The sequence below is a fragment of the Pseudomonas sp. ADAK21 genome, from assembly GCF_012935735.1.
Taxonomy (GTDB): Bacteria; Pseudomonadota; Gammaproteobacteria; order Pseudomonadales; family Pseudomonadaceae; genus Aquipseudomonas; species Aquipseudomonas proteolytica.
In genome coordinates this window covers 520,538-576,133 of the sequence record NZ_CP052857.1, presented here as the reverse complement: position 1 = coordinate 576,133, position 55,596 = coordinate 520,538, and the positions used below count along the sequence as shown (strand labels likewise).

Sequence of the window (55,596 nt, the reverse complement as noted above, 5' to 3'; positions counted from 1 at the left end):
GGGTACGCCTGGGCGCTGACGTTTTCGTACGGCGCATAGGCCTTGATCCGCTCGTACACCTCGGGTTCCTGTGGGTTGCCCCACTCGTCATATTCAGTGACGGTCAGTGGCAGGTCCGGGTCGAGCATGGTGTTGAGCACATCGACAAAGGGCACTTCGGCGATCGCTGCCTGGAACAGTTCCGGGCGCTGGTTGAGCACGGCACCGATCAACAGCCCGCCGGCGCTGCCGCCGCTGATGGCCAGTTGCTTGGAAGTGGTCAGGCCTTGGGCGATCAAGTGTTCGGCACAGGCAATAAAGTCGCTGAAGGTGTTTTGCTTGTGCTCCTGCTTGCCGGCGCGATACCAGGCTTCGCCCAGTTCGCCGCCGCCGCGCACGTGGGCGATGGCAAACGCCACGCCCCGGTCCAGCAGGCTCAGGCGTGCATGGGAGAACCACGGGTCGAGGCTGGAACCGTAGGCACCGTAGCCATACAGGTACAGCGGCGTTGGCTGGCCCACCTGGTCGCGCTTGACCACCAGGCTGATCGGCACCTGGGTGCCATCGGCAGACGTCGCCCACAGTCGCTGGCTGACGTAGTCGTCAGCGTTGAACTCACCCAGCACCGGGGTTTCCTTGAGCACCTGCTGTGCGCCGCTGGCCAGTTCCAACTGGCGAACCTGCGCCGGGCGGTTCAGCGCTTCGTAACGCAGGCGGATCTTGTCGCTGTCGAACTCCAGGCTGTTTTGCACATACAGGCTGTAGGCCGCGTCTGGTAGTTCCACGCGATAGCTCGGCAGACCTTGTGGGTGCACGTCGATCACCGGCAGGCCGCCAATGCGCAGGCTCAGGGTCATGGCGCGGGCATTGAGCGTCACGCCATCGAGCATCACCGCGTCATCGTGGGCAATCAGGTTGTGCCACTGCTCTTCGCTGGGCACGCTGCCGTTGTCCGGCGCCTGGAACAGCGCAAAGTTGATGCCGTCGCGGTTGCTGCGGATAAACCAGGTCCACTGGTCGTCCAGCTTGCCGTGGTCGACATCGTATTCATGGCCTTCAACCCGTGGCGCCAGGCAGGCAAATGCCTGTTGCGGCTGCTCGGCGTCCAGGGCCCAGATTTCACTGGTGGTCTTGCTGCCCAGGGCCAGGAGCAGTTGGCGCTCGGAACTGGAGCGGTAGCAATGCAGGAAGAAGCGGCCGTCGGGCTCGTGGAACACCTGTTCGGCAGCGGTACCGTCCAGGCGATAGCGATACAGTTTGTGTGGGCGATGGGTGTCGTCCAGTTCGCCGAAGAACAGCGTCAGGCTGTCGTTGGCCCAGGTCATGCTGCCGTCGCAATTTTCGAAGGTCAGTTCGCTGACCTTGCCTGAAGACAATTCCTTCACGTACAGGGTGTAGATCTCTTCGCCATTGGTGTCCAGGCTGTAGGCCAGGCGCTTATGGTCCGGGCTGATGCTGAAGGCACCGAGGGAGAAAAACCCGCCATTGGCCAGCACATTCGGGTCCAGCAGCAATTCTTCGGCGCTCTCATCGATCTGCTGGCTGTCGTCGGCCGGGCGCGGGCAGCGATAGTGGCGTGGGTATTCGTCACCGGCGGTGGTGCGCGTGTAGTACAGGTAGGGCCCCCAGGGCGAGGGCAGTGACAGATCGGTCTCGAGGATGCGCCCCTTGATCTCTTGAAACAGCGTTTCGCGCAGCTCTTTTTGATCATCGAGCTGTGCCTCTTGCCAGGCATTCTCGGCCTTGAGGTAGTCGAGCACCTCGCTGCTGTCGCGTTCCTGCAACCAGGCATACGGGTCCTGGCCTGGGGCGCTGCGGGCAATCGGGGCGGCAGTGATGTGGGTCGATGGAGGCATGGATCACTCTCTGTCTGGCAGTGGGCCGACGGCATTGCAGCCGTGGCACGGAAAAGCCGTTATCATACGGGCCTGTTTGCCTACCTTGCCATGGACACCATGACCGAGAACGACTATCTGACCGCTTGGGGCCTCTACGCCTTCGCCGCTTTGGGCTGCCTGTTGGTATGGTTTCGCCTGACCCGCTGGATCTGGCGCTGGCTGCGCGAACCGCTGCGGTTGCTGATGGCGGTGCTGCTGTTAAGCCCGACCATTGTCGACCCGGTCAAGGAGCAGTTTGCCCCGGCCGTGGCTATCACCGCCCTGGATCTACTGCTCAAGGTGGGCAATAACGCCTGGCGAGCGGTTTCCGATTTGCTTATGTACGCGATGATTGCCTTTGGCCTGTACCTGGTCTTTGTGCTGACCCGCTGGCCCATCGAGCGTGCCGCCAAGGCCCGGCGTGAGCAGAAGGCCGCCGCTGCGGCAGCGGTCGCGGCCGAGCCTGAAGACGACGAACCCTATGGCCGGCCGCCGGCCCCTGTCAGTGGCATGCGGGTCGAGCCGCGTCTTTAACGTTGTAAGCCCTGCATCGAGAGTCCTGGCATGTGTGAATTATTGGGCATGAGTGCCAACGTACCGACCGATATCGTGTTCAGCTTCACCGGGCTGATGCAGCGCGGTGGGCGGACCGGGCCGCACCGCGACGGCTGGGGCATTGCCTTCTACGAGGGCCGTGGCCTGCGGCTGTTCCAGGACCCGGCGGCCAGCAGCGAGTCTGAGGTGGCGCTGCTGGTGCAGCGTTATCCGATCAAGAGCGAAGTGGTGATTGGCCATATCCGCCAGGCCAACGTCGGCAAGGTCAGCCTGTCCAACACCCATCCGTTTGTGCGCGAATTGTGGGGGCGCAACTGGTGTTTTGCGCATAACGGCCAGTTGGCCGACTTCACGCCCCAGGCCACGTTCTACCGGCCGGTAGGCGATACCGACAGCGAAGCGGCGTTCTGTGACCTGCTCAACCGTATTCGTGAGGCGTTTCCCGAGCCGGTGGATATCGAGCAAGTGCTGCCGGACCTGATCGCCGCCTGCGCCGAATACCGCAGCAAAGGCGTGTTCAACTGCCTGCTCAGTGATGGTGACTGGCTGTTCTGCTACTGCTCGACCAAACTGGCGCAGATCACCCGTCGCGCACCATTTGGCCCTGCGCGCCTGAAAGATGTCGACGTGATCGTCGATTTTCAGGCCGAAACCACGCCAAACGATGTAGTAACGGTGATTGCCACCGAACCCTTGACCGAAAACGAGACCTGGACCCGCTACGAACCGGGCCAGTGGAGCCTGTGGCGGCGCGGTGAATGCGTGCGCCAGGGTACAACCGCATAAGGACGTCGATTATGTTGCTCAGCTATCTGCGCCTGGTGTTGTTTGCCATCGGCTTGTTGGTCGGGGTGCAAGTCCCGGGGTTTATCAACGACTACGCCAAGCGCGTCGAAGCCCATTTGATCGAAGCCCAGACCGGCCTGCGCGGGTTTGAAAGCACTGCGCAGCAGTTCTTCAATGGCGATTTGCAGGCATTGGTGGCGCATTACCGCGCCAGTGAGGATCCGGTGTTCCGCAGCGATGCCAACAGCCTTGGCACTTTGCTCGATCGCCAGGTGGCGTTGGACAAGCAGTTCCAGGCCATGCAGGGGCCGTGGTACATCCGCGCCTTGCAGGTGGCGGTGGCCGCCGACCCGGATATCCGCAAGGAGACCTGGAATGGCTACAGCTACCAGATCCTCCTGACCCCCGAAGCCATGGGCTGGGGCCTGGGCGGGGCGATGCTGTTGTCGTTCGGCCTGGAATGCCTGTTCCGCCTGATCGACTGGGTGGTACTGGGTGGCAAGCGTCTGCGCCAGAGCCGACCGATTGAAGAGCGGGACCTCAAGGGTTTGTAAATCCAAATGTGGAACGGGGTTTGTAGACCCTCGCTTGCTCCCCTGTGGCGAGCGGGCTTGCCCCGCGCTGGGCTGCGAAGCAGCCCCAAACCCGGCCATTGCGGTTTATCTGAAGAAACGCGCCGGGCTTATTGGGGCTGCTTCGCAGCCCAGCGCGGGGCAAGCCCGCTCGCCACAGCGGCCCTGGCTGCTTGGATTTACGCGTTGCGGCAAAAATGCTGCGGTTTACAGGCAAGCCAGCCCCTGCCGTTTCAATCGGGTTTCTTCAGTGAGGGTGGGTGACTGAGCACCATGCGTTCTTCACCCACTTCCTCGGCATACCGCGCCACGACGCTCTGGCACAACGCAACAATCTCCTCCACCAACTCCACGCCCACCCGCCACGACACCACCACCTGCAGGTTTGGTAAGCGCTGCGTCATGGGCAGCATGACCAGTTCGCCCCGCGCCAACTCTTCGCTGACCAGCACCGGCGGCAGCGCGCCGATACCGAAGCCGTCGCGCAGCAAGCGGGTGATGGCCGACACCGAATTCACACAGTTCATACGCGGCGCCGCCACGCCATGGGCCTGCATCAGGCTCAGCACGTCCTGGTGCGGGTGGGAGTTTTTCGAATAGGTGATGATCCGCTCTTGGGCCAACTCGGCCAGGGAGGCGTAGTCACGGTTGTAGATGCTATGGCTGGCGACGATCCAGCCCATGGGGTGGCTGGCCAGTTCCAGGCTGCGCACCGATTCCTGGCGTAGCAGGTCGGTTTGCAGGATCAGATCGAGAAAGCCTTTTTGCAGTTGATCGCTGAGGTTGAGCGCGGTATCGGCGACCAGCTCGATTTCCACCAGGGGGAAGTGGTCCATCAGTTCGGTCACCAGCGGGCTGAGCCAGGTATGGATCACCGTGTCCATCGCGCCGATGCGGATGCGTCCGACCTTGCTGCTGGTGGTTTCCAGCGACTGCTTGAGCCCCTGCATGGTGACCATCATCTGCTCGGCATAATCGAGCACCTTAATCCCATCCGGGGTCAGGCTCACCCCTCGTGAGTCACGCAGGAACAGTTTCACCCCCAGCTCGCTTTCCAGTACCGCAATGCGGCTGGAGATCGAGGCCTGGGTGGTGAACAGCTTCTCTGCCGTCAGCCGGAAGCTCTTGAGCCGGGCTACCCAGACGAAGGTTTCGAGGAACTTCAAATTCATGGGATCAACTTTTTCTTATGCATGGATCGGTTTTTATTAGTTGGACGCAGCAGGGGCTGCGCGCCAAAAATCGGGCTGTCTCACGATAAGCGTCGTCGGGGCTCAGGACAACATCGTTGCGGGATCTTGGTAAAAGATCCCACACTACAAAAAAATAAAGCCTACAGGAGTCTTCACCGTGAGCCGCCTGCTACTGAATTGCGACATCGGCGAAAGCTTTGGCGCCTGGACCATCGGTCTGGATGCCGAGGTCATGCCATTCATTGATTGCGCCAATATTGCCTGCGGCTTCCACGCCGGCGACCCGAGCATCATGCGCAAGACCGTCGCCCTGGCATTGCAGCATGGCGTGCAGATCGGTGCGCACCCGGCCTATCAGGACCTGGCAGGCTTTGGCCGCCGCTCCATGGCGTATGGGGCCGAGGAACTCCAGGACCTGCTGCATTACCAGATCGGTGCCCTCGACGGTATCTGCCGGGCCCAGGGTGGCCGGGTCAGCTACGTCAAGCCCCATGGCGCGATGTACAACGACATGATGGCCAAGCCTGCGCAACTGCGCGCGGTGATCCAGGCCGTGGCGGCGTACGACGCCAGCCTGCCGTTGATGCTCATGGCTACCCGCGACAACAGCGCCGCCCAGGCCCTGGGTGATGAGTATGGCGTGACCCTGTGGTTCGAAGCCTTTGCCGACCGCGCCTATGACAACGCCGGGCACCTGGTCTCGCGCCAGTTGCCCGGGGCCGTGCATCATGATGCGCAGGTCATCCTCCAGCAGGCCCTGACCATTGCCCGTGGCGAAACCCTGGTCGCCAGCGATGGCAGCCCCTTGCTGTTGCAGGCCGACACCCTTTGCGTGCATGGCGATAACGCCAGCTCGGTGGCAGCGGTGCAGCGCATTCGCCAGGCGTTGACGCCACCATGAAGCCACGGATTGAAGTAGTGGCCATCGACTGCCTGATGGTGCGCCTGTTTGATGCAATAGCCGAAGACAACATGCCCTGGATGCTCGCCGCCACGCGCCGCCTGCGCGAGGGCTTTGGCTCGGCGTTGGTGGACCTGGTGCCTTCCTACACGACGCTGATGGTGCATTACGACCTGCTGGCGCTGAGTCCGGCACAGGCACGGGAGCTGATCGATCAGGCGCTTACCGACCTGCAGCCACAGGCCCAGGGCAGCGGGCACTGTCACGTGTTGCCGGTGTGGTACGACCTGAGCGTCGGCCCTGAACTGACCTTGCTCGCCCAGCGCAGCGGGCTTGCGGTCGACGAGGTGATTCGGCGCCACAGCCAGCATCACTATCAGGTTTTCGCCCTGGGTTTTGCCCCAGGTTTTGCCTTTATGGGCCTGGTCGAAGAACAGCTCGCCGCGCCACGCCTGAACACCCCGCGCAAACGCGTGGCGCCGGGTAGCGTCGGCATCGCCGAGCGGCAGACCGCAGCCTACCCAGTGGAGTCCCCAGGGGGCTGGAACCTGATCGGCCGCACCCCGGCCAAACTGTTCGACCGCGAGCGCGATGGCTACAGCCTCATGCAGCCAGGCGACGGTGTGCGTTTCGAAGCCATCGGCCGCGCTGAATTTATCAACCTGGGTGGCGATGACACGCCCTTGGAGGCCCAGGCATGAGCCGCTTGTTGATCGAGGCCAGCACCGCGCTGTGCCTGTTGCAGGACGCCGGGCGTTTTGGTGTGCGGCATCTGGGCGTGACCCAGGGTGGCGCGCTGGATTGGGTGTCGATGTCCTGGGCCAATTGGCTGCTGGGTAATCCACTGGATGCGCCGGTGGTGGAGATCACATTGGGCGGTTTTACCGTCCAGGCCCAAGGCTATTGCGTGCTGGCACTGGCCGGTGCTGATCTGGGGGCGTACATCGACGAGCGTACCATTAGCCCAGGGCGTAGTTTCATTCTGCAAAAAGGCCAGCGTTTGCGCTTCACCCAACCACACCGTGGCGCACGGGCTTACCTGGCGGCGCCGGGAGGTTTTGATGCGCCCAAGGTGCTGGGCAGTTGTGCCAGTGTTGGCCGCGAGGCCTTGGGCGGTTTGGACGGGTTTGGCCGGGCCCTGGCTGAAGGCGCTACGCTTGCCTATTGCGGCACGAGCAGCAATTTGCGTGAGTTGCCTGTGGAGCAATTACACCCAGCGGCTCCCCTGGACGTGATTCTCGGTGCGCAGATCGGCCAGTTCAGCGGCCAGAGCCTGTTCGATGCGTTTAACACCGAATGGGCCCTGGACAGCCGCGCCGACCGCATGGGCATGCGCCTGCTGGGCACGCCGCTGGCGTATCAGGGCGCGTCGCTGATCTCCGAAGGCATCCCCTTGGGCGCGATCCAGGTACCGCCGGATGGGCAGCCGATTGTGTTGCTCAATGATCGGCAGACCATTGGCGGCTACCCGCGATTGGGTGCGTTGACGCCGTTGTCCTTGGCGCGCCTGGCCCAGTGCCTGCCGGGGGAGAAGGTGCGGTTGGCGCCGGTGATGCAGGAGACGGCGCACCGGGAGCATCTGAGCTATTTGCAGCGATTTATGAACCGCTAAAGGCATCGCAGGCAAGCCAGCTCCCACATTTAAACTGCGTTCACACAGTAAAGTATGTGAATGCATTCCATGTGGGAGCTGGCTTGCCTGCGGTAGCGTCAGTGAATTCACCACCTATTTAGAGAGAAAGCGCATCCCTTCTTCCAATCCCCGCAAGGTCAGCGGATACATCTGGTCCTCAATCAAATCCCGCACGATATTGGTCGACGAGGTATAGCCCCAGGTATCTTTCGGGTACGGGTTAATCCAGATCAGCTTCTTGTACTTCTCCATGAACCGCTGCATCCACACATACCCCGGCTCCTCGTTCCAGTGCTCCACGCTGCCACCGGCCTGGGTGATTTCGTAAGGCGCCATGGCCGCATCGCCGATAAAGATCACCTTGTAGTCAGCGCCGTACTTGTGCAGCAGGTCCTGGGTCGAGGTGCGCTCGGAGGTGCGGCGCATGTTGTTCTTCCACACTGATTCATAAATGAAGTTGTGGAAGTAGAAGTACTCCAGGTGCTTGAACTCGGTCTTGCAGGCCGAAAACAGCTCCTCGCAGGTCTTGACGTGGGCATCCATCGAGCCGCCGATGTCGAACAGCAACAGCAATTTGACCGTGTTGCGCCGTTCCGGGCGCATCTGGATATTCAGCAGGCCAGCGTCGCGGGCGGTGTGGTCGATGGTGCCGTCGATATCCAGCTCTTCGGCCGCACCCTGGCGTGCAAATTTGCGCAGGCGGCGCAGCGCGACCTTGATATTGCGCGTGCCCAGCTCCACCGAATCATCGAGGTTCTTGTACTCGCGTTGATCCCAGACCTTGACCGCCTTGCCCTGGCGCTTGCCGGCATCGCCCACGCGAATGCCCTCGGGGTTGAAACCGCCGGAACCGAACGGGCTGGTGCCGCCGGTGCCGATCCATTTGTTGCCGCCGGCGTGGCGTTCCTTTTGTTCTTCCAGGCGTTTCTTGAACTCTTCGATCAGCTTGTCCAGGCCGCCCAAAGATTGGATCTGCGCGCGCTCTTCATCGCTCAGCGAACGCTCGAACTCCTTGCGCAGCCAGTCTTCGGGAATCAGCGCCTGCAAGTGATCGTCGAGTTTTTCCAGGCCGTTGAAGTAGGCGCCGAAGGCACGGTCGAACTTGTCGAAATGGCGCTCGTCTTTCACCAGGATCGCCCGGGACAAGTAGTAGAACTCGTCCATGTCGGCGAAGGTCACCCGTTGTTTCAGAGCGTTGATCAAGTCCAACAGCTCACGCACCGAGACCGGCACCTTGGCTGCACGCATTTCATTGAACAGGTTGAGCAGCATGGCAAAAGCCCTTATCGAGTGCCGCGACGGCTCATGAACGCCAGGCGCTCAAGCAGTTGCACATCCTGCTCGTTTTTCACCAGGGCGCCGGCCAGTGGCGGGATGGCCTTGGTCGGATCACGCTCGCGCAACACCGCTTCGCCGATGTTGTCGGCCATCAGCAGCTTGAGCCAGTCCACCAGTTCGGAGGTGGAAGGTTTTTTCTTCAGGCCCGGCACCTTGCGCACGTCGAAGAACACGTCCAGCGCTTCGCTGACCAGGTCTTTCTTGATGTCCGGGTAGTGCACGTCGACGATTTTCTGCAGGGTGGTGCGGTCGGGGAAGGCGATGTAGTGGAAGAAGCAGCGACGCAGGAACGCATCCGGCAGCTCTTTTTCGTTGTTGGACGTAATGATGATGATCGGGCGCTTCTTGGCCTTGATGGTCTCGTCGATTTCGTAGACGTAGAACTCCATCTTGTCGAGTTCTTGCAACAGGTCGTTGGGGAACTCGATGTCGGCCTTGTCGATCTCGTCGATCAGCAGGATCACCCGCTCTTCGGACTCGAAAGCCTCCCACAGCTTGCCCTTCTTCAGGTAGTTGCGCACGTCATGGACCTTGTCCACGCCTAGCTGCGAGTCGCGCAGGCGGCTGACCGCATCGTATTCATACAGGCCCTGGTGCGCCTTGGTGGTGGACTTGATGTGCCAGGTAATCAAGCGTGCGCCGAACGATTCGGCCAGTTGTTCGGCGAGCATGGTCTTACCGGTGCCCGGCTCGCCCTTGACCAGCAGCGGGCGCTCCAATGTGATGGCAGCGTTGACCGCCAGTTTCAGGTCATCGGTGGCAACGTAGGCCTGGGTGCCTTCGAACTTCATTTCTCAATCCTCGAACATGACGCCGGTAGTCAGCATGCCTGCGACTATAACGCGCAGCCCCGGTGACTGTGAACGCAGACGGGTTATTCAGTCTCTGAATGACCAGTCACGCCACGGTCAATCCGCGCTGGGCTTGGGTTGTTCGTAGCGGGCATTGAACGCCTGGACGAAACCATTGCGCAAAATCTGCAAAAACGCCTGGAATGCGCTGATATCTTGCTGGTGCACGCTGCCACTGAGCTCGACTCGGGTGGCGAACTGGTTTTTGCTCTGGTTCTTCAGGACGGTTTCGCTGGCGCCGACCACGGCTTCCCAGATCGAGCGGAAAATCCCCTTGTCCTTGTTCTCCACATCCTGCTGCCAGTCGAAGACTTCCACGTCCCGCAACAGTGGCTTGATATAACCGGTCAGTTGGGCTTTTTCGGCCTGGGCCTCGATGACCACGTCGCCGGTGCCGGCTTTGAAGTCGAACTTGCCATAGGCCGAGGCGAAGTCGTTCATGCGCTTGAGCTGGATATCACGGGCGCGGAAGCGGAACTCGAAGTCTTCAAAGTTGCTCAACGGGTCGAAAGTCGCGCTGGCTTCCAGTGGTGCATGCCCCAGCAACATGGCCTTGCCGTCAAAGCGCGCATCGCGCTTGCCTTCGACGTCCACCACATTGGTCAGGTTATAGAGGCTGGCGTTGACCTGGGTGGCGCCGATGTTGACCGGCGGCTTTGAATTGAAGTTGTGAAAGGCGATCTTGCCGTCGTCGATCCGCACTTCGTTGAGGGTGATGGGCAGCAGCTTGCCCAGTTGTGCCCGCCAGTCGGTGCCGCGACCGGTCTGGGACGCCTGTTTGTTGGGGCCGCCGTCGACGAAGTTGAGTTCTGGCTCGACGAATTGCACTTCGGCTACAACCGCATGGTCGTACCATAAGGAATGCCAACTGACCGACAGATCGATCACCGGGGCCTTGACGAACGGTACGGGCACCTTGCCATCGACCTTGACGATCTGCAGGCCGTTGATCCGGTACGCGCCGCGCCATAGCGCCAGGTCGACATCAGTCACTTGGCCACGGTAGTCGCCCATATCGGCGAGTTTTTCGTTGAGGTAGTTGCGCACCAGGTAGGGCAGGGCGATATCCAGTGCCACCAGCACGACCACCAGCCCGGCGACCGTCCATATCGGCCAACTGTAGCGACGCTTCATAGGTTTTTCCTCCCTGTGTATAGGCGGTTGACTACGCAGGCAGCGCCAACGTTCCTCGACTGGACGCCTTGGAGTACGAGGCATACCCTTATTGCCTTCTTGAAACCGCCTAAAGGACCCCGCCATGAGCCGCATTTTTGCAGACAACGCGCACTCCATCGGTAACACGCCCCTGGTTCAGATCAACCGCATCGCGCCCCGTGGCGTGACCATCCTGGCCAAGATCGAAGGGCGTAACCCTGGGTATTCGGTGAAGTGCCGGATCGGCGCGAACATGATCTGGGACGCGGAAAGCAGCGGCAAACTCAAGCCTGGCATGACCATCGTCGAGCCGACTTCGGGTAACACCGGGATTGGCCTGGCCTTTGTCGCCGCTGCCCGTGGCTACAAGTTGCTGCTGACCATGCCTGCCTCCATGAGCATCGAGCGGCGCAAGGTGCTCAAGGCCCTGGGCGCTGAACTGGTGCTGACCGAGCCGGCCAAGGGCATGAAGGGCGCGATCGAGAAAGCTGGCGAAATCCTTGCCAGCGACCCGGCGACCTACTTCATGCCGGCCCAGTTCGACAACCCGGCCAACCCGGCCATCCATGAAAAAACCACCGGCCCGGAAATCTGGAACGACACCGATGGCGCCGTGGATGTGCTGGTAGCGGGTGTGGGTACGGGTGGGACCATCACCGGTGTGTCGCGTTACATCAAGAATACAGCGGGCAAACCGATCCTCTCGGTGGCCGTGGAGCCCATCAGTTCGCCGGTGATTACCCAGGCGTTGGCCGGTGAGGAAATCAAGCCCAGCCCCCATAAGATCCAGGGTATTGGCGCAGGGTTTGTGCCGAAGAACCTCGACCTGTCGATGGTCGACCGGGTGGAGTTGGTCAGTGACGAGGAGTCCAAGGCCATGGCCCTGCGTTTGATGCAGGAAGAAGGCATCCTGTGCGGGATTTCCTGTGGTGCGGCGATGGCCGTCGCGGTACGCCTGGCGGAGAAACCGGAAATGCAGGGCAAGACCATTGTGGTAATCCTGCCGGACTCCGGCGAGCGTTACCTGTCGAGCATGCTGTTCAGCGATCTGTTCACCGACCAGGAAAACCAGGCCTGACCCTGTAGGAGCGAGCTTGCCCGCGAAGACCCTGAGGGCGCCGCGTCTAACCAGAAGGCACGCGTAGCGTTTTCATTCTTCGCCTGAATGCCCCTTGCAGACACGCTCGCTCCTACAGAAATCGGGTTGATCCAAATCAGCCCGGTTTGATGCCCTTTATGCATAATTGTTTGCTCGCCGCGCCCCCCTTAAAACGTATTGTTGGATAACGCGGGTTTTTCCTCCGGCCTGGAGTGTTTATCATGGCCGGCTGCTATGTCGGGTTTCCCGCTGCCGGGAGGCTATTTCCAGGAGTTGCTGCATGACCTTTTCTTTGGCCGCCAAGCTGTCGGTGCTGCTGTTGTTTATCGGCAGTACGCTTTACGTGCATTTGCGCGGCAAGGCGCGTTTGCCGGTGCTGCGCCAGTTCGTCAACCATTCGGCACTGTTCGCCCCGTACAACGCCTTGATGTACATCTTTTCGGCTGTGCCGTCCAAGCCGTACCTGGACCGCAGCAAGTTCCCGGAACTGGATGTGCTCAAGGACAACTGGGAAGTGATCCGCGACGAGGCCATGCACCTGTTTGACGAAGGCTATATCCGCGCCGCCGAGAAGAACAACGATGCTGGTTTTGGCTCGTTCTTCAAGAAGGGTTGGAAGCGCTTCTACCTCAAGTGGTACGACAAACCACTGCCGTCGGCCGAGTTGCTGTGCCCAAAAACCGTGGCCCTGGTCAGCAGCATCCCCAACGTCAAGGGCGCCATGTTTGCCCTGTTGCCGGGCGGCAGCCACCTCAATCCCCATCGCGACCCGTTTGCCGGGTCCCTGCGCTATCACTTGGGGTTGTCGACGCCCAACTCCGACGACTGCCGCATTTTCGTCGATGGCCAGGTCTACGCCTGGCGCGATGGTGAAGATGTGATGTTCGACGAAACCTACGTGCACTGGGTGAAGAACGAAACCGAGAAGACCCGGGTGATTCTGTTCTGCGATATCGAACGCCCCCTGAGCAACCGGCTGATGACCCGCATCAACCGCTGGGTCAGTGCCCAGTTGGGCCGCGCGACTGCGCCACAGAACCTGGACGACGAGCGCGTGGGCGGGATCAACCAGGCCTATGCCTGGAGCAAGAGCTTCAGCGATCGCTTCAGTGGTGTGGTCAAGCAGTGGAAGCGCAAGCACCCCAAAGCCTATCGCGTCATGCGGCCGGTATTGGCGGCGGTGGTGGTGGGGGCGTTGGTGTATTGGTTGTTTGGCTGATGGGTTCAAAAAACCGCTCGTATGAGCGGTTTTTTTATGACTTTTATTTTTCCGGGTGACCCGCCAAAAGGCTTGGTTCTTCAACGTTGCCGGCCATAGCCGCGCTGAGAAAACGGCGCTGATTGGCGGTCAGCACAGTGCTTTTAGGTTCCTGGCCGGCCTTGGACGACGCTTTTCGGGCGACGGGTTTTTTAATAAGTTCTCCCATGCAGCCTCCACGATTGATCATTAATTGAACATGTTTGCGATGCTATTCGTTCTCTACCGCTATCACAAGCCTGCCCCGTGAATCGAAGTCAAAGCCCAGGTTTTGATAGAGGGGAATAGCCCCGGGTGCGGGCTCCTGAATTTCTATCCATTGGCTGCCAATGATTCTCGCGTAATGGTCGATGGCAATCATCGTCAGTGATGCTATGCGGCTTTTCAAAGGGTGGGATTTTCCAGGTCTTCCCTCCAGGCGGATGACCTTGATCCGCAATCGGCTTTGATTGGGATTGGCAAAGCACAGCCCACAGAGCACCTCGTCGTACCAGAGGGACAAATCGAACGCCATCGGTTCACGGCCTTTCCATGTCGCAACCTCGTCCCATGAGAAGTGAGAGTCTTCTGCCCAGTCCTGATAGGCAGCCAATGCATGGCTGTCGATCAATTCAAAACGGACATGGGTCAAGTCGATCTCTGCGCCTTGGGCGTCGGTGTGTTTCAGGTTTTTGTACCACTGTTGAGTCGATGCATTCGCAAGGCGTAAAGCTTTGGATCGGTAGAGCTGGTATCGCAAGGAGTCGCGTGTTTTTGGCATTGGCGGTCATGAGTCGAAAGCCTCCTGAAGAGGAGTGAGTTGGTTTTTCCCAAGGCTAGAGGTGGTTTTTCAACTTGTCCTTACTGGCCTTTTGGCAAAGCCATTGCAAAGCGTGTCACCGGCTGGTTATAGTCGGCGCCAGGTGTTTCACAGCACCTTTAATCCCTTCAAAAAAGATCAGCCCATGCCTGCTTCCCCACGCATAGCGGTAGTCGATTCAGCGGTCAACGCTGCGGTCGTGCCGTGTGGGAGCCAGCAGCCTGCGCAGATCAGTCATTACCCTCCACCTGTCAGTAGCACGCCGGTGTACGCAGTCGTATCACCGCCGGGCGTTGGCATTTCGGGCTGATCAGCAGATCACTGTTGCCCGTTGCCTGCCTGTACCGAACCTACTGAATTTCAGCCTTGGCTGAGTTGGCTTTTTGCCTGACTACAGGTGTTCATCATGTCTGTTCTTTCGAAACAATCCGTGGCCGCGGCGGCCTCGACGAGCCTGTTTGTCCTGCTGTGGAGCAGCGGGGCGATTTTCTCCAAGCTGGGCCTGGCCCATGCATCACCCTTTGCCTTCCTGTTGATCCGCTTTGCCATTGCCCTGGCGGGCCTGGTGGTGCTGGTACCGATCCTCAAGCTCAGGTTGCCGCGCCCGGGCAAACCGCTGTGGTATGCGGTGGCCACCGGGCTGGTGCTGCTGGGGGCCTATCAGATTTTCTATCTGCTGGCCCTGGACCTGAAGATCACCCCTGGTGTGATGGCAACCATCATGGGCGTGCAACCGATCCTCACCGTGGTGTTGATGGAGCGCCAGCGTTCATGGCGTCGGATATTCGGCCTGGTGCTGGGGTTGGTGGGGCTGATCATGGTGGTGTACCAGGGCATCGGTCTGGCCGGCATGTCCCTGGCCGGCATGCTGTTTGGCTTGCTGGCGCTGGCGAGCATGACCCTGGGCTCGATCATGCAGAAGCGCATTACCGAGAACCCATTGGGCACCTTGCCAGTGCAGTACCTGGCGGGCTTGTTGTTGTGCGCAGTGTTCGTGCCGTTCCAGCCTTTTCATTTCGAGCACAGCAGCCGCTTTTACCTGCCGGTGTTGTGGATGGGGCTGGTGGTGTCACTGTTGGCGACGCTGCTGCTGTACCGCCTGATCGCCCGGGGCAACCTGGTGAATGTCACCAGCCTGTTCTACCTGGTGCCAGCGGTGACTGCGGTGATGGACTACCTGATCTTTGGCAATCGGCTGGCGCTGCTGAGTGTGCTGGGGATGGGCTTGATCATCGTCGGCTTGGTGTTCGTTTTCCGTAAAGCCTGATACCCCGTGTAGGCGCCGGCAAGCCGGCTCCTACACGGTCTTGATCAGTTTCCCTGGGCGTAGCACCAGCCACAGCGCCCCCGCGATCAACATCCCGCCATACAGATGGGCCATGGACAACGGTTCATCCAGCAGCAATGCGCCCCACAACACGCCGAACGGCGGAATCATGAAGGTAACGGTCATCGACTTCACCGGCCCGATGGATGTCAGCAAGCGGAAGTACAGGATGTAGGCAAACGCCGTACACAACAGCCCCAAACCGAGCAGCGACAACCACACATTCCAGCCACCCCAACTGGCGGGCGGATGGCTGATGGCGCTCCAGCCAAACCAAGGCAATAGAAACAATGTGGCACCGAGCATGCTGCCCAAGGCCGAAAGACGGCTGTCCAGGCCACCCTGTTGATCCAGCCAGCGGCGCGCCAGGAAGCCGGCGAAGCCGTAGCAGGTGGTTGCCAGCAGGCAGGCGAGGGCGCCCATCAGCAGTTCCAGGTCAAAGGCCACCGGCCCGGCCCGCGTGAGGATGCCCACGCCGAACAAACCCAGGCCTACTCCGGTAATCTTCGACAGCGTCAGCCGTTCATGGAAAAACAGCCCGCCAATCAATACGCCCATCAACGGCGTCGTCGCGTTGAAAATCGCTGAATAACCTGCGGGCAAGACCTGGGCCGCTACCGAATACATGGTCGCAGGGATCCCGGAGTTGATCACCCCGAGCAACAGCACGGTCTTGAATTTACCGCGGAAATCCCAGCTCACCCGCAGGATTGCCAGGATCACCAGCAAGCCGGCTGCGGCAATTGACACCCGGAAGAATGCTGTAGGAATCGTGCCGATCTCGGGTGCGATAATCCGCATGAACAGAAAGCTCGCGCCCCAGATGGCGGCCAGTACCAGCAGGTACAGGGTGTCGACAGGTCTCACGGACAGCTCCTTTTTAATCAGGGCGAGAGTGTTGCCCAGGGACCTGCCTGACACAATCTTTTACGTATCCACTACACAATAAAGCGCGTCACCAAACCATTGAGGTCCACCGCCAGGCGCGACAGCTCCTGGCTGGCGGCCGAGGTCTGGGTCGCCCCGGCGGCGGTCTGGGTCGACAGGTCGCGGATGTTCACCAGGCTCCGATCCACCTCCCGGGCCACCGACGCCTGTTGCTCGGCAGCACTGGCGATCACCAGGTTGCGCTGGTTGATCTGCGAAATGGCGGCGGTGATTTTTTCCAGGGCGCTGCCTGCGCTGTTGGCCCGTTGCAACGTCTGGCTGGCGTGCTCGGCGCTGCTGGTGAGGGCGCCGACCGTGTCCTGCGTGCCTTGCTGGATACCGGTGATCATCTGCTCGATTTCTTCGGTGGAGTCCTGGGTCCGTTGTGCCAGGGAACGTACCTCGTCGGCCACCACCGCAAAGCCCCGCCCGGCCTCGCCAGCGCGGGCGGCTTCAATGGCGGCGTTGAGCGCAAGCAGGTTGGTCTGCCCGGCAATCCCGCGTATCACTTCCAGCACCTTACTGATGTCTTGCGCCTGCACCGCCAGGCCCTCGGCCTTGCCCGAAGCGTCGAGCACCTCGTTGACCAGGTTCTGGATCGAGCTGATGGTTTCGCTGATCTGATAGTGCCCGTGCTTGCTGTCTTCATCGGACGCCTGGGAGGCTTCGGCGCTGGAGACCGCATTGCCCGCTACCTCATCCACTGCCGCGCTCATTTGCGTGACGGCGGTGGCGGCCTGCTCGATTTCATCGTTCTGGGCTTGCAGGCCGCGAGTGCTTTGCTCCATCACCGAGCTCATCTCTTCGGCGGCCGAGGCCAACTGCTGGGCGGATTCGCTGATACCGCGAATGGTCGCCTGCAATTGCTCCTGCATGGTGGCCAGGGCGCCCAGCAACTGTGCCGGTTCGTCCTTGCCCTGCACGTGAATCGGCTGGCTCAGGTCGCCGGCGGCAATCGTACGTGCCGCGCGCAACGCCTGCGCCAGGGGCGTGGTGATGCTGCGGGTCAACAACCAGGCCAGTAGCAACGTCGCGATCAGGGCGACTGCGATGATGACGCCGACGATCCACTGTGCACTCTGATACACCTGCGCCGCCGATTGCGCCGCATCCTGCGCGCCTTGCTGGTTGAAATCGATCAACGCGTCCAGGCTCCGGCCGAGGATCACGCCCTGGGGCGTCAACTTGTCGGTGAGCAAGGTCAGGGCCTGCATCTGCTCATCCTGGTCTACCCGTTGGATCAACTGGTCGACGATGGTCATATAACCCGCCGCGGTGGTTTTGAGCTGGTCCAGTAGCTGACGCTCCTGATCATTGCTCAACAGGGCCTGGTGATTGTCCAGGCGCTCCTGCAACTGCGCGCGCTCCTTGGCGATCAAACCTTTGCTTCGCTCGCGCACCGCCGACTCATCGGTGGTCAACAAGCGCAGCGCCTCCAGGCGGATCGCCGCGACGTTGGCGGCGCTGTCGTGGATGTTCTCGATGCTCGGCATCCAAGCCGTTTCAATGATGGCGGCACTTTCGCGCAGCTTGGCCATCTGCCCCAGGCCAAACAACCCGACCAGCACCAGCAGGCCGGCCAATACCGCAAAACTCAGACTGGCGCGCAGGCCGATCCCCATATTCCTCAATGACATTGCAATGCTCCTTGGGCGATTTAAAGCCGTTCCCGAGCCGGTCTTTTGACCTTTTTATCAGGGAAGGGGGTGGCTATATAGCAAAGTGCCATCACTGAGGTAATCAGGGTTTCCCTTACATTGGATCCACGTTTGTATAAGGCCGCAGAGCCCACGCCGGCCTGAGTTGTTCCCTGCTTTTGGTGCCAGCGCCCGGCTTTTGCGGCCTTCAGGTGAATCGATTCATCGACGCGACGTGACTTTGGGGTGTTTTATTGACCGGATGGTCGAATTAAAAAATCGTAAACATTTGTTTGTGGTGCACCGATCCGCGTGGCATCGCCCGGCAAAAATTGTACTTCTCCTGCTTGCGGACTCTGGCTAATCTCAGGGCTTCCGAACGCCCGCAGAGGTCTCCGACATGCCGCAGCAAACGCCTGCCATCGACACCGCGCAGTCCATCGCACAGATGATCCTTGATGGCTTCGACGATTACCGCGAGCACTTTCGCCAGATCACCGACGGCGCCCGCGAGCGCTTTGAGAAGGCCCAGTGGCAGGAGGCGCAAACCGCCTCGGCGGCGCGGATCAACCTGTACGAAGAAAAGGTCGGTGAAGTCACCACGCGCCTGCGGGCAACCTTTGACGCAGGCGCGTTGCTGGATATCAAGTCCTGGCCACTGGTCAAGAGCGCCTATATCAGCCTGATCGACCTGCGGTTTGACGATGAGCTGTCCGAGACCTGGTACAACTCGATCTTTTGCGGGCTGTTCAGCCACGACCTGATCAGCGACGGCTGCATGTTCATCCACACCACTCGCCCGAGCCTGCGTCGCGCCCGCGCTGCGCAAACCCGCACCTACAAGCCCCAGGGCCAGCTGGCGGGCATGCTCGAGCAGATTTTCAGCGACTACCGCTTCAGTGAGCCCTACGCCGACCTGGCCGCCGACCTGCAGCGCCTCGAAGCGCAACTGCGCGAGAGCCTGCCGGATTGGGTCTGCAAGGACCCGGACCTCAACGTCGAGCTGTTTTCTTCGGTGCTCTATCGCAACAAAGGCGCATACCTGGTGGGCCGTCTCTATACCCGCGACGAACAGTGGCCGCTGGTGATCCCGCTGCTGCATCGCGAAGGGCAGGGCATCCGCATCGACGCGCTGATCACTGACGAAGCCGATGTGTCGATCATCTTCTCGTTCACCCGCTCCTATTTCATGGTGGATGTGCCGGTACCGGCGGAATTCATCGGCTTTCTCAAACGCATCCTGCCGGGCAAGCACATCGCCGAGCTGTACACCTCCATCGGCTTCTACAAACACGGCAAGTCAGAGTTCTACCGGGCGCTGATCAACCACCTGGCCAGCACCGACGACCAGTTCATCATGGCCCCGGGCGTGCGGGGGATGGTCATGAGCGTGTTCACCCTGCCGGGGTTCAACACGGTGTTCAAAATCATCAAGGACCGTTTCTCGCCGTCGAAGAACGTCAACCGTGCGACGGTCATCGAGAAGTACCGCCTGGTCAAAAGTGTCGACCGGGTCGGGCGCATGGCTGATACCCAGGAGTTCGCCGACTTCCGTTTCCCGTTGAGCAAATTCGAGCCGCAATGCCTGGCCGAACTGCTGGAAGTGGCTGCGGGCACGGTCGAGGTGGAAGGTGACACGGTACTGATTCGTCACTGCTGGACCGAACGGCGCATGACCCCGCTCAACCTCTACCTGGAAAACGCCAATGAGGCCCAGGTGCGCGAAGCCCTCGAAGATTACGGCCTGGCAATCAAACAGCTGGCGGCGGCGAATATCTTTCCCGGCGACATGCTGCTGAAAAACTTTGGCGTCACCCGCCACGGTCGCGTGGTGTTCTACGACTATGACGAGATCTGCTTCCTCACCGAAGCCAACTTCCGCCATATCCCGGCACCCCGAACCCCGGAAGATGAAATGGCCTCCGAGCCGTGGTATTCCATCGGCCCGCTGGACGTATTCCCCGAGGAGTTCCCGCCGTTCCTGTTTGCGGATGCCGGGCAACGGCGCTTGTTCGATGAGTTGCACGGTGAGCTGTACAACGCCGACTACTGGAAAGGCCTGCAAGAGGCGATTCGGGCGGGGAAAGTGATTGATGTGTTCCCGTACCGGCGCAAGGGCCTGGATAACGAATAAGGGCACTAATCCGTGTAGGAGCGGGCTTGCCCGCGATAGCGGTGGGGCAGGCAACATTGATGCAGGCAGTGCCGCCGTCATCGCAGCCTCGCTGGGGTGGGGCTCGACAGCTCCCAAACGTGATTTACGCGGCCTTTAACGTTGCGGGCGCTTTTCTGCCACAATTGCCGGCCGTGCATAAATAGACGACCTGCAAAGTACCTGATGACTGACCAAGCGCCCGCTATCGACCAACTCCTGAAGAACCTCGATCACGCCATGCTCGCCGACCGCCACCGCTTGCGCCGGCAGTTGCTTGAGCTGCGCAAGAAGCCCGATGAGGAGAAGCTGGCGCAGTGGGTGGCACGCATGCAGGCGTCCTGTGCCCAGGTCACGGCGCGCGCGGCCAGCGTGCCGCAGGTTCGTTACGACGACAGCCTGCCCATCGCCGCCAAGCGCGATGAAATCAAGGCTGCGCTGCAAAAGCACCAGGTGTTGATCATCGCGGGCGAGACCGGCTCGGGTAAAACCACGCAGTTGCCGAAAATCTGCCTGGAAATCGGTCGCGGCCAGTACGGCTTGATCGGCCATACCCAGCCTCGGCGTATTGCGGCGCGCAGTGTGGCGAGTCGGGTTGCCGAAGAACTGGCGACGCCTTTGGGCGCGCTGGTCGGCTATCAGGTGCGGTTCGAGGACCAGAGCGACTCCAACACCCTGATCAAGCTGATGACCGACGGCATCCTGCTGGCCGAGACCCAGAACGACCGCTACCTCGAGCGCTACGACACGATCATCGTCGACGAAGCCCACGAGCGCAGCCTGAACATCGACTTCCTGCTCGGCTATCTGAAGACCCTGCTGCCACGTCGCCCGGACCTCAAAGTCATCATCACGTCGGCCACCATCGACCTGGAGCGCTTCTCCAAGCACTTCGACGATGCGCCGATTGTCGAGGTCTCGGGGCGTACGTTCCCGGTGGAAACCTGGTACCGCCCACTGACCCTGGAACAGGACGAAGAGGGCAACCGCGTCGAAGACGACTTGACCGTGGACCAGGCGATCCTCGCCACCCTCGATGAAATTGCCGCCTTTGAACGCAGCGAGCGCAAGAGCCCGGGCGATGTGCTGGTGTTCCTGCCCGGTGAGCGCGAGATTCGCGATGCCGCCGACATGCTGCGCAAGGCCCAGCTCAAGCACACGGAAATCCTGCCGTTGTACGCGCGCCTGTCGCCGGCCGAACAGCAGCGCATTTTTCAGTCCCATCCGGGGCGGCGCGTGGTGCTGGCGACCAACGTCGCGGAAACCTCGCTGACCGTGCCGGGCATCCGCTACGTGATCGACAGCGGCACCGCCCGCATCAGTCGCTACAGCTACCGCGCCAAGGTCCAGCGCCTGCCGATCGAGGCGGTTTCCCAGGCCAGCGCCAACCAGCGTAAGGGGCGTTGCGGCCGGGTTGAACCGGGCATTTGCGTGCGCCTGTACAGCGAAGAAGATTTTATCGGGCGCCCGGAATTTACCGATCCGGAAATCCTGCGCACCAACCTGGCGGCAGTGATCCTGCAGATGCTGCACCTGCGCCTGGGCGAAATCACTGACTTCCCGTTTATCGAGCCACCGGATGGCAAGGCCATCAGCGATGGCTTCAACCTGCTGCAGGAACTCTCGGCGGTGGACCGCAACAGCCAACTGACGCCCCTGGGCCGGCAACTGGCGCGCCTGCCGGTGGACCCGCGCATGGGCCGCATGTTGCTGGAAGCGGCCAAGCTCGGCAGTTTGCAGGAAGTGCTGATCGTCGCCAGTGCCATGTCGATCCAGGACCCGCGCGAGCGCCCGCCGGAGCGCCAGCAAGCGGCCGACCAGGCCCACGCGCAATGGAAGGATCCCGATTCGGACTTCGCCGGGCTGGTCAACCTGTGGCGCGGCTTTGAAGAGCAGCGCCAGGAATTGACCGCCAGCCCGTTGCGCAACTGGTGTCGCAAGAATTTCCTCAACTACCTGCGCCTGCGCGAGTGGCGTGATTCCCACCGCCAGTTGAGCCTGATCTGCCGTGACATGCAGTTGACGGTCAACAAGGAGCCGGCGGATTTCCCGAAACTGCACAAGGCGGTGTTGTCCGGCCTGCTGAGCCAGATCGGCCAGAAGACCGAAGATGGCGACTATCTGGGTGCCCGTCAGCGGCGCTTCTGGATTCACCCGTCGTCGGGGATCGGCAAGAAGCGCCCGCAATGGTTGATGACCGCCGAGCTGGTGGAAACCACCAAGCTGTATGCGCGCATGGTGGCCAAGATCGATGCCGATTGGATCGAGCCCCTGGCCGGGCACTTGATCAAGAAAAACCACTTCGAGCCCCATTGGGAGAAGAAGCGCGGCCAGGTCGTGGCCTTCGAGCAGATCACCCTGTTCGGCCTGATTGTGGTGGGGCGCCGGCCGGTGCATTACGGGCCTGTGGACCCGGTGGTGTCGCGCGAGCTGTTTATCCGTGAAGGCCTGGTACGTGGCGAGATCCAGTCCCGGGCCAAGTGCCTGGCCGCCAACCAGCAGTTGCTGGAGCAATTGGACGAACTGGAAGCCAAGGCCCGGCGCCGCGATATCCTGGCCGACGAAGAAACCCTGTACGCCTTCTACGATGCGCGCCTGCCGGCGGAGATCCACCAGACGGCGACCTTCGACAGTTGGTACAAGATCACCAGCCAGAAAGACCCGCAACTGCTGATCATGCGCGAAGAAGACGTGCTGGCGCGCGAAGCCAGTGAAGTCACCGCTGCCCATTATCCGGACACGCTGCACCTGGGTGACCTGGCCCTGGCCTTGAGTTATCACTTTGAACCCAATCACCCGCGCGACGGCGTGACCTTGCGCGTGCCGGCGCCATTGTTGCCGGCCTTGCCTGCCGAGCGCCTGGAGTGGCTGGTGCCCGGGCTGATCGAGGCCAAGTGCATTGCCCTGGTGCGCAACCTGCCCAAGGTCCTGCGCAAGAACTTCGTGCCGGTGCCGGACTTCGTCAAGGCTGCGCTGCAACGTATCGAATTTGCCCAGGGCTCGCTGCCCCAGGCGCTGGGGCGCGAGCTGCTGCGCATGACCGGTGCGCGGGTCAGCGATGAAGCCTGGAGCGAAGCCGCGCAGCAGGTGGAAAACCATCTGAAAATGAACCTGGAAGTGGTGGACGCCCAGGGCAAGTTCCTCGGCGAGGGCCGCGACCTGGCCGCGCTGACAGCACGTTTTGTCGAAGCCAGCCAGGCCGCCCTGGCGGTGCCGCAGACTGCCAAAAGCCAGTTGCCGGTGGAGGCCAAGGTCTTCGCCGCCGTGGCCGAGACCACCCAGCAAAAGATTGCCGGGCTGTCGATGACGGTGTATCCGGCGTTGGTGGAGGAAAACGGGACGGTCAAGGAAGGGCGCTTCTCCACTGCTGCCGAAGCCGAGTTCCAGCATCGCCGTGCCTTGCAGCGTCTGTTGATGCAGCAACTGGCCGAACCGGCAAAATTCCTGCGCGGCAAGTTGCCCGGTCTTACCGAGCTGGGGCTGATGTACCGCGAGCTGGGACGTATCGACGCCCTGGTGGAAGACATTCTGCTGGCCAGCCTCGACAGTTGCGTACTGGAAGGCGAGGCCAGCCTGCCGAGGGATGGCGCTGGTTTGGCGGCCCTGGCCGAGCGCAAACGCGGCAGTTGGACCGAACATGCCGAACGCCTGGCGCGCCTGACCCTGGAAGTATTGAAGCTGTGGCACGGCCTGCAAAAGCGCTTCAAGGGCAAGATCGACCTGGCCCAGGCCGTGGCACTCAACGATATCAAGCAACAACTGAGCAACCTGGTGTACCCAGGCTTTGTGCGCGAAACCCCGGCGCAGTGGTTCAAGGAACTGCCGCGTTATCTCAAGGCCATCGAACTGCGCCTGGAAAAACTGCCCAGCCAGGTGCAGAAGGATCGGGTCTGGAGCGGCGAGTTGAGCGGCCTGTGGAGCCAGTACCAGACGCGGCTGAACAAGCACACTCAGGAAGGCAAGCGCGATCCGCAGTTGGAGCTTTACCGCTGGTGGCTGGAGGAATACCGGGTGTCGCTGTTTGCCCAGCAGTTGGGCACCAAGGTACCGATTTCCGACAAGCGTTTGAGCAAACAGTGGAGCCAGGTCGAGCCTTGACCTGCAATCCCGGGGGCAGGTGCGCGTGTGACAGGCGCCAAACCCCCCGGTTTATGGCAAACTTCGCCGTTATAAATGCCAGGATCGTCTAGATTGGCTGTATCAGCCTCGACGCGCCGGGACAAAGCGTTTCCCCGTTTGATGTCCGCGCGGCGGACTAGAGCGACTTACGGTTTGGTACGAAGGTACCAATCCCTTCTGCCTGAACAGATTTAGAGGAACGACCGTGCATAACGTCGTCATCAGCGGCACAGGCCTGTACACCCCGGCCAACAGCATCTCCAACGAAGAGCTGGTGCAGTCTTTCAATGCTTACGTTCAACAGTTCAATGCCGAGAACGCCGTGGCTATCGAGCAGGGTGACGTTCAGGCGTTGACCGAATCCAGCGCCGCCTTTATCGAAAAGGCTTCGGGTATCAAGAGCCGGTTTGTCATGGACAAGGAAGGCATTCTGGACCCCACGCGCATGACCCCGCGCCTGCCCGAGCGCTCCAACGACGAGTGGTCGATCCTCTGCCAGATGGCCGTGGGCGCCGCCGAGCAAGCCCTGCAGCGCGCCGGCAAGACTGCGGCCGATATCGACGGGGTGATCGTTGCCTGCTCCAACCTGCAACGCGCCTATCCGGCCATCGCCATCGAAGTCCAGGAAGCCCTGGGTATCCAGGGGTTCGGTTTTGACATGAACGTGGCCTGTTCTTCGGCGACCTTCGGCATCCAGAACGCCTGCAACAGCATCCAACTGGGCCAGGCCCGGGCGATCCTGATGGTCAACCCGGAGATCTGCACCGGCCACCTGAACTTCCGTGACCGCGACAGCCACTTCATCTTTGGCGATGCGGCCACCGCGGTGATTCTGGAGCGTGCCGACCTGGCCACTTCCGAGCACCAGTTCGACGTTGTCAGCACCAAGTTGCTGACCAAGTTCTCCAATACCATCCGCAACAACTTCGGCTTTCTCAACCGCGCTGCGGAAGAGGGCATTGGTGCGCCAGATAAACTTTTCGTGCAGGAAGGCCGCAAAGTCTTCCGTGATGTCTGCCCGATGGTTGCCGAGTTGATCGGCCAGCACCTGGTTGAAAACCAGTTGAGCGTGACCGACGTGAAGCGCTTCTGGCTGCACCAGGCCAACCTGAGCATGAACCACCTGATCGTCAAGAAACTGCTGGGCCGTGAAGCCGAGATCGAAGAGGCACCGGTGATCCTCGATACCTACGCCAACACCAGCTCGGCGGGTTCGGTGATTGCGTTCCACACCTACCAGGACGACCTGCCCAAGGGCGCGCTGGCGGTACTCAGCTCGTTTGGCGCCGGGTATTCGATTGGCAGCGTGATCCTGCGCAAGCGCTGAGTGGCCAGATTGTTGTGCAGGGGCTCGGTGGAGGCTTGTTGTGGCGAGGGGGCTTGTCCCCCGCTGGGCTGCGCAGCAGCCCCAAAACCACCCCCTCGGTCTGCCTGACACTACTCAGTGGGTTTTATGGGGGCTGCTGCGCAGCCCAGCGGGGGACAAGCCCCCTCGCCACAACGGCTCCCCTCAACACAGTGAGATTCTGAATGGCAGCAGCCGACGACGCGCACTTGCTTGAGCGCCTGCTCAAGGGCGAGCAGCAGGCCTATAAGGAGTTAGTCACCCAGTACCAGAGCGCCATGCGGGCGGTGGCCTACGCCATCGTTGGCCAGCGCTACGCTGACGAAGTGGTCCAGGACGCCTGGCTTTCGGTGGTACGCAGCCTCGCCAAGTTCGAAGGGCGCTCCAGCCTCAAGACCTGGCTGCTGACCATCACCGCCAACTCGGCCAAGGGGCGTTACAAACAGAACCGCCGGGAAGTGTTGCTCGACGACTTGCCGTCGCCCCACGGGACCATTGGTGATGAGCGCTTTGCCGCCGGCGACGAGCATTGGCTGATCGCGCCCTTTGCCTGGCATCAGGACACCCCCGAGGCGCTGCTCACCGAAAACGAGCTGCGTGAATGCCTGGAGCACACGCTGCTCAGCCTGTCCGAGCTGCAAAGCAGCGTGCTGTTGCTGCGCGAGCGCCAGGGCCTGGAGTTGGAGGAGATTTGTAATCTTCTGGAAATCTCGCTCTCCAATGTGCGAGTACTGCTGCATCGGGCGCGGCTAAAAGTCTTCGCTACGGTGGAGCATTTCGAGGAAACCGGCGAATGTTGACCTGCAAAGAACAAGTGGCACGCTCCAGTGATTATCTCGATGGGCAACTGACCTTTCGCGAGCGCCTGCTGATGCGCCATCACCTGATGTTCTGTGCCAATTGCCGGCGCTTCATTCGCCAGATGCGGCTGATGCAAGCCACCTTGCGCATCCTGCCCGAACCCGAGGTGCCGGATGCACAAGGGTTGGCCGAACGCCTGGCCTCGGAGCTCAAGCGCAACTCCTGACCGCCTTCCGCTGCACCCAACGCCCGCGACGTCGCCGTCGTGGGCTTTTTTGTGTCGGCGAAAAGCCCTGCGCTGAAAAACATTGCAGGTTCGTAAGTTTTTTTCACCTTTTTTTCACCTGGCATTTCTCGTACTTTTTTTGCTCAAGCCCGCGCCGGCTCTAGCTTTGCGCTTATTCCCAGTGGTTGTAAGAAAGTTCCCCTGTAATAAAATATTTATCTTCCAGCAACTTGCCTGAAATATCCCCTCGCCAAGATCCCCTCCCAACACCAGCGGGGCAGAACCCGTGTGTTTTCCAACGCAAAAGACCACCAATTAGGGGAATTCTTCGATGATCCGTAAGCACTTCGCCGGTTTCGCGGCCAGCGCCCTGGCCCTGGCCGTTACCGCCCAGGCTTTCGCTGGTACTGTCACTACTGACGGCGCCGATATCGTTGTCAAAACCAAGGGCGGCCTTGAGGTTGCTACTACCGACCAGAACTTCAGCTTCAAGCTGGGTGGTCGCCTGCAAGCCGATTACGGCTCATTTGACGGCTTCTACACCAAGAACGGTGACTCGGGCGACGCCGCTTACTTCCGTCGCGCCTTCCTGGAGCTGGGTGGCACCGTCTACAAGGATTTCAAATACCAGCTCAACTACGACTTCTCCCACAACTCGGGTAACTCCGACGACGGCTACTTCGACGAAGCGTCCATGTCCTATGTGGGCTTCAAGCCAGTAACCATCCGCGTCGGTCGTTTTGACCCGGATTTTGGCCTGGAAAAAGCCACCAGCTCCAAGTGGATCACCGCCATGGAGCGTAACTCCGCCTACGAGGTTGCGGACTGGGTCAACACCCACGAAAACGGCATGGGCATCCAGGTCAGCGGCACTGCGGCGGACATGTTCTACGGCTCCGCCAGCCTGGCCTCCAAGGACATCAACGACGAAGACGGCAAGGGCGTGAAGCAATTCAACGGCCGTATCGTGTTGGCACCGATGAACAAAGGCGGCGACGTCCTGCACTTCGGCTTGAACGTGGCGGCACGTGATCTGAACGATGCAGCCTTCGACTCGCGGATTCGTCCTCGTCTCGGCGCTCGTGGCGTAGCGACCACCGGTGGCAACGATGCCGGCTCCAACGGCAACCGCGCTACCTTCGGCGGTGGTCTGGGCCTGAACGCCAGCAACCTGACCGCAGTGGGCGCCTATGACACCGACACCGTGTTCGGTGGTGAGTTTGCCTTCGCAACCGGCCCATTCTCGGTGCAGGCTGAAGCCCTGAGCCGCAAGATGAAAGCTGACAGCAATGCCTACCAGGACGTGAAAACCAGCGGTTTCTACGGCCAACTGGCCTACACCCTGACCGGCGAGTCCCGTGCCTACAAGCTCGACGGCGGCAAGTTCGACGCGATCAAGCCCGAGAACAAGCAATTCGGCGCCTGGGAAGTGTTCTACCGCTACGACAGCATCAAGGTTGACGACAAGAACATCGTCGTCAGCAGCGCTACCCGCGAAACCGGCGACGCCAAGGCCAACGTGAACACCCTGGGTGTGAACTGGTACGCCAACGAAGCGGTCAAGCTGTCGCTGAACTACAGCAAGGTCAGCACCGACAAGATCACCAACGCCAATGGCGATGACAGCGGTGATTCCATCGTCGGTCGTGTGCAGTACGTGTTCTAAGCAACTGTAATACCGCTGCAGCGCGCTCTTTCTTCATCCGTTAAAGCGCGATCCTCTTTTTCACCCCGCCATTTGGCGGGGTTTTTTTTTGCTGCCCGCGCAGGCAGTGGGTTCTGTCAGAATGGCCTGAATATCGTGAGTGAGCGTTTACCGTCGGGGAATGGCATGCCGTTGAAACGTTTGAATAGCCTGTCCGAAATATCGCCTGATGAGTGGAACGCGTTGGTCCCCGAGGATCAGCCGTTTCTGCGCCATGCGTTCCTCAGTGCGCTGGAGGACAGTGCCAGCCTTGGTCGGCATTCTGGCTGGCAGCCCGAGCACTTGCTGCACTACGAGGGTGAGCGGCTGGTCGCGGCGCTGCCCAGCTACCGCAAATGGCACTCCTATGGCGAATACGTGTTTGACCATGGTTGGGCGGACGCCTGCGCGCGTGCCGGCATCGATTACTACCCCAAGTTGCTGACAGCCGTGCCCTTCAGCCCGGTCAGCGGGCCGCGCCTGCTGGCGGCCAATGGCGCAGACGGCCTGGAGCTGCTGCAGAGCCTGCCTGGCTACCTGGAGATCGAAGGGCTTTCCAGTGCCCATATCAACTTCACCGATGCCATGGCCGATGCGGCACTGGGCCAGCAACCCGGTTGGCTTGCGCGTCTGGGTTGCCAGTTCCACTGGCAGAACCGTGGTTATCGCGATTTCCAGGACTTCCTCGACGCCCTGAGTTCGCGCAAGCGCAAGCAGATGCGCAAGGAGCGCGAGCAAGTGGCGGGGCAGGGGATTGAGTTCGAATGGTTGCAAGGCCATGAGTTGAGCGAGGCCCAGTGGGATTTTGTCTACGCCTGTTACGCCAACACCTATGCCGTGCGCCGCCAGTCGCCGTACCTGACGCGGGCGTTTTTCAGCCTGTTGGCCGAGCGCATGCCGCAGGCCATTCGGGTGGTGCTGGCCAATCAAGGGGCGCGGCCGGTGGCCATGGCGTTCAGCCTGGTGGGTGGCGATAGCCTGTACGGTCGCTACTGGGGCTGCCTGGGTGAATTCGACCGGCTACATTTCGAAACCTGTTTCTATCAAGGCATGGATTACGCGATCGCCAATGGACTGCAACGTTTCGATGCCGGTGCCCAGGGCGAGCACAAGTTGATCCGGGGGTTTGAGCCGGTGATTACCCGCTCCTGGCATTACTTGCGCCATCCGGGCCTGAAAACCGCCGTGGCAGACTTCCTGGAGCGCGAGCGGGTCGGGATTCTGGCGTATGCCGAAGAGGCGCGGTCGGCGTTGCCGTATCGGCAGGCATAACGCTCAGGGAACTCGACCGGTTCCCCTGTAGGAGCTTGCTCGCGAAGAACTCAAGTACAGCGCGTTCATTCTGGATAAACGCGGCGCCCTCAGGTTTTTCGCGAGCAAGCTCGCTCCTACAGGGTGGATCAGGCGTTTTCTTCCTTGCCCAGCCAACGGTAGGTGATGCCACCGATCACCGCGCCAAGGATCGGCGCCAGCCAGAACAGCCACAACTGCTGGATCGCCCAGCCGCCGACAATCAGCGCGGGGCCGGTGCTGCGGGCCGGGTTGACCGAGGTGTTGGTGACCGGGATGGAGATCAGGTGGATCAGCGTCAGCCCCAGGCCAATGGCGATGGGTGCCAGGCCCGCCGGTGCACGACGGTCAGTGGCGCCGAGGATGATCAGCAGGAACATCGCCGTCATCACCAGTTCGGTGACAAACCCCGCCGCCATCGAGTACCCGCCCGGCGAATGTTCGCCGTAACCATTGGAGGCCAGCCCCGCAGCCAGTTCAAAGCCCGGCTTGCCGCTGGCAATGAAATACAACAGGGCCGCCGCGACGACGCCACCTATGACCTGCGCGACGATATACGCTGGCAACTCCTTGACCGGAAACCGGCCGCCGACCACCAGGCCCACGGTGACTGCCGGGTTGAGGTGACAGCCGCTGATATGGCCAATGGCGAACGCCATGGTCAGCACCGTCAGTCCAAATGCCAGGGATACCCCCAGTAGACCAATTCCGACATCGGGGAACGCTGCGGCCAGAACCGCACTCCCGCAACCACCCAACACCAGCCAAAACGTACCTAACCCTTCTGTAACGGAACGTTTGAACAGAGACATGAACGCGTCCTTCTAAATCAACTGGTCGGTGAGGCTTCCCTGCAGTCTGATGTCAGGGCCCTCCCTGGGCCCTGATTGCAGTACAGCAGGATTGTGATACACGGCCAGCGAGTTAGAAAAAACTGTCAGAATTGTTCGGAATTGATAGCGCCGTTAGTAGTCCAGAATCAGTCGATACCGACGAATCCGCCGGTCTGGTGTTGCCACAATCGCGAGTACAGGCCGCCCTGTGCCAGTAGTTGGGCGTGGCTGCCGCTCTCGGCGATCTGGCCTTTTTCCAGGACGACCAACCTGTCCATTCGAGCAATCGTGGACAGGCGGTGAGCGATGGCAATCACCGTCTTGCCTTGCATCAGGGTTTCCAGGCTTTCCTGGATGGCCGCTTCCACTTCCGAGTCCAGGGCCGACGTGGCTTCGTCCATGATCAGGATCGGCGCGTCCTTGAGCAGGACCCGGGCGATGGCGATGCGTTGGCGTTGCCCGCCGGAGAGTTTCACCCCGCGCTCACCCACATGGGCGTCCAGGCCGACACGGCCCTCGGCGTCTGAGAGCAGCGGGATAAATTCATCGGCACGCGCCTTGCGGATGGCCTCCCAAAGTTCCTGGTCGGTGGCGTCGGGCTTGCCATACAGCAGGTTGTCGCGGATCGAACGGTGCAGCAGCGAGGTGTCCTGGGTAATCATGCCGATGCGTTCGCGCAGGCTTTCCTGGGCCACGTCGGCGATGTTCTGGTCGTCGATCAGGATGCGCCCGCCCTGCAGGTCGTAGAGGCGCAGCAGCAGGTTGACCAGGGTCGACTTGCCGGCACCGGAAGGGCCGATCAGACCAATCTTTTCCCCTGGCTTGATCACCAGGTTCAGGCCCCCGATGATGCCGCTGCTCTTGCCGTAGTGGAAATCCACTTGCTCGAAGCGCACTTCGCCGTGGGGCACGCGCAGGCGCGGGGCGTTCTCGCGGTCGATCACCGCCAGTGGCTGGGCGATGGTTTTCAGGCCGTCCTGGACCATGCCGATGTTCTCGAAAATGCCGTTGACCACCCACATGATCCAACCCGACATATTGACGATGCGGATCACCAGGCCGGTGGCCAGGGCAATGGCGCCCACCGAGATCAGCGACTGGGTCCACAGCCACAGGGCCAGGCCGGTGGTGGTGACGATCAGCAGGCCGTTCATGGTGGTGATCACCACGTCCATGCTGGTCACCACGCGGCTGGCCAGCTGGGTTTTTTCGGTCTGCTCAATAATCGCTTCCTTGGCGTACTCCTGCTCGGACTGCGTGTGGGCGAACAGCTTCAAGGTGGTGATGTTGGTGTAGCCATCGACGATGCGCCCCATCAATTTGGAGCGCGCCTCGGAGGAGATCACCGAGCGTTCCTTGACCCGTGGCACGAAGTAGCGCAGCGCCAGGCTGTAGGCGATGATCCAGGTGACCAGCGGGATCATCAGGCGCCAGTCGGCCTCGGCAAACAGCACCAGGGAACTGATGGCGTAGATCGCCACGTGCCAGATGGCATCGACAGCGGCGACGGCTGAGTCGCGCAGCGAGTTGCCGGTCTGCATGATGCGCTGGGCAATGCGCCCGGCAAAATCGTTCTGGAAAAAGTTCAGGCTCTGCTTGAGCACATAGCTGTGGTTCTGCCAGCGGATCAGGCTGGTCATGCCGGGGCTGATGGTCTGGTGTACCAGCAGGTCGTGCAGGGCGCCGAAGATCGGGCGTAGCAGCAGGGCGACCACGGCCATCCAGATCAACTCGGTGGCGTGGACCTGGAAGAAATTGGCCGGCGGTGTGCCCTGGGCCAGGTCGATGATGCGGCTCAGGTAGCTGAACAGCGCCACTTCGATCAGCGCGCCAATCAGGCCGACCACCAATAGCGCGGCAAAGCACGGCCACACCTGGCGCAGGTAATAGAGGTAGAAGGGCAGGACTTTATCGGGAGGTGCCGCGCTGGGAGCGTCGCGGAAGATATCGATCAGTTGTTCAAAGCGACGATAGAGCATTAGGTCTGACGCCCGCCGGGCGGGCTCTCCTTTTCAAATACACGCGCCGCCTTGTGGGCGGCGCGCGAAACGCCCTGTGGACCTTAGTCGATACGCTTGGCCGACTTGATCAGGACAGGATCGATAGGCACGTTTTGCATGCCTTGCTTGGTGGTGGTCTTCGAGTTGACGATGATATCGACTACGTCCATACCCTTGACCACTTTGGCAAATACCGCGTAGCCAGCATCACGGCCCGGGTCGAGGAAGGCGTTGTCGGCTACGTTGATGAAGAACTGGCTGGTGGCCGAATCCGGGTTGCTGGTACGCGCCATGGACAAGGTGCCACGCACGTTATGCAGGCCGTTGCTGGCTTCGTTCTTGATCGGCGTTTCAGTTGGCTTTTGCGACATTTGCTGGGTGAACCCGCCGCCTTGCACCATAAACCCCGGGATCACCCGATGAAAAATGGTGTTGGTGTAGAAGCCTTTGTCGACATAGGACAGGAAGTTCTTGGTACTGATGGGCGCCTTGACCGGATCCAACTCGATTTCGATCTCGCCATTGGTGGTGGTGATCAATACGTGTGGTGCCTTGGCCGGCGTGGCCGCCATCAGGTTGGCAGCAAACAGAACAGAACCGGCAAAAACGGCGATTTTTTTCAGCATGGGTCAGTGATCCTGGGAAGTGCTTTCGACTGTCTTCAGAAAATCGAGCAGGGTTGTATTGAAGGTTTCGGGTTGGTCCAGCGGTGTGGCGTGGCGCGAATCCTCGATCACCACCAACCGCGCATCGGGCAGCAGTTTTACATAGATTTGTTTCTGCGCCACCGGGGTGTAGTCATGGTCGGCGCTGATGACCAGGGTTGGACAGGTGATTTTCGAAAGTCGTTCCTGCACGCCCCAGCCCACAATCGCGTCGAAGCTCTCGAGGTAAGCACGTTTGTCGTTTCTTGCCCAGCGCTCGGCCATCTTGCGCCGCAGGTCGGCCTGTTCGGGTTTGGGAAACAGCCTGTCACCGAGGGCCTTGCCGATGGTCTTCAAGCTCAGCACACGTGCCAGGGTCCAGCGCTTGGCCCATTGCCAATAGTCATCGGCGCTGCGCACCTTGACCTCGGGCGCGCTGTTGACGATACACAGGCTCTTGAGCAGTTGCGGTTGGTCGACCGCCAGTTGAAAGGCGATCATCGCGCCCATCGACAGGCCCACCACATGGGCGGCGGGCAGTTGCAGGTGTTCGATCAAGGCCACCAGGTCGGCGGTAAAACCAGCGATGCTGTAGCGCTCCCGAGGCTTGTCGGAGCGGCCGTGACCGCGCACGTCCAGCACCACCAGGCGGTAATGCCGGGACAATACCGGTATTTGCAGTTCCCAATCCTGGCAACTGGAGCCCAGGCCGTGGATCAGGATCAGCGGCTCGCCGTGGCCATATTCCTCGTAATGCAGGGTGCAACCTTCATGTTCGAAATAGGCCATGGGTGAACTCCGTTTCAGGCTTGCCGGGGGGCGGCAAAGGGGGCGTCCAGCGGTGCGGTGTCGAAGGTGCGCAGCAGTTCGACGAGAATCTGCGTCGCCGGGCCCAGGGGCTTGTCCTTGTTGGAGTACAGGTAGAACGTCGGGTGGCGGCTGCCGCCTTGCTCCAGGGGCAGTTGCTTGAGCACGCCTTCTTTAAGCTCGCGCTCGATCAGGTGCCGGGGCAGCCAGGCAAACCCCAGGCCGCTGCCGACGAAGGTGGCGGCGGTGGCCAGGCTGCCCACGGTCCAGCGCTGTTCGGCGCCGAGCCAGCCGACGTCCCGTGGTTGCTGGCGGCCGGAGTCGCGGATCACCACTTGCATCTGGCTTTCCAGGTCCTGGAAGCTCAACTCGCGGTTAAGCCGGTGCAGGGGGTGTTCGGGGTGGGCCACGGCGACAAATTCCACATCGCTCATTTCCGTGCCCAGGTAGCCAGGGATGCTGAAGCCGCTGATCGCCAGGTCGGCGACGCCTTCAATCAGTAGTTCCTCGACACCCGACAGCACTTCTTCACGCAGGCGCACGCGGCAGCCACGGCTTTGCGGCATAAAGGCGGTGAGGGCGCGCACCAGGCGGGCGTTGGGGTAGGCGGCATCGACCACCAGGCGTACTTCGGCTTCCCAACCTTGCTCCATATGATGGGCCAGGTCTTCCAGCTGGCTGGCGTTTTTCACCAGTTGCCGGGAGCGGCGCAGCAGCACTTCGCCGGCCTCGGTGAGCACGGCCTTGCGCCCGTCGATGCGCAGCAGGGGCACGCCCAACTGGTCTTGCATGCGGGCGACGGTGTAGCTCACCGAGGATTGCGAGCGGTGCAGTACTTCGGCCGCCTGGGCGAAGCCACCATGGTCGACCACGGCTTGCAACGTGCGCCATTGATCAAGGGTCACGCGGGGCGCTTTCAAGATGAGCTCCTCTTGTCCTAAGCTGGCGGTCCTTATTGGAGACTGCCGAATGAGAAAATTCTGTTGTGTAGTGCTGGCACTGTTGCCGCTGAGCGCGTTTGCCTATCCGATCGACGTGTCAAAATCGATCAAGGGGGTGAGCATCGATTACATGGCGTCCGATGTGGACAGTGAGATCAGCTCCATCCAACTCAGTAACTTCGGCAGCAACGACGCTGCGTGCAGGGTCGCATTTACCAATGGTCCGGAGCCTGCGCGGGTACGCAATGTCACGGTTCCTGCCGGCAAAAGCACCAACACCACGGTCAAGTTCAGCCGCGCGATTATCAAGATGCGCATCAAACTGACCTGCGAGCCTAAATAACGCACAAGCGGGGCGCGGCCAGCGCTATGCTCCGCTTATAAACAACTTTATAGATGGGTTATAGCAGTTTTTTACGCTTTTTTATCGAACGGGCTCTGTTTAACCTTCACTCCATCGACTTACAGCAATTACCGATGGAGCCTACAAAGCCATGTCCAATGTTCTGATCATCGAAAGCAGCGCCCGCCAGCAGGATTCCATCTCCCGCCAGTTGACCCAACAGTTCATCAGCCAATGGCAGGCGGCCCACCCGGCCGATCAGATCACCGTGCGTGACCTGGCCATCAACCCGGTGCCGCACCTGGACGCCAACCTGTTGGGCGGCTGGATGAAGCCGGTCGAGCAGCGCAACGCAGATGAGCAGGCTTCCCTGGACCGTTCCAACCAACTGACCGACGAACTGCTGGCCGCCGATGTGCTGGTAATGGCCGCGCCGATGTACAACTTTGCCATCCCCAGCACCCTCAAAGCCTGGCTTGACCATGTGTTGCGCGCTGGTGTGACGTTCAAGTACACCGCCACCGGGCCACAGGGCCTGTTGACCGGCAAGCGCGCCGTCGTGTTGACCGCCCGTGGCGGTATCCATACCGGCGCGAGCAGCGATCACCAGGAACCGTACCTGCGCCAGGTCATGGGCTTTATCGGTATCCATGACGTCACCTTCATTCATGCCGAAGGGGTGAACCTGGGTGGCGACTTCCAGGAAAAGGGCGTGAACCACGCCAAGGCCTTGCTGGCACAGGTTGCCTGAAGCGTTAATCGCCAGATAATCGCGTGGTGTTTTTATAACCCCACGCAACCCTTCAAGTTCGCGTATCGAACCTCCCTTTGCACTTGTTGCTCCTGAGTGCTCCTGCCCGACTGCCGCTTTAGCGAGGTCGGGTTTTTTTTGCCCCGAGTTTCGCCCCGCCGTGAAAAACGCTAATGTCGCGCCCATTCAAATACGAGGCGCACATGGGCTATTTACTGATTGTCACGCTGATCCAGGCGTTTTCCTTCAGCTTGATCGGCGAATACCTGGCCGGTCATGTCGACAGCTATTTCGCCGTGCTGGTACGCGTGCTGCTGGCCGGGCTGGTGTTTATCCCGCTGACCCGCTGGCGTTCGGTGGAGCCTGCGTTCATGCGCGGCATGCTGCTGATCGGCGCGTTGCAGTTTGGTGTGACATATGTGTGCTTGTACTTGAGCTTTCGCGTGCTGACGGTGCCCGAGGTGTTGTTGTTCACCATCCTCACGCCGTTGCATGTGACGTTGATCGAAGACGCACTGAACCGGCGCTTCAACCCGTGGGCGTTGATTGCTGCGCTGGTGGCGGTGGCGGGCGCGGCGGTGATCCGCTTTGACCAGATCAGCCCGGACTTCTTCATGGGCTTCCTGTTGCTGCAACTGGCCAACTTCACCTACGCCGCCGGGCAGGTGCTGTACCGGCGCCTGGTGGCGCGCCATCCAAGCGACTTGCCGCACTACCGGCGCTTTGGCTATTTCTACCTGGGAGCATTGGCCGTGGTGTTGCCGGCGTTCCTGTTGTTCGGCAAAGCCAACTTCCTGCCCGAAGCGCCATTGCAGTGGGGGGTATTGGTGTTTCTGGGGCTGGTCAGCACCGCGTTGGGCTTGTACTGGTGGAACAAGGGCGCCTGCCTGGTCAACGGCGGCACCTTGGCCGTGATGAACAACCTGCATGTGCCGGTGGGGTTGCTGCTGAACCTGCTGATCTGGAATCAGCATGAACCGTTGGGGCGGTTGTTCCTGGGCGGGGCGGTGATCGTGGCGGCGGTGTGGATCAGCCGGTTGGGTGTGCGCCCGGCTTTAGGGCTTGCCAACCGGTGATGAGTGTTGTGGGAGCGAGCAAGCCCGCTCCCACAAGGGTTCAGCTTATAGCGCAGCTTTTTCTGGGGCTGGCAAATGGCTGGCACCCAGCACCGCCGGCAACACCCCGGCCCGCAGGTCATTGCCACTTGGCTGCTGGTACAGGCTCAAGCCAAACTCCGGCAGCACTGCCAACAGGTAGTCAAAAATATCTCCCTGGATGCGCTCGTAATCCGCCCACGCGGTGGTGCGGGTAAAGCAGTAGATTTCCAGGGGCACGCCCTGGGAGGTGGTCTGCATCTGGCGCACCATGCAGGTCATGTTCGGCTGGATATCGGGATGGCTCTTGAGGTACGCCAGGGCGTAGGCACGGAACGTCCCCAGGTTGGTCATCCGCCGGCGGTTGGCCGAGAGTTGCGCGCTGTGGCCCTGGGCTTCGTTCCAGGCTTTGAGTTCCGCCTGCTTGCGGCTGATGTAGTCGGTCAGCAGGTGGACCTGGGTCATGCGCACTTGTTCATCGTCACGCAGGAAACGCACGCCGGCCGCGTCGATAAACAGGCTGCGTTTGATCCGCCGCCCGCCCGAGGCCTGCATGCCGCGCCAGTTCTTGAACGATTCGGACATCAGGCGCCAGGTGGGGATCGAGACGATGGTCTTGTCGAAGTTCTGCACCTTGACCGTATGCAAGGTGATATCCACCACATCGCCATCGGCGCCGACCTGGGGCATTTCGATCCAGTCGCCGACCCGCAGCATGTCGTTGCTGGTCAATTGCACGCTGGCGACAAACGACAGCAGCGTGTCCTTGTACACCAACAGGATCACCGCCGACATCGCACCCAGGCCGGACAACAGCAACAGCGGCGAGCGGTCGATCAGCGTGGCGACGATGATGATTGCGCCAAACACGAACAACACCATTTTCGCCAATTGCACGTAGCCCTTGATCGAGCGCGTGCGGGCGTGTTCGGTGCGGGCGTAGATATCCAGCAGGGCATTGAGCAGGGCGCTCATGGCCAGGACTTGGAACAGGATGGTGAACGCCAGCGCCACGTTGCCGATGAACAACGCGGCGTTTTTGCTCAGCTCCGGCACCAGGTGCAGACCGAACTGGATCACCAGGGACGGCGTCATCTGTGCCAGGCGATGGAAGACTTTGTTGTGCCGCAGGTCATTGAGCCAGTGCAGCGCCGGCTGGCGCCCGAGCAGTTTGACGGTGTGCAGGATGAGGTAGCGAGCCACCCGTCCGACAATCAGGGCCACGACCAGCAGCACCAGCAAGGCGATGCTTGAATGCAGCAGCGGATGTTGGTCCAGGGCACCCCAGAGGTCTTGGACGTTGAGCCAGAGCTGTTTGATATCCATGGTTTAAAGCGATTCTTCTGTAAGACATGACGGGGCGATTAGAGCATTTAAGTGCTGCAAAGTTGTGCAGGCAGACAAATCACCTGACAAAAAACCATCTGATTGGCCCACTTCGCGTAAAGAAACTCGGCCTGAGCGCCCGAAACCGTTACCCTATGCAGCTGATTTTTTGTATTTCTTCGAGGTAGCACCCGTGTTTTCCCAATTCGCCCTGCACGAACGCCTGCTCAAAGCCGTGGCCGAGCTTAAATTTGTCGAGCCTACGCCTGTGCAAGCAGCGGCCATCCCGCTCGCGCTCCAAGGGCGTGACCTGCGGGTGACGGCTCAGACCGGGAGTGGCAAGACCGCCGCTTTCGTCCTGCCGATCCTTAATCGTCTGATCGGCCCGGCCAAGATCCGCGTCAGCATCAAGACCCTGATCCTGTTGCCTACCCGTGAACTGGCCCAGCAGACCTTGAAGGAAGTGGAGCGCTTTTCGCAGTTCACCTTCATCAAGTCCGGCCTGATCACCGGCGGTGAAGACTTCAAGGTGCAGGCCGCCATGCTGCGCAAGGTCCCGGATATCCTGATCGGCACCCCTGGGCGGATGATCGAGCAACTGAACGCCGGCAACCTGGACCTCAAGGAAGTCGAAGTACTGGTGCTCGACGAAGCCGACCGCATGCTCGACATGGGGTTTGCCGACGACGTGCAGCGCCTGGTCGAAGAGTGCGTCAACCGCCAGCAGACCATGCTGTTCTCCGCCACCACTGGCGGTTCGACCCTGCGCGAGATGGTCGCCAAGGTCCTGAACAACCCTGAGCACCTGCAGGTCAACAACGTCAGCGACCTGAACTCGACCACCCGTCAGCAGATCATCACCGCTGACCACAATGTGCACAAAGAGCAGATCCTCAACTGGCTGTTGGCCAACGAGACGTATCAGAAGGCCATTGTGTTCACCAACACCCGGGCTATGGCCGACCGCATCTACGGGCGCCTGGTGGCTCAGGAGTACAAGGCGTTTGTCTTGCACGGTGAGAAGGACCAGAAGGACCGCAAGCTGGCCATCGACCGCCTCAAGCAGGGCGGCGTGAAGATCCTGGTAGCCACCGACGTCGCCGCGCGCGGCCTGGACGTCGAAGGCCTGGACATGGTGATCAACTTCGATATGCCGCGCAGCGGCGACGAGTACGTGCACCGTATCGGCCGTACCGGGCGTGCCGGCAACGATGGCCTGGCCATTTCGCTGATCTGCCATGGCGACTGGAACCTGATGTCGAGCATCGAGCGCTACCTCAAGCAGTCGTTTGAGCGGCGCACCATCAAGGAAGTCAAAGGCACCTACACCGGGCCGAAGAAGGTCAAGGCCTCGGGCAAGGCCGTGGGCGTGAAGAAGAAAAAGGTCGACGCCAAGGGCGACAAGAAGAAAGCCGGCGCCAAGTCGCCGACCAAGCGCAAGATCGCCAACCGGCCGAAGACCGACAACCTGTCGTTGGTCAGCAAGGACGGCATGGCACCGCTCAAGCGCCGCAAGCCAGAAGCACCGGCTGCCGAATAATACGGCGGCGCACAAAAAAACCGGACAATGTCCGGTTTTTTTATGCCTTCAGTTTTTTGCCTTGGCCGCCGCTTCCTTCAATTCCTTGAGCCGCGCCTCGATCAACTGGCACTTGTCGGGGAACCTCGCGCTTTCGGTATCCAGGTCCATTTGCTGCAGTTCATCGTTGATTTCCTTGGCCTTGGTCGGGTTCTGCTGGGTCAGGGTGCTGACTTCCTTGGCCAGTTGCTCACGTTTTTCCGTGGCCTCTTCCGGGGTACAGGCCCAGGCGGGCAGGGCGCTCAACAGGGTGGCGGCGACGGCCAGTTGCATCAGGGTTTTCATGGGTGGACCTCCTTGGCGGTGATACTCGGTTGAGGGCTACGGCCCGCGAAAAGTTCAGTGCAATCACGCTCGTCCATCCGGCTGAACGGCGCCCGCACACGCCGGTCACAACCTTTGAAGGCCGCCAGTCGGTGTGCCTGCAGGAGGGATTCAGGATGAGTACTTACAATTGGGATCTGATCGAGCGTCTGTTACATGAAGTGCAAAATGGCGAGGGCAGCTTTGCCCCGCGCAAGTATGCCGAGCAGGAAGCCGCCGAGAAGGCCACGGCCGGCGACTTCAACGGCGACCTCGATGCGCTGAAAAAGACCGCTGCCGACTATGAGGCGCTGTTGTTCAAGCGCGGCTTTATCGAGTCCCGTCCAGAGGATCAGGGCGGCAATGGCGAGAACTTCATTTTGACGCCGCTGGGGGCCCGCCTGCTGGCGCTGATCGACAGTTCCATCCCGGGTAACGATCACCCGCGCCAGGTTTTGGACGAGCAGGCCGACGCGCTGGATCCGGCGACGTTCGAGGTCGTGGCCTCCAAGGCGCAAATCGCCTGAGCCGGCTGAAACTGTCAAATCGGTAATCTGGCGCTAAGCCAACTGACAGGCGCCGATTCCTATTCTTGGGTCATTCAATTGACGGGAATGGAATCGGCATGCACTCCAACACTTCTCGACGAACCTTCGTCAAAGGCTTGGCTGCGGCCGGCCTGCTGGGCGGCGCAGGCCTGTGGCGGCCACCGGTCTGGGCCCTGGCCAGTCCCGGACAACCGGGCGTGCTGGCAGGCAGCGATTTTGAACTGTCCATTGGCCAGACCCCGGTCAACCTCACCGGCAACGTGCGCACTGCCTTGACCATCAACGGCAGTTTGCCGGGGCCGCTGCTGCGCTGGCGCGAAGGCGATACCGTGACCTTGCGCGTGCGTAACCGCCTGGCAGAGCCGACGTCGATCCACTGGCACGGGATTATCCTGCCGGCCAATATGGACGGCGTGCCGGGCCTGAGTTTCAAGGGGATCGAGCCGGGCGGGGTGTATGTCTATCAGTTCAAGGTCAACCAGCACGGCACCTACTGGTACCACAGCCACTCCGGGCTCCAGGAGCAACAAGGGGTCTATGGCCCGCTGGTGATCGATCCGCGGGAGCCGGAACCCTTCACTTACCAGCGCGACTATGTGGTGATGCTGACGGACTGGACCGACGAAGATCCCGTCAGCCTGATGAAGACCCTGAAAAAACAGTCCGATTACTACAACTTCAATAAACCCACCGTGGGCGACTTCATCAAGGATGTGGCCGACAAGGGCTGGTCGGCCACTGCTGCCGACCGTCTGATGTGGGCGCAAATGAAGATGAATCCCACGGACTTGGCGGACGTCAGCGGCGCGACCTACACCTTCTTGATGAACGGCCAACCACCTGCGCAAAACTGGACCGGGCTGTTCCGTGCCGGAGAGAAGATCCGCCTGCGCTTGATCAACGGCTCGGCCATGACCTACTTCGATCTGCGTATTCCGGGCCTGAAGATGACGGTTGTGGCAGCCGACGGCCAGCCGGTGAAACCGGTCAGCGTGGACGAGTTGCGCATCGCCGTGGCCGAGACCTACGACGTGCTCGTCGAACCGAGCGAGGCGGCCTACACCCTGTTCGCCCAATCCATGGATCGCACCGGCTACGCACGCGGCACCCTCAGCCGTGAGCCGGGCTTGCTGGCGCCGGTCCCGGCGCTGGACGCCCGCCCCTGGTTGACCATGGACGACATGGGCATGGGCGGTATGGACCACGGTGCAATGGATCACGGGGCCATGGCAGATATGCCGGCCATGGATCACAGTCAGATGGCTGGCATGGACGGTGGGGCGATGCAGGGCATGTCCGGCGGGGCGATGGAGGGCATGGACCACAGCGCCATGGCGGGGATGGCGATGCCAATGCAAAGCCATCCGGCCAGCGAAACCAATAACCCGTTGGTAGATATGCAGGCGATGAGCACCTCACCCAAACTCGACGACCCTGGCATCGGCTTGCGCAACAACGGGCGCAAGGTCCTGACCTATGCCGATTTGCGCAGCACCTTTGAAGACCCCGACGGCCGCGAGCCAAGTCGCACCATCGAGTTGCACCTGACCGGGCATATGGAGAAGTTCGCCTGGTCCTTCGACGGGGTGAAGTTCTCCGATGCCGAGCCGATCAGGTTGACCTATGGCGAGCGGGTGCGGGTGGTGCTGGTCAACGACACCATGATGACGCACCCGATTCACCTGCATGGCATGTGGAGTGACCTGGAGGACGAAAACGGCCAGTTCATGGTGCGCAAACACACCATCGACATGCCGCCAGGATCGCGTCGCAGTTACCGGGTGACCGCCGATGCCCTGGGGCGCTGGGCCTATCACTGCCATCTGCTGTACCACATGGAAATGGGCATGTTCCGTGAAGTCCGGGTGCAAGAATGAGGAACCGAGCATGAGCCATCTATTTCGCCCCGCTGCGCTACTGATCGCGACATTTGCCCCCGTAGCGCTGGTTAGCGCCGAAACCATGGACCACAGCCAGATGCAAGGCATGACGCCAGCAACACCTGCGGCCAGCAGTCATAGTCGTACGCCGATTCCACCGCTGACCGACGCCGATCGCGCCGCGGTCTACAACGCCCCGGGCGGGCATGTGGTGCATGACAGTGGCATCAACTCGTTGTTTGTGATCGACCAACTGGAATGGCAAGGCTCTGACGATGGCCGCGCCGTGGGCTGGGATGCCAAGGGCTGGATGGGCGGTGATATCGACCGCTTGTGGTTGCGCACCGAAGGTGAGCGCGCCAAGGGCAAGACTGAAAAGGCCGAGGTCCAGGCGTTATGGGGCCACGCCATCAGCCCGTGGTGGGATGTGGTGGCCGGTATGCGCCAGGACTTCAAGCCCGGTGACAGCCAGAGTTGGGCGGCGTTCGGCCTGCAAGGCATGGCCCTGTACAACTTCGAGGCCGAGGCCACGCTGTTTGTCGGTGAAAGCGGGCAGACCGCGGCGCGCCTCGAAGGGGACTACGATATTTTGCTGACCAATCGGCTGGTGCTGCAGCCTACCGCCGAGGCCAACTTTTACGGGAAAAACGATCCGGGGCGCGGGATTGGCTCAGGCCTTGCGCAAACCGAGGTTGGGGTGCGGCTGCGTTACGAAATCCGTCGCGAGTTTGCGCCTTACGTCGGGGTGACCTGGAATCGTGCCTACGGCCAGACGGCCGAGTACGCCAGGGACGAGGGCGAGGACCGCAGCGAGGTGCGCTGGGTACTGGGTGTACGCCTGTGGTTTTGATGGATGCTGATTAAAAAACTCTACCTATAACCTGTCGCCATGAGCGGCCAGGAGCCTTGCATGTCTGTGTTTAAAACCACGTGGGTGGCGGTTGCGCTGTGTTCCGGATTATTGCTCAGCGGGCCTTCCTGGGCCCATCCGAAGTTGCTGTCTTCACTGCCTGCGGCCGGGGCAAGCGGGCCGGCCCCCGAGACCATTGAGCTGCACTTTTCGGAAAACCTGCTGACCCAGTTTTCGGGCGCCAAGCTGATCATGACGGCGATGCCCGGCATGGCCCATTCGCCCATGCCCATCAAGGCCAGTGTGTCGGGCAGCAGCGACCCCAAGGTGATGCTGATCAAGCCTGCGGCGCCGCTGCCGGCCGGGACCTACCGGGTGGACTGGCGCGCGGTGTCGTCAGACACCCACCCCATTACCGGCGATGTGGTGTTCAGCGTCCGGCCATGAGTGAGTCTGTGGGCATTGCCTTGCGGTTTGCGCTGTACCTGGACCTGATGCTGCTGTTCGGCTTGGGCTTGTTTGGTCTGTATGGGCTGAAGGCATCGGAGCGGCTATCCGGCGCGGTGTTGAATTTCAAAGGCTGGCTGGCAGGGACCGCGCTGCTTGGCATGTTGCTCTCGATGGCTTCGCTGCTGGTCATGACCCGAGCCATGAGCGGTGAGCAAGAGTGGCAGGCACTTGGGCCGCATCTGCAGATGATGCTGTGGCAGACCGAGTTTGGCTTGACCTGGATGCTGCGTATCGGCGTGTTGCTGGTGGCCGCTCTGGTTGCCTTGACCGGTGCAATGTGGCCTAGCGCCAGTGTGTGGCTGGCGACCTGGGCGGCGGGTGTCGCCTTGGCGACGCTGGCCTGGGCAGGTCACGGCGCAATGGATGACGGTGCGCTGCGGGCCTGGCACCTGATTGCGGACAGTGCACATCTGTTGGCGGCCGGTGCGTGGGTCGGGGCGTTGGTGGCGTTTGGGTTGTTGCTGCTGCCGGGCAGCGTGCAGGACATTCAGCGGGTGAAAATCCTGGCCAGGGCACTGACTGGCTTTGAGTGGATCGGCGTGGCGTTGGTGACGGCGTTGATACTGACCGGCGTGGGGAATTACCTGTTTGTCGTCGGGCCGAGCCTGGATGGAATCGCCAGTAGCGCCTACGGCATTTTACTCAGCCTGAAACTGGCGCTGTTTGGCGTGATGCTGGGGATGGCGGCACTCAACCGCTTCCACCTGAGCCCGTTTATGCAACGGGCGGTGGCGGCTGGCGACTACACACTGGCCTGTCGCGCCCTGCGGCGTAGCCTGAGCGTGGAGTTCGGTGCGGTGCTGCTGATCCTGGGGCTGGTCGCGTGGTTGGGGACGCTGGGCCCAATGGCGTCGGGCTAGGCTGGGCTGCCCTTGAGGCACTTGAGGGACTGGAAGTCGCTGCGCACTTTATCGATTTTCTGCACCAGCTTCTGTCGTTGTTGCACCGTGCTTTCGGCCATCAAATCCACCAGCAGGCTGCGGGCCGCCGCTTCGGTCTGGGCATAGGCCTGGCGATAATCTGCGGTCCACAGGCTTTCACGGTCCACCAGCAGTTGCTCCATCTTGCGCGGGAAGTCGCTGCTAGCCCGTTGGTTGACGGCCGCGATGAACTGCGCCTGCCAATGGGCGCGGTTGCCGATCCATTGCTGGTTCTGCGCACCCAGGGCGGTGGACCAGGCCAGCACACGCTCTTGCTGGCTGGCGTTCAACGGGCCGAGCCAGGCGTCCAGGCGTTTGCTCATGCGCTCGCTACGGTCCTTGATCTGTTGCGCCAGGGGGGGCTTGAGGTATTCGTCCTGGCGTTTACGCAGGTCCTTGGCCAGCGCTTGATCCATCTCCCGTACCTGTTGCTCGTCCAGCCCGCGTAGCAATTGGATGGCGGATGGAGTGATCTGCCGGGCGACATCGGCGATGGCCTGCTTGGCTTCGAGGGTGCGGGTTTGCAGGGCCGCATCACTGACCTGCTGGTTGTCGACCATCTGTTGCAGGCGGTCGAGCCAGTCGAGGTAGCCGGGCAATTGGGTGGTGCAGTGCCAGGCCAGGTGGTCCTTGAGGGTGTCGTTGAACCAGCTTTTCTGCCCGGCGTTCATGTCCAGGTAGTCGTTGAGGGTCCAGGGGATGATCACGTCGAGGTTGCGATAGGCTAGGCCCACGCGGTTGCAGCCGGCAAGCAGCACGCTCAGGGCCAGCAAGGCCACCAGGATTCTTAACCGATACAGCATGGGCGAGTCCTTGCGCAGTCCAGGGATGTTCATCTGAACTCGCCGGGGGCGTGACAGTTCAGCCCATCAATAAAACGATCGCTCGGCCTTGAGGGTCAACAGGCCATCACATTGCGAATTGTGTCCGGAGTAGGCCGAGCAGTCGCTGCCGCTGAGGCTGGAGTCGCTGTAGATCAGGTCCAGGTTGACGCCCATCCACGGCCGGGAGAACTTCACCGACCAGTCGCTGAAACTACGGATCGAGCCGCCCTCCACCGATGCCGGAGCGCCTAACTGATGAGTGGTGTACTTCATGCTCACGCCAATGCCAAACGGCTGGGTCCCGCCCAGGTCGGCAAACAGGGTGCTGTCGCGCCGATCGGGGTCGTTGCCCAATGACACGCCAAAGCGATTGCCCAGCAAGTTCAGGCCGCCGTAGAACTCCTGGCTGTCGAGCGGGCTCAACTTGGGGTAGCTGTAATGGATCATCCCCAGTTCATAGCCCAGGGTCTGGTCGAACGGGCGCTTGAAGCCCAAATAGGAATCGACTTCCAGGTTACTGGCGGGTGACAGGCCCATGCTCGGCGAAAACTGGCCGAAATACAGACCGCTGGCGTGGCTCAGGTCGAGGCCGCCGTGGAACGAGTTGCTGCCCGGAGAGGTGGGTTTGACCAGGCCCTGGGCCATGCTGCGACTGGGCGTAGTCCCCAGTTTCAAGTCGAAGTCGCCCAGTTCACGCTGGAAAACCTGCGCGTCGGCGAGGGGGCTGGCGAGCAGGGCGCTGACCAGGAAAATGCACGGCTTGAGCATGCGTCACTCCATGAAAAGCGAGGAGCAGTAACAGAAGGAATCGGGCAAACGCCCGATCTAGACGTGTGCAAGCATACCGGCGAAAGTCAGGGGCTGAGGCCCGTTCGTCGATTGGCGGGGTTGAAAGTGTGTCGGGGGGAGGGTGCGGGCTCTAGTCCTAGCGCCTTGATAGGCAAGACGCTTAGGGACCAGGTGGGAGGCGTAGGCGGCTTCGCGCTTACTTCTTACCCAGGGTGATCTGCTTGGACGGGCCGAAAGTCTGGCCGCTCACGCCCTTGGCGATCTGCTGGATTTCGCCACCGGACTTGAGGAACGCGGCGATTTGGTTGTTGATCGATTCGCTGGTTTCAACGGCGGGAGCTGGCTTTGCTTTGCTGTTGGATGCTTTTACGCGCATGGCGGCCACTAACCTGTAGAAAATTAACTTGGCCAGGCATCGTACATGAAATACTTGACAATTGCTTGGTAAATATCTCCCAGGAATAAGCTGCGTTATTATAAAAACCTAAGTTGATCCATGGTTGAGGGCCCTAACTCGCTGTTTTAAATAGAAACCCGAGGGGGAAAAACCAGCCGGCCATCGATGCCAGCACGTAGCCCGACCTGACGAGCGGAGCGATTGCCTGAAATCCCCTGGCAAACCCGCGATTTTTCAGGGTTGCGCGCCTGGACACGGGACCGCTGCCTTCAAGTCGGGTAGAATGCCGCCCACGCAATGAGGGTATTGGAAATGGCTTTAGTCGGGCGCTACAACAGTTTGCAAGTGGTTAAACACACTAACTTTGGTTTGTATCTGGATGGTGAGCAAGAGGGCGAAATCCTCTTGCCTAATCGTTATATTCCCAAAGATATTCCCAGTGAAGATGAAGACTGGCTTAACGTTTTTATTTATCTGGACAGCGATGACAAACTTATCGCCACCACTGAAAAACCAAAAGTGCAGGTGGGTGAGTTTGCCAGCCTGAAAGTGGTAGAAGTCAACAGCATCGGGGTATTCCTCGACTGGGGCCTACCCAAGGACCTGCTGCTGCCTTACTCCGAGGAAAAGCGCCAACTGACTGCCGGTGAATACTGCGTGGTGCATGTCTACCTCGACAAGCACACCAAGCGCATCACCGCCACTGCGCGCCTGGACCGTTACCTGGACAAGACCCCGGCCAACTACACCGTGGGCCAGGAAGTTGACTTGCTGGTTGCCGAAGCCACTGATATGGGGTTCAAGGCGATCATCAACAACAAGCACTGGGGCCTGATCCACAAGAACGAAGTGTTCAAGTTCCTGCGTCCGGGCAAGGAAGAGAAGGGTTTCATCAAGGAAATCCGCGCCGATGGCAATATCAGCCTGAGCCTGCAACCGGTCGGCGAGCAAGCGGCGTCCAGCCTGAACTCGAAGATCCTCGCCAAGTTGCGTGAAAACAACGGCAGCCTGCCGGTCAGCGACAAGAGCGACCCGACCGTGATCAGCAACTTGTTTGGCGTGAGCAAGGGCAACTTCAAGAAGGCCATTGGTGCACTGTACAAGCAGGGCCAGATCGTGATTCACGCTGATCGCATTGAACTAAGCTGACTGCAACCTGCTCTTGTGTAGGAGTCGCTATCGCCGGCATGCCGGCTCCTACAGTAGGGTGTCGTCATGGGCAAAAAAGTCGTGTGTGCTTACCTCGGTACGTTATTGGCTTTTTTAGTGCTCGATGGCCTCTGGCTTGGCGTGTTGATGGGGTCGACCTACAAGGCCCTGCTGGGGCCGCTGATGCTTGAACAACCGCGATTGCTGCCGGCGGCACTGTTCTACTTCCTTTATGTATTCGGCTGTGTGGCTTTTGTGGTGCTGCCGGCGCTGGCCAGTGGTGGCTGGCAACGGGCTGCCCGCCTGGGCGCCTTGCTCGGGTTGGTGGCCTATGGCACCTATGACCTGAGCAACTGGGCGACCTTGCAAGGCTGGTCGGCGGGCCTGGCATTGATGGACATGGCGTGGGGCACCTTCCTCACGGCTGCGTGCTGCTTGCTGGGGTACGGGGCGGCGCACCGCGTCAGGGGCTGAGCCGCGCCCGGCAATCAATCGGTGCCGGGGCCGGTCGTAGCAGCAATGCACCGGCCAGTATCAGGCCGCTGCCCGCTACTATCAGCGCCGGCTGCAAGCCGCCGCTAAGGTGACTGCTCAACGAGGCCAGCAGTGGGCCACTTAACTGGCCCAGGGCAAAACATGCCGTCAGCAGCCCCGTGCTGCGTTGCGCACCGTGGGGTGCGATTTCCCGCAGGCGCTGCATCACCAGTTGCATGCACGCCAGGAACGGCAGACCGCACAGCACTACGCCCAATGCCAAACCCACACCATTGCCCAGCAAACAAGCGAAGACGCCGGCCGCTTGCAGCCATAGGGTGGCCATCAACCAATAGCGTGTAGTGTCGGGGTTGGGCTTGCGCAGGCTGACCAGCAACACACCCAGGGCTGCCGCGAGGCCAAAGCACGGCCAGAACAGGTCCGCCTGCCAGGCGCCCTTGAACTGCGCGCTGGCCATTTGTGACAGGAACGTGGCGGGGATGATGTAGCCCAAGCCAAACAACAGGTAAACCCAGCCCAGATGCGCGATGCTGCCATTGCTCCCGGTTGTGGCGCTGCTGCTCTGCGGCTGTCCTCTGTCAGGCTTGGGCAGCAACGGCAGGATCACCAGCAACATGCCCAGGGCGACCACGCCATACACCAGCCACAACGTCGCCGAATCCTCGGCCAACAGGTTCGAGCCCAATGCCAACAGTCCCGTGAGCAGGATCCCCAGCCCAGGCCCGGCAAATACCAATGCTCCTAATCGCGGGCGCCCGGCGGCAATCGCCAGGGGTTGGCTCAGGCCGGTAATCATCACCAGCACCCAGGCGCTGGCCACGCCCGTGCCAAAGCGCAATATCAGGTGCGACCAGAAGCCGCTGGCCCAGAACGACGCCAGGGTCAGCAGCACACACAACCACAACCCGCCGAGCAGTCGCCCGCGTATGTGGTGATGACTGCGCGCGAACATCGAGTCCACGGCCCCCACGAAATAGCCCAGGTAGTTGGCTGCGGCGATCAGCCCGGCCTCGGTCAGGTCGATTTGCCCTTCGCTGAGCAAGTGTGGCATTTGCGGGGTGAGGGCAAAGCGGCCAATGCCCATGGCCATCATCAGGGCGATAAAGCTGGCGAGTAAGCGAATCAAGGGAGACATGGGGCAAATTCCTGCAAGAAGCGATGACCCCAGGTTAAGGTGGATTGTTATTCAGTAAAAATGAATAATACTGAGCAACTTGTTCAGTTAAGGAGAATGGTCGTGGAGTTCAGCCAACTGCGTATTTTCCAGGCTGTGGCCGAAGAGGGCTCTATCACCCGTGCGGCAGAGCGCCTGCACCGGGTGCCGTCGAACCTCTCGACCCGGCTCAAGCAAATGGAAGAGCAATTGGGTGTCGAGTTGTTCGTGCGCGAGCGCCAGCGCCTGCAATTGTCGCCGGCTGGCAAGGTGCTGCTCGACTACAGCACGCGGCTTCTGGCGCTGCACGACGAAGCGCACGGCGCCGTACAGGGCGGGCAACCAGCCGGGGACTTTGTGCTGGGCAGCATGTACAGCACCGCCGCGATCCATTTGCCGAAACTGCTGGCGCAGTATCACAAGGCTTACCCGATGGTGAACCTGCAAGTGCAGTCGGCGCCCAGCGGTGAGCTGCTTGAAGGCCTGATCACCGGGCGTCTGGATGCGGCGCTGGTGGATGGCCCATTGACCTTGGCGACCCTGGACGGTGTGCCGTTGTGCGAGGAACGCTTGCTGCTGATCTGCGAGGCGGACCACCCGCCGGTACGCGGCCCGCAGGATGTGGCCGGGCGCTCGGTGTTCACCTTCCGACGCAGTTGTTCGTATCGGGCGCGCCTGGAAGCGTGGTTTTCCCACGACCGCGTAGCCATGGGGCGGGCCATCGAGATTGAGTCGTATCAAGGCATGCTGGCGTGTGTGATCGCCGGTTCCGGGGTGGCGTTGATGTCCGAATCGATGCTCGACAGCCTGCCCGGCAAGCACAGCGTCTCGATCCACCCCCTGGCCGAGCCGTTTGCCCACGCGACCACCTGGCTGATGTGGCGCAAGGGCATGCTCGGGGCTAATCTCAACGCGTGGATTGACCTGCAGCAAGAGGGCAAGACGCGGCCTGAACAAGAGGCGCGAGCGATTGCCTGACCGCATCGTCAGGATTTGTATCAATTCAGTAATGGTTCGTTGCGGTTTCAGGCAAGCATTGCGTGGGACTTAGTACTACTATCTGTAGGAAGCAGCCACAGAATTCCAGCTGCTCGGCACTACCCTCAAAGGGGGCACCATGAAAGAAAAACTGCAAAACTGGCTGCACGACCTCGGCGTCGCACTCGGCTTGATCGAGCCACCGCTGCAACCGGTGCCTATCCGCACCGATGACGAACAGCGCCGCCCGCGTCGCAGGTAAGCCCGGAAAAGCGCTCAGGCATTGGTGTTTGGGCGCGATCACTGGTTATGCTTTCCCAGGAACACAGTGGATGGGCGCGTGCTCGTATGTGATAGAACCGCGCCAGTCGAAGACCACTTTCCTAAATTAAGTTGCGCTCGCTTTGTCTGATCATGGAAGTATTCTGGTCGGACGTTTCCTTTTGTCTGCTCCCTCGACCTTTTCTGTATTTGGACGTTTTATATTCCTGCTCTCTTCAAGGAAGGAAGGCAGGGGTATGTCGTTTGTTAACAGTGATGGGATTCTGATCTCCGACAAAGTGATACTGCGTCGATTTAACGCGATTGAGCATGGGGATTTGCACGGTGTGCAGGCTTTAGTTGTCCACCAGACGGATGCACCGACGGCGCAACATACGTTCAATGGCTACCTCGCAAAAGGCAGTGGTGCGCACTTTCTGATTGATAAAAATGGTTTTGTTTACCAGACGGCCAGTTTGAAAAAACGCTGTTACCACGTTGGAAAACTCATTCGCTCGAAGTGCTTGGCGATTGATAAAAAAACGTGTGACAGCGCGCAGATGGCCCGGATTCAAACGTTATCGTGGACTGCGCAGATCAAGGCGTTGGACGCGCATGAGCGAGCCAAAAGCTATCCTGAACGCTATCCCGTGAACTCCGACTCTATTGGCATCGAACTGGTGGGCAAGCACTTGGATACCTCTCGGTATGAGACCGTTACCGGCGCCCAGAACCAATCCCTTCAATGGCTCGTTAACGAGTTGTATGTTCATTTCAACCTATCCTCGGGTGATGTCTACAGGCATCCGCAGATATCCTATAAAAACCCAGGTGAAGCCAGTAGTGCGGTGTGGGAATGATGACGATCAAAGCGTGGCCGATTGGCGCATTACTCGTTGTTGCGGGATGTACGGATCTGCACAACACGCCCGACCTTGAAAGCATTGTTATCTCCAGCTTCCAATCCCAGGAACCCGAGAGTTGCCGGTCTTCTGACGTGCCGCTCGACTCAAGCCGTGTGCGGGCGTTTTTCCAACGGGCGTCGAAGATTGATAGCCGCACCCTGCATGACCGTTACGAGTGGGCACCTTGCTATTTGGAGGGCAGTCTGAAGTACAACGGGCAGGTTTGTACGTGGCAGGTAAGGGCGGGAGCCACTGGGGTCGTCCAGTGTCCGTCGGCAGAGCAGTACTTTACTTGTGAAGAGTGCAGCGACCTGTTTGCAAAACCCGGGGATTAAAAAAACGGATGCGACACCGACGTCGCACCCGCTGAAGAAAGCTTTATTCAAGCCGCGTCGGCCACCGCCACCTGTGGCCGGCGCGACAGCATGCTCACCAGCACAAAACTCACCACACTCACGCCCAGGCTGTAGTAGATCGGTGTGTTTGCCTCCAGACCATCCTTGATCATGAACACCAGAGACGTGGCAAACCCCAGTGCCATGGCGCTGATTGCGCCCGAAGTGGTCGCGCGTTTCCAGTAGATCGCCCCGATCAACGGGATCAACATACCGCCGACCAGCAGGTTATAGGCCAGGGTCAAGGCACTGATCACATCGGTTACCACCAAAGCGATAGCCAGCACGGCGATGCCGGTCAGCAGGGTGAACAGGCGGTTGATGTTCAGGCTCGACTGTTTGCCGCCGCGCAGGCGTGGCAGCAGGTCTTCGGTGAGCACGGTGGATGCGGCGAGCAGCCCGGCGCTGGCCGTGGACATCATGGCCGCCAGGGCCGCGGCGATCACCAGGCCACGCAGGCCATCGGGCAGCGACAGTTTGACGATGGCGGCGAAGGCGTTGTTGACGTTGTCCAGGTCCGGGATCAGCACATGGGCGGCCATGCCGATCAGGGCACAGGCCAGGCCGTAGAGGATGCAGTAGAAACCGGCGAAAGTGCCGGCATACTTGGCGACCTTTTCGTCCCGGGCGGTAAAGACCCGTTGCCAGATGTCCTGGCCGATCAGGATGCCGAAAAAGTAGATCATGAAGTAGGTGATGATGGTGTCCCAGCCGATGCTGGTGAAGCTGAAACTGGCCGCTGGCAGCTTGGCCACCAGCTCATCCCAGCCGCCCACGCGGTACAGGCAGATCGGCAGCAGGATAAACATCAGGCCGACGGTCTTGATCACGAACTGCACGATATCGGTCAAGGTCAGTGACCACATGCCGCCAATGGTCGAATACACCAGCACCACGCCACCGCCCAGCAGGATGGCGGCCCAGAAGGGCAGGTCAAACATCACTTGCAATACGGTGCCGATCCCCAGGATCGAGGTCACTGCCAGCATCAGCGCGTAGGCCAGCATGATCAACCCGCTGGCCTGGCGGGCCGTGGGGTTGTAGCGCTGCTCCAGGACCTGGGTCACGGTGAAAATTTTCAGCTTGAGCAAGGGCTTGGCGAGGAACAGGTTCAGCGCGATGATCCCCGCGCCCAGCGCTGCGCAGAGCCAGAAGCCGGAAATGCCGTGGACATACCCCAGGCGCACGCTGCCCACGGTGGACGCGCCACCGAGTACCGTTGCCGCCATGGTGCCCATGTACAGGGTCGGCCCCAGGTTGCGCCCGGCGACCAGGTAGTCTTCATGGGTCTTGGCCCGGCGCATGCCCAAATAGCCGAGCACGAGCATGCCGGCGGCGTAGATAAGTACGACGAATAGATCCACAGCCATGGTGGCGAATCTCCAATTATTATTTTTATCGGTGTTCAGGCGCGGGGCACATGGCCCCGCGCTACATCAGCGGTGCGTGACGCCAGGCAGTACACAGAGCATTTCGTACAGCAGGTTGGCGCCCAGCAACGAGGTGTTGCCGGTGGTGTCGTAGGGCGGCGAAACTTCCACCAGGTCACAACCAATCAGCTCCAGGCCCTGGCAGCCACGGATAATCTCGATCGCCTGGATGGTGGTCAGCCCGCCGATTTCCGGGGTGCCGGTACCGGGTGCCCAGGCCGGATCGATACCGTCGATGTCGAAACTCAGGTACACCGGGCCGCCGCCGACCTTTTCCCGGACTTCGGCCATCAACGGCGCGAGGGACTGGTGCCAGCACTCTTCGGCCTGGACCACGCGGAACCCCTGTTTACGGCTCCAGTTGAAGTCTTCGGCGGTATAGCCCTGGGCGCGCAGGCCGATTTGCACCACGCGGTCGCAATCGAGCAGGCCCTCTTCGACGGCACGGCGGAAGGTGGTGCCGTGGGCGATTTTCTCGCCGAACATATGGTCATTGACGTCGGCGTGGGCATCGATATGCACCAGCCCGACCTTGCCGTGCTTCTTGTGGATCGCCCGTAGGATCGGCAGGGTGATGGTGTGGTCGCCGCCCAGGGTCAGCGGGATCACGTCGTGCTTGAGGATTTCATCGTAGGATTCTTCGATGATGCGCACGGCGTCCAGCAGGTTGAAGGTGTTGATCGCCACATCGCCGATGTCGGCCACTGACAGCGAGTCGAACGGTGCGGCGCCGGTGGCCATGTTGTAGGGGCGGATCATCACCGACTCGGCGCGGATTTCGCGGGGCCCGAAGCGGGTCCCGGCGCGCAGCGAGGTGCCAATATCCAGGGGCACACCGACGAAGGCCGCATCCAGGCCGGCTGCGGTTTGCAGGTGGGGCAGGCGCATCATGGTGGCGATGCCGGCAAAGCGCGGCATTTCGTTGCCGCCCAGTGGTTGGTGAAAGATCTTGTCCACGGGAGTGCCTCATCGTTGTTGTGGTTATCAGAGGCCGATTCTGCGAAATGTCGGACACGGGAAGAATCGCTGCGGGAAAATACTTAGTTCAGATTTTTCTGAACTAATGCCTGGGGTAGACTCCACCGGTGTGCAAAACCTGTTCCCTGTAGGAGCGAGCTTGCTCGCGAAAAACGTTAACGATCACGCGGGCATTCAGAACGTACGCGGCGCTTTCAGGTTTTTCGCGAGCAAGCTCGCTCCTACAGGGAATGGGCCTGTCAGCCGATTTTTTGCCTGGAGGTTCCATGGCCAGCGCCTTGCCCGACCTGAAACTGTTGCGCATCTTCGTCAGCGTGGTGCGCCACCAAGGGTTTGCCAATGCCCAGCACGAACTCAACCTGTCGACGTCCGCCATCAGCACCTATATGAGCCAGTTGGAAGGCGCCCTGGGCCTGGTGTTGTGCCATCGTGGGCGGGGCGGTTTCAGCCTGACCAGCAAGGGTGAGCTGTTTCATCAGGAAACCTTGCGCCTGCTGGCCGAGTTGGAGGGCTTCGAGCAGTATGCGGCGGCGCTCAAAGGCGAGCTGCGTGGCACGCTCAAACTGGGCGTGCTCGACTCCACCGTCAGCGACAAGGCCCTGCCATTCGCCGAAGTCATCGGCGCCTACAGCCTTGAGCACCCGGCCGTGCATTTGCATTTGTCGGTCATGAGCCCCTACGAGCTGCAACTCGGGGTCCAGGACAATCGCCTGGACCTGGCCATCGGCGCCTTCTCCAACCGCATGAGCGGCTTGATCTACATGCCGTTGTACCGCGAGCAACACTGGCTTTACTGCAGTTCGCGCCATCCACTGTTCAGCGAGCGGCGCATCCCCGAACAGGTGATTACCCAGCAACGCATGGTCGGGCGCGGGTATTGGAGCCAGGCGGAACTGGCGCGCCACGGCTTCAAACACAGCGCCGCGACGGTAGAAAGCATGGAAGCGCAGTTGATCCTGGTGCTGTCCGGTGCCTACATCGGCTACTTGCCCGAACACTACGCCCAGGC

General features: G+C 60.7%; 52 protein-coding genes and 2 pseudogenes (2 of these 54 only partly in view). 31 read left to right on the top strand and 23 right to left on the bottom strand.

All coding sequences use genetic code 11. The annotated features are described in order from the left end of the window. Positions 1-1,835, bottom strand: partial view of a S9 family peptidase gene (locus tag HKK57_RS02655; RefSeq protein WP_133714182.1) — the 5' portion only. 220 nt of this gene lie to the left of the window's left edge; 1,835 of the gene's 2,055 nt are visible here — the first part of the coding sequence; its start codon is at positions 1,833-1,835; its stop codon lies off the left edge, out of view. Between the two features lie 90 nt (positions 1,836-1,925). On the opposite strand from HKK57_RS02655, the gene HKK57_RS02650 reads away from it, so the two are divergent. Genes HKK57_RS02650 through HKK57_RS02640 form a run of 3 tightly spaced genes read left to right on the top strand, consistent with a single transcriptional unit; the run spans position 1,926 to position 3,751 of the window. Further along, positions 1,926-2,390 (top strand): MFS transporter, encoded by a 465-nt coding sequence (locus HKK57_RS02650; protein WP_237150446.1) that lies wholly within the window; start codon positions 1,926-1,928, stop codon positions 2,388-2,390. 30 nt (positions 2,391-2,420) lie between these two features. After that, positions 2,421-3,197 carry a class II glutamine amidotransferase gene (locus HKK57_RS02645; protein WP_029292340.1) on the top strand — a complete coding sequence of 259 codons (777 nt, stop codon included), beginning with the start codon at positions 2,421-2,423 and terminating at the stop codon, positions 3,195-3,197. A gap of 11 nt (positions 3,198-3,208) precedes the next feature. Next, positions 3,209-3,751: a DUF2937 family protein gene (locus tag HKK57_RS02640; RefSeq protein WP_029292341.1), complete on the top strand. Its 543-nt coding sequence runs from the start codon at positions 3,209-3,211 to the stop codon at positions 3,749-3,751. Positions 3,752-4,002: 251 nt separating this feature from the next. Here the strand turns inward: HKK57_RS02640 and HKK57_RS02635 are convergent, their stop codons facing one another. Further along, positions 4,003-4,941: a LysR family transcriptional regulator gene (locus HKK57_RS02635; RefSeq protein ID WP_070995105.1), complete on the bottom strand. Its 939-nt coding sequence runs from the start codon at positions 4,939-4,941 to the stop codon at positions 4,003-4,005. 178 nt (positions 4,942-5,119) lie between these two features. On the opposite strand from HKK57_RS02635, the gene HKK57_RS02630 reads away from it, so the two are divergent. The 3 genes from HKK57_RS02630 to HKK57_RS02620 are packed head-to-tail and all read left to right on the top strand — an operon-like array spanning position 5,120 to position 7,475. After that, complete coding sequence (locus tag HKK57_RS02630) at positions 5,120-5,863, top strand: 5-oxoprolinase subunit PxpA (RefSeq protein WP_169389742.1); 744 nt, start codon at positions 5,120-5,122, stop codon at positions 5,861-5,863. Beyond that, the gene (locus HKK57_RS02625; RefSeq protein WP_169389741.1) at positions 5,860-6,564 is read left to right on the top strand and encodes a 5-oxoprolinase subunit B family protein; all 705 of its coding nucleotides are present in this window, start codon (positions 5,860-5,862) and stop codon (positions 6,562-6,564) included. The genes HKK57_RS02630 and HKK57_RS02625 overlap by 4 nt, the downstream gene beginning before the upstream one ends. Beyond that, positions 6,561-7,475 (top strand): biotin-dependent carboxyltransferase family protein, encoded by a 915-nt coding sequence (locus HKK57_RS02620; protein WP_169389740.1) that lies wholly within the window; start codon positions 6,561-6,563, stop codon positions 7,473-7,475. Before HKK57_RS02625 ends, HKK57_RS02620 begins: the two co-directional genes overlap by 4 nt. Before the next feature lie 114 nt (positions 7,476-7,589). Here the strand turns inward: HKK57_RS02620 and HKK57_RS02615 are convergent, their stop codons facing one another. From HKK57_RS02615 to HKK57_RS02605, 3 genes are all read right to left on the bottom strand, one after another. Next, positions 7,590-8,768, bottom strand: a complete 1,179-nt coding sequence (locus HKK57_RS02615; protein ID WP_057441266.1) for a vWA domain-containing protein — start codon at positions 8,766-8,768, stop codon at positions 7,590-7,592. A gap of 11 nt (positions 8,769-8,779) precedes the next feature. Next, positions 8,780-9,625: an AAA family ATPase gene (locus HKK57_RS02610; protein WP_029292347.1), complete on the bottom strand. Its 846-nt coding sequence runs from the start codon at positions 9,623-9,625 to the stop codon at positions 8,780-8,782. Positions 9,626-9,742: 117 nt separating this feature from the next. Then, complete coding sequence (locus HKK57_RS02605) at positions 9,743-10,819, bottom strand: DUF748 domain-containing protein (protein WP_159906785.1); 1,077 nt, start codon at positions 10,817-10,819, stop codon at positions 9,743-9,745. Positions 10,820-10,943: 124 nt separating this feature from the next. On the opposite strand from HKK57_RS02605, the gene cysK reads away from it, so the two are divergent. Together cysK and HKK57_RS02595 are read left to right on the top strand one after the other, a co-directional pair. Next, complete coding sequence (gene cysK, locus HKK57_RS02600; RefSeq protein ID WP_029292349.1) at positions 10,944-11,918, top strand: cysteine synthase A; 975 nt, start codon at positions 10,944-10,946, stop codon at positions 11,916-11,918. Positions 11,919-12,219: 301 nt separating this feature from the next. Then, a complete protein-coding gene (locus HKK57_RS02595; protein ID WP_104911810.1) occupies positions 12,220-13,158 on the top strand; it encodes an aspartyl/asparaginyl beta-hydroxylase domain-containing protein in 939 nt (312 codons plus the stop codon). A gap of 43 nt (positions 13,159-13,201) precedes the next feature. On the opposite strand, the gene HKK57_RS02590 is transcribed toward HKK57_RS02595, so the two are convergent. Together HKK57_RS02590 and HKK57_RS02585 are read right to left on the bottom strand one after the other, a co-directional pair. Then, positions 13,202-13,366: a hypothetical protein gene (locus tag HKK57_RS02590; protein ID WP_158682880.1), complete on the bottom strand. Its 165-nt coding sequence runs from the start codon at positions 13,364-13,366 to the stop codon at positions 13,202-13,204. A gap of 42 nt (positions 13,367-13,408) precedes the next feature. Next, positions 13,409-13,957 carry a hypothetical protein gene (locus HKK57_RS02585; RefSeq protein ID WP_070995111.1) on the bottom strand — a complete coding sequence of 183 codons (549 nt, stop codon included), beginning with the start codon at positions 13,955-13,957 and terminating at the stop codon, positions 13,409-13,411. A 445-nt stretch (positions 13,958-14,402) separates the two neighbouring features. Between HKK57_RS02585 and HKK57_RS02580 the strand changes: the two genes are divergently transcribed. Next, on the top strand, positions 14,403-15,263 hold the full coding sequence (locus HKK57_RS02580; protein ID WP_169389739.1) for a DMT family transporter: 861 nt from the start codon (positions 14,403-14,405) through the stop codon (positions 15,261-15,263). Between the two features lie 30 nt (positions 15,264-15,293). On the opposite strand, the gene HKK57_RS02575 is transcribed toward HKK57_RS02580, so the two are convergent. The 3 genes and pseudogenes from HKK57_RS02575 to HKK57_RS27245 all read right to left on the bottom strand — a co-directional run. Next, complete coding sequence (locus tag HKK57_RS02575) at positions 15,294-16,190, bottom strand: DMT family transporter (protein WP_029292353.1); 897 nt, start codon at positions 16,188-16,190, stop codon at positions 15,294-15,296. 71 nt (positions 16,191-16,261) lie between these two features. Next, positions 16,262-17,392 (bottom strand): annotated as a pseudogene (locus tag HKK57_RS02570) (methyl-accepting chemotaxis protein); the annotation flags it as partial. Then, positions 17,393-17,872, bottom strand: a pseudogene (locus tag HKK57_RS27245) (MCP four helix bundle domain-containing protein); the annotation flags it as partial. 415 nt (positions 17,873-18,287) lie between these two features. Between HKK57_RS27245 and aceK the strand changes: the two are divergent. From aceK to HKK57_RS02535, 7 genes are all read left to right on the top strand, one after another. Then, the gene (gene aceK / locus HKK57_RS02565; RefSeq protein ID WP_029292355.1) at positions 18,288-20,021 is read left to right on the top strand and encodes a bifunctional isocitrate dehydrogenase kinase/phosphatase; all 1,734 of its coding nucleotides are present in this window, start codon (positions 18,288-18,290) and stop codon (positions 20,019-20,021) included. 204 nt (positions 20,022-20,225) lie between these two features. Next, positions 20,226-24,137 carry an ATP-dependent RNA helicase HrpA gene (hrpA, locus tag HKK57_RS02560; protein ID WP_169389738.1) on the top strand — a complete coding sequence of 1,304 codons (3,912 nt, stop codon included), beginning with the start codon at positions 20,226-20,228 and terminating at the stop codon, positions 24,135-24,137. 226 nt (positions 24,138-24,363) lie between these two features. Further along, a complete protein-coding gene (locus tag HKK57_RS02555; RefSeq protein ID WP_169389737.1) occupies positions 24,364-25,485 on the top strand; it encodes a beta-ketoacyl-ACP synthase III in 1,122 nt (373 codons plus the stop codon). Positions 25,486-25,688: 203 nt separating this feature from the next. Beyond that, entirely contained in the window at positions 25,689-26,303 is a 615-nt protein-coding gene (locus HKK57_RS02550; RefSeq protein ID WP_169389736.1) for an RNA polymerase sigma factor, read from the top strand. Beyond that, positions 26,297-26,530 (top strand): anti-sigma factor family protein, encoded by a 234-nt coding sequence (locus tag HKK57_RS02545; RefSeq protein ID WP_029292359.1) that lies wholly within the window; start codon positions 26,297-26,299, stop codon positions 26,528-26,530. The genes HKK57_RS02550 and HKK57_RS02545 overlap by 7 nt, the downstream gene beginning before the upstream one ends. A gap of 331 nt (positions 26,531-26,861) precedes the next feature. Next, positions 26,862-28,196, top strand: coding sequence for an OprO/OprP family phosphate-selective porin (locus tag HKK57_RS02540; RefSeq protein ID WP_029292360.1), 1,335 nt, complete (start codon positions 26,862-26,864; stop codon positions 28,194-28,196). A gap of 165 nt (positions 28,197-28,361) precedes the next feature. Next, positions 28,362-29,486, top strand: coding sequence for a GNAT family N-acetyltransferase (locus tag HKK57_RS02535; RefSeq protein WP_169389735.1), 1,125 nt, complete (start codon positions 28,362-28,364; stop codon positions 29,484-29,486). Positions 29,487-29,614: 128 nt separating this feature from the next. Here the strand turns inward: HKK57_RS02535 and aqpZ are convergent, their stop codons facing one another. The 5 genes from aqpZ to HKK57_RS02510 form a co-directional block, all read right to left on the bottom strand. After that, positions 29,615-30,316 carry an aquaporin Z gene (gene aqpZ, locus HKK57_RS02530; RefSeq protein WP_029292362.1) on the bottom strand — a complete coding sequence of 234 codons (702 nt, stop codon included), beginning with the start codon at positions 30,314-30,316 and terminating at the stop codon, positions 29,615-29,617. A 167-nt stretch (positions 30,317-30,483) separates the two neighbouring features. Next, positions 30,484-32,316 (bottom strand): ABC transporter ATP-binding protein, encoded by a 1,833-nt coding sequence (locus tag HKK57_RS02525; protein WP_029292363.1) that lies wholly within the window; start codon positions 32,314-32,316, stop codon positions 30,484-30,486. 83 nt (positions 32,317-32,399) lie between these two features. Beyond that, on the bottom strand, positions 32,400-32,963 hold the full coding sequence (locus tag HKK57_RS02520) for a peptidylprolyl isomerase (protein WP_154906386.1): 564 nt from the start codon (positions 32,961-32,963) through the stop codon (positions 32,400-32,402). A gap of 3 nt (positions 32,964-32,966) precedes the next feature. Beyond that, the gene (locus HKK57_RS02515) at positions 32,967-33,770 is read right to left on the bottom strand and encodes an alpha/beta fold hydrolase (protein WP_070995118.1); all 804 of its coding nucleotides are present in this window, start codon (positions 33,768-33,770) and stop codon (positions 32,967-32,969) included. A gap of 14 nt (positions 33,771-33,784) precedes the next feature. Further along, positions 33,785-34,708, bottom strand: coding sequence for a LysR family transcriptional regulator (locus HKK57_RS02510; protein ID WP_029292366.1), 924 nt, complete (start codon positions 34,706-34,708; stop codon positions 33,785-33,787). A 49-nt stretch (positions 34,709-34,757) separates the two neighbouring features. Between HKK57_RS02510 and HKK57_RS02505 the strand changes: the two genes are divergently transcribed. From HKK57_RS02505 to HKK57_RS02495, 3 genes are all read left to right on the top strand, one after another. Beyond that, positions 34,758-35,072, top strand: coding sequence for a 3-phosphoglycerate kinase (locus HKK57_RS02505; RefSeq protein WP_070995119.1), 315 nt, complete (start codon positions 34,758-34,760; stop codon positions 35,070-35,072). Between the two features lie 151 nt (positions 35,073-35,223). Further along, entirely contained in the window at positions 35,224-35,823 is a 600-nt protein-coding gene (locus HKK57_RS02500; protein WP_092234408.1) for an FMN-dependent NADH-azoreductase, read from the top strand. Between the two features lie 203 nt (positions 35,824-36,026). After that, positions 36,027-36,899 (top strand): carboxylate/amino acid/amine transporter, encoded by an 873-nt coding sequence (locus tag HKK57_RS02495; RefSeq protein WP_029292369.1) that lies wholly within the window; start codon positions 36,027-36,029, stop codon positions 36,897-36,899. Between the two features lie 45 nt (positions 36,900-36,944). Here the strand turns inward: HKK57_RS02495 and HKK57_RS02490 are convergent, their stop codons facing one another. Continuing rightward, the gene (locus tag HKK57_RS02490; protein WP_169389734.1) at positions 36,945-38,243 is read right to left on the bottom strand and encodes a mechanosensitive ion channel family protein; all 1,299 of its coding nucleotides are present in this window, start codon (positions 38,241-38,243) and stop codon (positions 36,945-36,947) included. A 193-nt stretch (positions 38,244-38,436) separates the two neighbouring features. On the opposite strand from HKK57_RS02490, the gene HKK57_RS02485 reads away from it, so the two are divergent. Next, the gene (locus HKK57_RS02485) at positions 38,437-39,783 is read left to right on the top strand and encodes a DEAD/DEAH box helicase (protein WP_029292371.1); all 1,347 of its coding nucleotides are present in this window, start codon (positions 38,437-38,439) and stop codon (positions 39,781-39,783) included. 48 nt (positions 39,784-39,831) lie between these two features. On the opposite strand, the gene HKK57_RS02480 is transcribed toward HKK57_RS02485, so the two are convergent. Then, positions 39,832-40,107, bottom strand: coding sequence for a hypothetical protein (locus tag HKK57_RS02480; RefSeq protein ID WP_169389733.1), 276 nt, complete (start codon positions 40,105-40,107; stop codon positions 39,832-39,834). Between the two features lie 155 nt (positions 40,108-40,262). On the opposite strand from HKK57_RS02480, the gene HKK57_RS02475 reads away from it, so the two are divergent. The 5 genes from HKK57_RS02475 (at position 40,263) to copD (ending at position 44,773) form a co-directional block, all read left to right on the top strand. After that, on the top strand, positions 40,263-40,652 hold the full coding sequence (locus HKK57_RS02475) for a hypothetical protein (protein ID WP_029292373.1): 390 nt from the start codon (positions 40,263-40,265) through the stop codon (positions 40,650-40,652). Between the two features lie 98 nt (positions 40,653-40,750). Next, the gene (locus tag HKK57_RS02470; protein WP_169389732.1) at positions 40,751-42,550 is read left to right on the top strand and encodes a copper resistance system multicopper oxidase; all 1,800 of its coding nucleotides are present in this window, start codon (positions 40,751-40,753) and stop codon (positions 42,548-42,550) included. A 10-nt stretch (positions 42,551-42,560) separates the two neighbouring features. Continuing rightward, the gene (locus HKK57_RS02465) at positions 42,561-43,403 is read left to right on the top strand and encodes a copper resistance protein B (protein ID WP_169389731.1); all 843 of its coding nucleotides are present in this window, start codon (positions 42,561-42,563) and stop codon (positions 43,401-43,403) included. 60 nt (positions 43,404-43,463) lie between these two features. Next, on the top strand, positions 43,464-43,850 hold the full coding sequence (gene copC, locus HKK57_RS02460; protein ID WP_029292376.1) for a copper homeostasis periplasmic binding protein CopC: 387 nt from the start codon (positions 43,464-43,466) through the stop codon (positions 43,848-43,850). Beyond that, positions 43,847-44,773: a copper homeostasis membrane protein CopD gene (gene copD / locus HKK57_RS02455; RefSeq protein ID WP_169389730.1), complete on the top strand. Its 927-nt coding sequence runs from the start codon at positions 43,847-43,849 to the stop codon at positions 44,771-44,773. Before copC ends, copD begins: the two co-directional genes overlap by 4 nt. On the opposite strand, the gene HKK57_RS02450 is transcribed toward copD, so the two are convergent. From HKK57_RS02450 to HKK57_RS02440, 3 genes are all read right to left on the bottom strand, one after another. Further along, positions 44,770-45,636, bottom strand: coding sequence for a DUF6279 family lipoprotein (locus tag HKK57_RS02450; RefSeq protein ID WP_169391171.1), 867 nt, complete (start codon positions 45,634-45,636; stop codon positions 44,770-44,772). The two genes, copD and HKK57_RS02450, sit on opposite strands and share 4 nt — an antisense overlap. A 66-nt stretch (positions 45,637-45,702) precedes the next feature. Continuing rightward, positions 45,703-46,425, bottom strand: coding sequence for a TorF family putative porin (locus tag HKK57_RS02445; RefSeq protein ID WP_169389729.1), 723 nt, complete (start codon positions 46,423-46,425; stop codon positions 45,703-45,705). A gap of 217 nt (positions 46,426-46,642) precedes the next feature. Beyond that, the gene (locus tag HKK57_RS02440) at positions 46,643-46,822 is read right to left on the bottom strand and encodes a hypothetical protein (protein ID WP_007946007.1); all 180 of its coding nucleotides are present in this window, start codon (positions 46,820-46,822) and stop codon (positions 46,643-46,645) included. A gap of 333 nt (positions 46,823-47,155) precedes the next feature. On the opposite strand from HKK57_RS02440, the gene HKK57_RS02435 reads away from it, so the two are divergent. Continuing rightward, positions 47,156-47,992, top strand: coding sequence for a CvfB family protein (locus HKK57_RS02435; protein WP_029292380.1), 837 nt, complete (start codon positions 47,156-47,158; stop codon positions 47,990-47,992). Positions 47,993-48,058: 66 nt separating this feature from the next. Next, positions 48,059-48,466: a DUF2177 family protein gene (locus tag HKK57_RS02430; protein ID WP_154906382.1), complete on the top strand. Its 408-nt coding sequence runs from the start codon at positions 48,059-48,061 to the stop codon at positions 48,464-48,466. Here HKK57_RS02430 and HKK57_RS02425 read toward each other — a convergent pair. Next, positions 48,456-49,622: a YbfB/YjiJ family MFS transporter gene (locus tag HKK57_RS02425; protein WP_169389728.1), complete on the bottom strand. Its 1,167-nt coding sequence runs from the start codon at positions 49,620-49,622 to the stop codon at positions 48,456-48,458. The genes HKK57_RS02430 and HKK57_RS02425 overlap by 11 nt on opposite strands. Positions 49,623-49,724: 102 nt before the next feature. On the opposite strand from HKK57_RS02425, the gene ptrR reads away from it, so the two are divergent. The 3 genes from ptrR to HKK57_RS02415 all read left to right on the top strand — a co-directional run bounded on the left by ptrR (position 49,725) and on the right by HKK57_RS02415 (position 51,739). Then, positions 49,725-50,618 (top strand): putrescine utilization regulator PtrR, encoded by an 894-nt coding sequence (gene ptrR, locus HKK57_RS02420; RefSeq protein ID WP_070995135.1) that lies wholly within the window; start codon positions 49,725-49,727, stop codon positions 50,616-50,618. 139 nt (positions 50,619-50,757) lie between these two features. After that, positions 50,758-50,880, top strand: coding sequence for a PA1414 family protein (locus tag HKK57_RS27145; protein WP_003210728.1), 123 nt, complete (start codon positions 50,758-50,760; stop codon positions 50,878-50,880). Positions 50,881-51,136: 256 nt separating this feature from the next. Beyond that, complete coding sequence (locus HKK57_RS02415; protein ID WP_169389727.1) at positions 51,137-51,739, top strand: peptidoglycan recognition protein family protein; 603 nt, start codon at positions 51,137-51,139, stop codon at positions 51,737-51,739. Positions 51,740-52,166: 427 nt separating this feature from the next. On the opposite strand, the gene HKK57_RS02410 is transcribed toward HKK57_RS02415, so the two are convergent. Both HKK57_RS02410 and speB read right to left on the bottom strand, forming a co-directional pair. After that, positions 52,167-53,549, bottom strand: a complete 1,383-nt coding sequence (locus tag HKK57_RS02410) for a sodium:solute symporter (RefSeq protein WP_070995126.1) — start codon at positions 53,547-53,549, stop codon at positions 52,167-52,169. Positions 53,550-53,615: 66 nt separating this feature from the next. After that, positions 53,616-54,566 (bottom strand): agmatinase, encoded by a 951-nt coding sequence (speB, locus tag HKK57_RS02405; protein ID WP_029292385.1) that lies wholly within the window; start codon positions 54,564-54,566, stop codon positions 53,616-53,618. A 287-nt stretch (positions 54,567-54,853) separates the two neighbouring features. On the opposite strand from speB, the gene HKK57_RS02400 reads away from it, so the two are divergent. After that, a protein-coding gene (locus tag HKK57_RS02400) for a LysR family transcriptional regulator (RefSeq protein WP_169389726.1) crosses the window boundary here: on the top strand, positions 54,854-55,596 show its 5' portion. It continues 151 nt past the right edge of the window; 743 of the gene's 894 nt are visible here — the first part of the coding sequence; the start codon lies at positions 54,854-54,856; its stop codon lies beyond the right edge, outside the window.

Excerpts from the sequence above, each read along its gene's own strand:
- HKK57_RS02580 (WP_169389739.1), top strand. The coding sequence starts at position 14,403 with ATGTCTGTTCTTTCGAAACAATCCGTGGCCGCGGCGGCCTCGACGAGC.
- HKK57_RS02450 (WP_169391171.1), bottom strand. The coding sequence starts at position 45,636 with ATGCTGTATCGGTTAAGAATCCTGGTGGCCTTGCTGGCCCTGAGCGTG.
- cysK (WP_029292349.1), top strand. The coding sequence starts at position 10,944 with ATGAGCCGCATTTTTGCAGACAACGCGCACTCCATCGGTAACACGCCC.
- HKK57_RS02610 (WP_029292347.1), bottom strand. The coding sequence starts at position 9,625 with ATGAAGTTCGAAGGCACCCAGGCCTACGTTGCCACCGATGACCTGAAA.
- HKK57_RS02520 (WP_154906386.1), bottom strand. The coding sequence starts at position 32,963 with ATGCTGAAAAAAATCGCCGTTTTTGCCGGTTCTGTTCTGTTTGCTGCC.
- HKK57_RS02585 (WP_070995111.1), bottom strand. The coding sequence starts at position 13,957 with ATGCCAAAAACACGCGACTCCTTGCGATACCAGCTCTACCGATCCAAA.
- HKK57_RS02495 (WP_029292369.1), top strand. The coding sequence starts at position 36,027 with ATGGGCTATTTACTGATTGTCACGCTGATCCAGGCGTTTTCCTTCAGC.
- HKK57_RS02625 (WP_169389741.1), top strand. The coding sequence starts at position 5,860 with ATGAAGCCACGGATTGAAGTAGTGGCCATCGACTGCCTGATGGTGCGC.
- HKK57_RS02525 (WP_029292363.1), bottom strand. The coding sequence starts at position 32,316 with ATGCTCTATCGTCGCTTTGAACAACTGATCGATATCTTCCGCGACGCT.
- HKK57_RS02590 (WP_158682880.1), bottom strand. The coding sequence starts at position 13,366 with ATGGGAGAACTTATTAAAAAACCCGTCGCCCGAAAAGCGTCGTCCAAG.
- HKK57_RS02480 (WP_169389733.1), bottom strand. The coding sequence starts at position 40,107 with ATGAAAACCCTGATGCAACTGGCCGTCGCCGCCACCCTGTTGAGCGCC.
- aqpZ (WP_029292362.1), bottom strand. The coding sequence starts at position 30,316 with ATGTCTCTGTTCAAACGTTCCGTTACAGAAGGGTTAGGTACGTTTTGG.
- HKK57_RS02425 (WP_169389728.1), bottom strand. The coding sequence starts at position 49,622 with ATGTCTCCCTTGATTCGCTTACTCGCCAGCTTTATCGCCCTGATGATG.
- HKK57_RS02540 (WP_029292360.1), top strand. The coding sequence starts at position 26,862 with ATGATCCGTAAGCACTTCGCCGGTTTCGCGGCCAGCGCCCTGGCCCTG.
- HKK57_RS02465 (WP_169389731.1), top strand. The coding sequence starts at position 42,561 with ATGAGCCATCTATTTCGCCCCGCTGCGCTACTGATCGCGACATTTGCC.
- HKK57_RS02500 (WP_092234408.1), top strand. The coding sequence starts at position 35,224 with ATGTCCAATGTTCTGATCATCGAAAGCAGCGCCCGCCAGCAGGATTCC.
- HKK57_RS02545 (WP_029292359.1), top strand. The coding sequence starts at position 26,297 with ATGTTGACCTGCAAAGAACAAGTGGCACGCTCCAGTGATTATCTCGAT.
- HKK57_RS02650 (WP_237150446.1), top strand. The coding sequence starts at position 1,926 with ATGGACACCATGACCGAGAACGACTATCTGACCGCTTGGGGCCTCTAC.
- HKK57_RS02440 (WP_007946007.1), bottom strand. The coding sequence starts at position 46,822 with ATGCGCGTAAAAGCATCCAACAGCAAAGCAAAGCCAGCTCCCGCCGTT.
- HKK57_RS02445 (WP_169389729.1), bottom strand. The coding sequence starts at position 46,425 with ATGCTCAAGCCGTGCATTTTCCTGGTCAGCGCCCTGCTCGCCAGCCCC.
- HKK57_RS02435 (WP_029292380.1), top strand. The coding sequence starts at position 47,156 with ATGGCTTTAGTCGGGCGCTACAACAGTTTGCAAGTGGTTAAACACACT.
- copD (WP_169389730.1), top strand. The coding sequence starts at position 43,847 with ATGAGTGAGTCTGTGGGCATTGCCTTGCGGTTTGCGCTGTACCTGGAC.
- HKK57_RS02595 (WP_104911810.1), top strand. The coding sequence starts at position 12,220 with ATGACCTTTTCTTTGGCCGCCAAGCTGTCGGTGCTGCTGTTGTTTATC.
- HKK57_RS02490 (WP_169389734.1), bottom strand. The coding sequence starts at position 38,243 with ATGGATATCAAACAGCTCTGGCTCAACGTCCAAGACCTCTGGGGTGCC.
- HKK57_RS02475 (WP_029292373.1), top strand. The coding sequence starts at position 40,263 with ATGAGTACTTACAATTGGGATCTGATCGAGCGTCTGTTACATGAAGTG.
- HKK57_RS02470 (WP_169389732.1), top strand. The coding sequence starts at position 40,751 with ATGCACTCCAACACTTCTCGACGAACCTTCGTCAAAGGCTTGGCTGCG.
- aceK (WP_029292355.1), top strand. The coding sequence starts at position 18,288 with ATGCCGCAGCAAACGCCTGCCATCGACACCGCGCAGTCCATCGCACAG.
- hrpA (WP_169389738.1), top strand. The coding sequence starts at position 20,226 with ATGACTGACCAAGCGCCCGCTATCGACCAACTCCTGAAGAACCTCGAT.
- copC (WP_029292376.1), top strand. The coding sequence starts at position 43,464 with ATGTCTGTGTTTAAAACCACGTGGGTGGCGGTTGCGCTGTGTTCCGGA.
- HKK57_RS02505 (WP_070995119.1), top strand. The coding sequence starts at position 34,758 with ATGAGAAAATTCTGTTGTGTAGTGCTGGCACTGTTGCCGCTGAGCGCG.
- HKK57_RS02410 (WP_070995126.1), bottom strand. The coding sequence starts at position 53,549 with ATGGCTGTGGATCTATTCGTCGTACTTATCTACGCCGCCGGCATGCTC.
- HKK57_RS02415 (WP_169389727.1), top strand. The coding sequence starts at position 51,137 with ATGTCGTTTGTTAACAGTGATGGGATTCTGATCTCCGACAAAGTGATA.
- HKK57_RS02515 (WP_070995118.1), bottom strand. The coding sequence starts at position 33,770 with ATGGCCTATTTCGAACATGAAGGTTGCACCCTGCATTACGAGGAATAT.
- HKK57_RS02620 (WP_169389740.1), top strand. The coding sequence starts at position 6,561 with ATGAGCCGCTTGTTGATCGAGGCCAGCACCGCGCTGTGCCTGTTGCAG.
- HKK57_RS02645 (WP_029292340.1), top strand. The coding sequence starts at position 2,421 with ATGTGTGAATTATTGGGCATGAGTGCCAACGTACCGACCGATATCGTG.
- HKK57_RS02550 (WP_169389736.1), top strand. The coding sequence starts at position 25,689 with ATGGCAGCAGCCGACGACGCGCACTTGCTTGAGCGCCTGCTCAAGGGC.
- HKK57_RS02535 (WP_169389735.1), top strand. The coding sequence starts at position 28,362 with ATGCCGTTGAAACGTTTGAATAGCCTGTCCGAAATATCGCCTGATGAG.
- HKK57_RS27145 (WP_003210728.1), top strand. The coding sequence starts at position 50,758 with ATGAAAGAAAAACTGCAAAACTGGCTGCACGACCTCGGCGTCGCACTC.
- HKK57_RS02615 (WP_057441266.1), bottom strand. The coding sequence starts at position 8,768 with ATGCTGCTCAACCTGTTCAATGAAATGCGTGCAGCCAAGGTGCCGGTC.
- HKK57_RS02640 (WP_029292341.1), top strand. The coding sequence starts at position 3,209 with ATGTTGCTCAGCTATCTGCGCCTGGTGTTGTTTGCCATCGGCTTGTTG.
- HKK57_RS02635 (WP_070995105.1), bottom strand. The coding sequence starts at position 4,941 with ATGAATTTGAAGTTCCTCGAAACCTTCGTCTGGGTAGCCCGGCTCAAG.
- HKK57_RS02605 (WP_159906785.1), bottom strand. The coding sequence starts at position 10,819 with ATGAAGCGTCGCTACAGTTGGCCGATATGGACGGTCGCCGGGCTGGTG.
- HKK57_RS02430 (WP_154906382.1), top strand. The coding sequence starts at position 48,059 with ATGGGCAAAAAAGTCGTGTGTGCTTACCTCGGTACGTTATTGGCTTTT.